General features: G+C 38.1%; 49 protein-coding genes, 2 pseudogenes and 3 riboswitches (1 of these 54 running past the window's edge). Of the genes and pseudogenes, 4 read left to right on the top strand and 47 right to left on the bottom strand.

The genetic code is table 11. The annotated features are described in order from the left end of the window. Positions 1-708, bottom strand: partial view of a GTP-binding protein gene (locus tag LDX58_RS03870; protein ID WP_227935548.1) — the 5' portion only. It extends 492 nt beyond the left edge of the window; 708 of the gene's 1,200 nt are visible here — the first part of the coding sequence; the start codon lies at positions 706-708; its stop codon lies beyond the left edge, outside the window. Between the two features lie 465 nt (positions 709-1,173). Between LDX58_RS03870 and LDX58_RS03865 the strand changes: the two genes are divergently transcribed. After that, positions 1,174-2,355, top strand: a complete 1,182-nt coding sequence (locus LDX58_RS03865; RefSeq protein ID WP_227935547.1) for a GTP-binding protein — start codon at positions 1,174-1,176, stop codon at positions 2,353-2,355. Between the two features lie 608 nt (positions 2,356-2,963). Here LDX58_RS03865 and LDX58_RS03860 read toward each other — a convergent pair. The 34 genes from LDX58_RS03860 to LDX58_RS03695 form a co-directional block, all read right to left on the bottom strand. Continuing rightward, entirely contained in the window at positions 2,964-4,136 is a 1,173-nt protein-coding gene (locus LDX58_RS03860; RefSeq protein ID WP_227935546.1) for an FAD/NAD(P)-binding protein, read from the bottom strand. A gap of 759 nt (positions 4,137-4,895) precedes the next feature. Next, positions 4,896-5,432 (bottom strand): MogA/MoaB family molybdenum cofactor biosynthesis protein, encoded by a 537-nt coding sequence (locus LDX58_RS03855; protein WP_227935545.1) that lies wholly within the window; start codon positions 5,430-5,432, stop codon positions 4,896-4,898. Positions 5,433-5,450: 18 nt separating this feature from the next. Then, the gene (gene sufU, locus LDX58_RS03850; protein WP_227935544.1) at positions 5,451-5,903 is read right to left on the bottom strand and encodes a Fe-S cluster assembly sulfur transfer protein SufU; all 453 of its coding nucleotides are present in this window, start codon (positions 5,901-5,903) and stop codon (positions 5,451-5,453) included. 608 nt (positions 5,904-6,511) lie between these two features. Continuing rightward, positions 6,512-8,344, bottom strand: a complete 1,833-nt coding sequence (locus tag LDX58_RS03845) for an IucA/IucC family protein (RefSeq protein WP_227935543.1) — start codon at positions 8,342-8,344, stop codon at positions 6,512-6,514. A gap of 25 nt (positions 8,345-8,369) precedes the next feature. Continuing rightward, positions 8,370-9,566 carry an MFS transporter gene (locus tag LDX58_RS03840; protein ID WP_227935542.1) on the bottom strand — a complete coding sequence of 399 codons (1,197 nt, stop codon included), beginning with the start codon at positions 9,564-9,566 and terminating at the stop codon, positions 8,370-8,372. Next, positions 9,567-10,931: a lysine N(6)-hydroxylase/L-ornithine N(5)-oxygenase family protein gene (locus tag LDX58_RS03835; protein WP_227935541.1), complete on the bottom strand. Its 1,365-nt coding sequence runs from the start codon at positions 10,929-10,931 to the stop codon at positions 9,567-9,569. Further along, positions 10,900-11,478, bottom strand: a complete 579-nt coding sequence (locus LDX58_RS03830) for a GNAT family N-acetyltransferase (RefSeq protein ID WP_227935540.1) — start codon at positions 11,476-11,478, stop codon at positions 10,900-10,902. Before LDX58_RS03830 ends, LDX58_RS03835 begins: the two co-directional genes overlap by 32 nt. Then, complete coding sequence (locus tag LDX58_RS03825; RefSeq protein WP_227935539.1) at positions 11,465-13,303, bottom strand: IucA/IucC family protein; 1,839 nt, start codon at positions 13,301-13,303, stop codon at positions 11,465-11,467. The genes LDX58_RS03830 and LDX58_RS03825 overlap by 14 nt, the downstream gene beginning before the upstream one ends. Beyond that, positions 13,300-14,868, bottom strand: coding sequence for a pyridoxal phosphate-dependent decarboxylase family protein (locus tag LDX58_RS03820; RefSeq protein ID WP_227935538.1), 1,569 nt, complete (start codon positions 14,866-14,868; stop codon positions 13,300-13,302). The genes LDX58_RS03825 and LDX58_RS03820 overlap by 4 nt, the downstream gene beginning before the upstream one ends. Positions 14,869-14,870: 2 nt before the next feature. Beyond that, entirely contained in the window at positions 14,871-16,247 is a 1,377-nt protein-coding gene (locus tag LDX58_RS03815) for an aspartate aminotransferase family protein (RefSeq protein ID WP_227935537.1), read from the bottom strand. Between the two features lie 581 nt (positions 16,248-16,828). After that, the gene (locus tag LDX58_RS03810) at positions 16,829-18,331 is read right to left on the bottom strand and encodes a cobyric acid synthase (protein ID WP_227935536.1); all 1,503 of its coding nucleotides are present in this window, start codon (positions 18,329-18,331) and stop codon (positions 16,829-16,831) included. Between the two features lie 112 nt (positions 18,332-18,443). Then, complete coding sequence (locus LDX58_RS03805; protein WP_227935535.1) at positions 18,444-18,995, bottom strand: cob(I)yrinic acid a,c-diamide adenosyltransferase; 552 nt, start codon at positions 18,993-18,995, stop codon at positions 18,444-18,446. A gap of 33 nt (positions 18,996-19,028) precedes the next feature. Beyond that, on the bottom strand, positions 19,029-19,820 hold the full coding sequence (locus LDX58_RS03800) for an ABC transporter ATP-binding protein (protein ID WP_227935534.1): 792 nt from the start codon (positions 19,818-19,820) through the stop codon (positions 19,029-19,031). Continuing rightward, positions 19,798-20,532: an ATP-binding cassette domain-containing protein gene (locus tag LDX58_RS03795; protein WP_227935533.1), complete on the bottom strand. Its 735-nt coding sequence runs from the start codon at positions 20,530-20,532 to the stop codon at positions 19,798-19,800. The genes LDX58_RS03800 and LDX58_RS03795 overlap by 23 nt, the downstream gene beginning before the upstream one ends. Before the next feature lie 15 nt (positions 20,533-20,547). After that, a complete protein-coding gene (gene nikC, locus LDX58_RS03790) occupies positions 20,548-21,363 on the bottom strand; it encodes a nickel transporter permease (RefSeq protein WP_372459115.1) in 816 nt (271 codons plus the stop codon). Positions 21,364-21,378: 15 nt separating this feature from the next. Next, a complete protein-coding gene (gene nikB, locus LDX58_RS03785; RefSeq protein ID WP_227935531.1) occupies positions 21,379-22,311 on the bottom strand; it encodes a nickel ABC transporter permease in 933 nt (310 codons plus the stop codon). Positions 22,312-22,328: 17 nt separating this feature from the next. Beyond that, positions 22,329-23,861 carry an ABC transporter substrate-binding protein gene (locus LDX58_RS03780; RefSeq protein ID WP_227935530.1) on the bottom strand — a complete coding sequence of 511 codons (1,533 nt, stop codon included), beginning with the start codon at positions 23,859-23,861 and terminating at the stop codon, positions 22,329-22,331. 24 nt (positions 23,862-23,885) lie between these two features. Next, the gene (bluB, locus tag LDX58_RS03775) at positions 23,886-24,542 is read right to left on the bottom strand and encodes a 5,6-dimethylbenzimidazole synthase (RefSeq protein ID WP_227935529.1); all 657 of its coding nucleotides are present in this window, start codon (positions 24,540-24,542) and stop codon (positions 23,886-23,888) included. 74 nt (positions 24,543-24,616) lie between these two features. After that, on the bottom strand, positions 24,617-25,183 hold the full coding sequence (locus tag LDX58_RS03770) for a nitroreductase family protein (protein ID WP_227935528.1): 567 nt from the start codon (positions 25,181-25,183) through the stop codon (positions 24,617-24,619). Then, a complete protein-coding gene (cobA, locus tag LDX58_RS03765; RefSeq protein WP_227935527.1) occupies positions 25,184-25,954 on the bottom strand; it encodes a uroporphyrinogen-III C-methyltransferase in 771 nt (256 codons plus the stop codon). 17 nt (positions 25,955-25,971) lie between these two features. Then, positions 25,972-27,015 (bottom strand): nicotinate-nucleotide--dimethylbenzimidazole phosphoribosyltransferase, encoded by a 1,044-nt coding sequence (gene cobT / locus LDX58_RS03760; RefSeq protein ID WP_227935526.1) that lies wholly within the window; start codon positions 27,013-27,015, stop codon positions 25,972-25,974. A 27-nt stretch (positions 27,016-27,042) separates the two neighbouring features. Next, positions 27,043-28,419 carry a cobyrinic acid a,c-diamide synthase CobB gene (locus LDX58_RS03755; RefSeq protein ID WP_227935525.1) on the bottom strand — a complete coding sequence of 459 codons (1,377 nt, stop codon included), beginning with the start codon at positions 28,417-28,419 and terminating at the stop codon, positions 27,043-27,045. Between the two features lie 12 nt (positions 28,420-28,431). Further along, the gene (locus tag LDX58_RS03750; RefSeq protein WP_227935524.1) at positions 28,432-29,556 is read right to left on the bottom strand and encodes a cobalt-precorrin 5A hydrolase; all 1,125 of its coding nucleotides are present in this window, start codon (positions 29,554-29,556) and stop codon (positions 28,432-28,434) included. After that, positions 29,553-30,326, bottom strand: a complete 774-nt coding sequence (gene cobM, locus LDX58_RS03745; protein WP_227935523.1) for a precorrin-4 C(11)-methyltransferase — start codon at positions 30,324-30,326, stop codon at positions 29,553-29,555. The genes LDX58_RS03750 and cobM overlap by 4 nt, the downstream gene beginning before the upstream one ends. Beyond that, the gene (gene cobI / locus LDX58_RS03740; protein ID WP_227935522.1) at positions 30,326-31,027 is read right to left on the bottom strand and encodes a precorrin-2 C(20)-methyltransferase; all 702 of its coding nucleotides are present in this window, start codon (positions 31,025-31,027) and stop codon (positions 30,326-30,328) included. Before cobI ends, cobM begins: the two co-directional genes overlap by 1 nt. Continuing rightward, positions 31,027-32,241 carry a precorrin-6y C5,15-methyltransferase (decarboxylating) subunit CbiE gene (gene cbiE / locus LDX58_RS03735; protein WP_227935521.1) on the bottom strand — a complete coding sequence of 405 codons (1,215 nt, stop codon included), beginning with the start codon at positions 32,239-32,241 and terminating at the stop codon, positions 31,027-31,029. Before cbiE ends, cobI begins: the two co-directional genes overlap by 1 nt. Next, positions 32,222-33,343: a cobalt-precorrin-5B (C(1))-methyltransferase gene (locus LDX58_RS03730; protein ID WP_227935520.1), complete on the bottom strand. Its 1,122-nt coding sequence runs from the start codon at positions 33,341-33,343 to the stop codon at positions 32,222-32,224. The genes cbiE and LDX58_RS03730 overlap by 20 nt, the downstream gene beginning before the upstream one ends. A gap of 3 nt (positions 33,344-33,346) precedes the next feature. After that, positions 33,347-33,994: a precorrin-8X methylmutase gene (locus LDX58_RS03725; RefSeq protein ID WP_227935519.1), complete on the bottom strand. Its 648-nt coding sequence runs from the start codon at positions 33,992-33,994 to the stop codon at positions 33,347-33,349. Positions 33,995-33,996: 2 nt separating this feature from the next. Next, complete coding sequence (cobK, locus tag LDX58_RS03720) at positions 33,997-34,788, bottom strand: precorrin-6A reductase (RefSeq protein ID WP_227935518.1); 792 nt, start codon at positions 34,786-34,788, stop codon at positions 33,997-33,999. Further along, positions 34,785-35,642 carry a sirohydrochlorin chelatase gene (locus LDX58_RS03715; RefSeq protein ID WP_227935517.1) on the bottom strand — a complete coding sequence of 286 codons (858 nt, stop codon included), beginning with the start codon at positions 35,640-35,642 and terminating at the stop codon, positions 34,785-34,787. The genes cobK and LDX58_RS03715 overlap by 4 nt, the downstream gene beginning before the upstream one ends. A 22-nt stretch (positions 35,643-35,664) precedes the next feature. Then, entirely contained in the window at positions 35,665-37,311 is a 1,647-nt protein-coding gene (gene cobJ, locus LDX58_RS03710; protein ID WP_227935516.1) for a precorrin-3B C(17)-methyltransferase, read from the bottom strand. Between the two features lie 12 nt (positions 37,312-37,323). Next, positions 37,324-38,019 carry a HoxN/HupN/NixA family nickel/cobalt transporter gene (locus tag LDX58_RS03705; protein ID WP_227935515.1) on the bottom strand — a complete coding sequence of 232 codons (696 nt, stop codon included), beginning with the start codon at positions 38,017-38,019 and terminating at the stop codon, positions 37,324-37,326. A 4-nt stretch (positions 38,020-38,023) separates the two neighbouring features. Continuing rightward, positions 38,024-38,407, bottom strand: coding sequence for a (2Fe-2S) ferredoxin domain-containing protein (locus tag LDX58_RS03700; RefSeq protein ID WP_227935514.1), 384 nt, complete (start codon positions 38,405-38,407; stop codon positions 38,024-38,026). A gap of 120 nt (positions 38,408-38,527) precedes the next feature. After that, a riboswitch (cobalamin riboswitch) is annotated at positions 38,528-38,711 on the bottom strand. 111 nt (positions 38,712-38,822) lie between these two features. Then, positions 38,823-39,013, bottom strand: a riboswitch (cobalamin riboswitch). A gap of 308 nt (positions 39,014-39,321) precedes the next feature. Continuing rightward, positions 39,322-40,080 (bottom strand): ThuA domain-containing protein, encoded by a 759-nt coding sequence (locus LDX58_RS03695; RefSeq protein WP_227935513.1) that lies wholly within the window; start codon positions 40,078-40,080, stop codon positions 39,322-39,324. A gap of 282 nt (positions 40,081-40,362) precedes the next feature. Here LDX58_RS03695 and LDX58_RS03690 point away from each other — a divergent pair, with 282 nt between their 5' ends. Continuing rightward, positions 40,363-41,967, top strand: a complete 1,605-nt coding sequence (locus LDX58_RS03690; RefSeq protein WP_227935512.1) for a GMC oxidoreductase — start codon at positions 40,363-40,365, stop codon at positions 41,965-41,967. 374 nt (positions 41,968-42,341) lie between these two features. On the opposite strand, the gene LDX58_RS03685 is transcribed toward LDX58_RS03690, so the two are convergent. The 4 genes from LDX58_RS03685 to LDX58_RS03670 are packed head-to-tail and all read right to left on the bottom strand — an operon-like array spanning position 42,342 to position 46,483. Further along, positions 42,342-43,451, bottom strand: a complete 1,110-nt coding sequence (locus LDX58_RS03685) for a GerAB/ArcD/ProY family transporter (RefSeq protein WP_227935511.1) — start codon at positions 43,449-43,451, stop codon at positions 42,342-42,344. A gap of 12 nt (positions 43,452-43,463) precedes the next feature. After that, positions 43,464-43,703 (bottom strand): hypothetical protein, encoded by a 240-nt coding sequence (locus LDX58_RS03680; RefSeq protein WP_227935510.1) that lies wholly within the window; start codon positions 43,701-43,703, stop codon positions 43,464-43,466. Positions 43,704-43,734: 31 nt separating this feature from the next. Then, positions 43,735-44,883: a Ger(x)C family spore germination protein gene (locus tag LDX58_RS03675; protein WP_227935509.1), complete on the bottom strand. Its 1,149-nt coding sequence runs from the start codon at positions 44,881-44,883 to the stop codon at positions 43,735-43,737. 19 nt (positions 44,884-44,902) lie between these two features. Continuing rightward, a complete protein-coding gene (locus LDX58_RS03670; RefSeq protein WP_227935508.1) occupies positions 44,903-46,483 on the bottom strand; it encodes a spore germination protein in 1,581 nt (526 codons plus the stop codon). A 264-nt stretch (positions 46,484-46,747) separates the two neighbouring features. On the opposite strand from LDX58_RS03670, the pseudogene LDX58_RS03665 reads away from it, so the two are divergent. After that, positions 46,748-46,885, top strand: a pseudogene (locus LDX58_RS03665) (GMC oxidoreductase); the annotation flags it as partial. Positions 46,886-47,298: 413 nt separating this feature from the next. Here LDX58_RS03665 and LDX58_RS03660 read toward each other — a convergent pair. From LDX58_RS03660 to LDX58_RS03635, 6 genes are read right to left on the bottom strand one after another with little or no spacing between them, the layout of a single operon-like run. Beyond that, entirely contained in the window at positions 47,299-48,075 is a 777-nt protein-coding gene (locus LDX58_RS03660; RefSeq protein WP_227935506.1) for a 3-oxoacyl-ACP reductase, read from the bottom strand. A gap of 9 nt (positions 48,076-48,084) precedes the next feature. Continuing rightward, positions 48,085-49,131: an ABC transporter substrate-binding protein gene (locus LDX58_RS03655; protein ID WP_227935505.1), complete on the bottom strand. Its 1,047-nt coding sequence runs from the start codon at positions 49,129-49,131 to the stop codon at positions 48,085-48,087. Next, entirely contained in the window at positions 49,128-49,895 is a 768-nt protein-coding gene (locus LDX58_RS03650; protein ID WP_227935504.1) for an ABC transporter permease, read from the bottom strand. Before LDX58_RS03650 ends, LDX58_RS03655 begins: the two co-directional genes overlap by 4 nt. After that, positions 49,892-50,659, bottom strand: coding sequence for an ABC transporter ATP-binding protein (locus tag LDX58_RS03645; RefSeq protein WP_227935503.1), 768 nt, complete (start codon positions 50,657-50,659; stop codon positions 49,892-49,894). Before LDX58_RS03645 ends, LDX58_RS03650 begins: the two co-directional genes overlap by 4 nt. A 14-nt stretch (positions 50,660-50,673) precedes the next feature. Further along, on the bottom strand, positions 50,674-52,158 hold the full coding sequence (locus tag LDX58_RS03640; protein WP_227935502.1) for an acyl-CoA reductase: 1,485 nt from the start codon (positions 52,156-52,158) through the stop codon (positions 50,674-50,676). Positions 52,159-52,162: 4 nt separating this feature from the next. Then, entirely contained in the window at positions 52,163-53,275 is a 1,113-nt protein-coding gene (locus LDX58_RS03635; protein ID WP_265416560.1) for a LuxE/PaaK family acyltransferase, read from the bottom strand. A 110-nt stretch (positions 53,276-53,385) separates the two neighbouring features. Beyond that, positions 53,386-53,491: riboswitch (TPP riboswitch) on the bottom strand. A 231-nt stretch (positions 53,492-53,722) separates the two neighbouring features. Between LDX58_RS03635 and LDX58_RS03630 the strand changes: the two are divergent. Next, positions 53,723-53,890: pseudogene (locus LDX58_RS03630) on the top strand (transposase); the annotation flags it as partial. A gap of 44 nt (positions 53,891-53,934) precedes the next feature. On the opposite strand, the gene LDX58_RS03625 reads toward LDX58_RS03630, so the two are convergent. Both LDX58_RS03625 and LDX58_RS03620 read right to left on the bottom strand, forming a co-directional pair. Next, complete coding sequence (locus tag LDX58_RS03625; RefSeq protein ID WP_227935500.1) at positions 53,935-54,477, bottom strand: glutathione peroxidase; 543 nt, start codon at positions 54,475-54,477, stop codon at positions 53,935-53,937. Positions 54,478-55,073: 596 nt separating this feature from the next. Further along, complete coding sequence (locus LDX58_RS03620; protein ID WP_227935499.1) at positions 55,074-57,107, bottom strand: glycoside hydrolase family 3 protein; 2,034 nt, start codon at positions 57,105-57,107, stop codon at positions 55,074-55,076. Between the last annotated feature and the right edge of the window lie 564 nt (positions 57,108-57,671).

Genomic DNA, 57,671 nt, shown 5'->3' with positions numbered 1-57,671 from the left:
ATTGCTCGCTTCTTCAAAGTTGAATAAATGTGTATTCAAAATTTCTTTTGGATCAACCTTTGCATTTATAGATCGAATCAGTTTTGCTTTTGGTTGCAATGTCCTAAGTACTTGTTCTAATTTTTGTAATTCTTCTTCTGATACAAGATCACATTTGTTCAAAATTAGTACATCACAAAATTCAATTTGATCAATAAGTAAGTCGGCAATTTCTCTTTTATCATCCTCACCTAATGATTCTTTTCGATCAAGCAAGCTATCTCCTGAACGAAAGTCGTGCCAAAAACGATTCGCATCCACTACAGTCGCCATCGTGTCCAAGCGACAGAATTTTGTTAAATCTATATTTAATTCCTCATCGATATATGAAAAGGTTTGGGCAACCGGAGTAGGTTCACTAATACCAGTTGATTCAATGACAATATAATCAATATTCCCTGCTAGAGCTAACTTCTCAACTTCGATTAGCAAATCTTCTCTAAGTGTGCAACAAATACATCCGTTAGACATTTCGACTAATTTTTCTTCTGTTCTAGATAATTCCCCACCTTGTTTAACTAATTCCGCATCAATGTTTACCTCACTCATGTCATTTACAATGACTGCTACTTTAAGTCCTTCACGGTTTTTCAAAATATGATTGAGTAATGTTGTTTTACCAGAACCAAGGTAGCCACTTAAAACGGTTACGGGAATGTTATTATTCATAAAATGCCTCCTTTTTTCAAATCGTAATGATTACTATTTTCGTATTTTAACCGTCCTGTTAACCTTTGTCAAAAGGTTTTTACAGTGTTTAATCCACAGTTTAAAGGGTTCTTAGTTAATTACAACTCTGATCTAAAATAATTGCGCCTCTTCTTCCTGACTAATTCGGAGGTTTATCATTTTTGTTGGACATAATTCTTCCCCCTTTTTAATGACTATAGTAATGTTCTGTCCTACGCCCCTTCAAACTAGATTGAATTTTAGTATTATAAGAGCTTGTTCAAAAAGGGTGGTCTTCCCTTTTTGAACAAGCTCTATAAACCTTCTATTTACAAAGAGAATAAAGAGAGGTAGAATTTAAATCGTAACAATTACTATTTGTAAATAGAAGTTGGATGAACTACCTTCATTCACCTTACTATAAGCATGCTTAAATGGTTTTATATTTTTGAGGAGGATTTATTGATGAAAAAAGTACCTGTTACTGTTCTAAGTGGATATTTAGGTTCTGGCAAAACCACTTTATTAAACCACATCTTAACCAATCGTGAAGGATTAAAAGTAGCTGTAATCGTAAACGATATGAGCGAAGTGAATATCGATGCGAAGCTTGTCAAGAATAATGGCTTTTCTAGAACCGAAGAAAAACTAGTTGAGCTTCAAAACGGCTGTATTTGCTGTACCCTGCGTGAAGATTTAATGCAGGAGGTTGAACGAATTGTTGATGCCGGAGATATCGATTATATCGTCATTGAATCTTCTGGGATTAGTGAGCCTGTCCCTGTTGCCCAAACATTTACGTATATTGATGAAGAAGTTGGGATCGATTTAACTCAAAAATGTAAGCTCGATACAATGGTGACGGTTGTTGATGCAAACCGCTTTTGGGAAGACTATGCATCAGGTGAGTCCCTGCTTGATCGTAAAGAAGGTACAGATGAATTGGATACGCGTGAAATCTCAGACCTACTTGTTGATCAAATTGAATTTGCCGATGTGATTGTTTTAAATAAAGTAGAAATGTTAGAAGAGCTTGATAAGAAGGAATTAATTGGTTTCATGAGAAAATTAAATGCAGATGCTGATATCATTCCTACTTCATTCTCAACGGTGGAATTGTCTGCTATTTTAAATACCGGGAAATTCGACTTTGAAAAAGTTAGTCAATCTGCGGGTTGGATTAAAGAATTAAATGAAGAGCACACACCAGAAACAGAAGAATACGGTATCTCTTCGTTCGTTTACCGCAGTAGGAAACCATTCCATCCAGAACGACTTATGGCATGGATGGAAAATTGGCCTGTTGATGTTGTTCGAGCAAAAGGTTTCATTTGGCTCGCCTCACGAAATCAGGTAGCAGGTTTGATTTCGCAATCAGGCTCGACTGTTACGATTCAAGGAGCCGGTGAATGGGTTGCAGCATACTCGGAAGAGGAAAAACAACAAACATTACTTGAGGAACCAGAGCTTTTAGAAAAGTGGGACCCTGAATTCGGTGATCGAATGACGGAGCTAGTCTTAATTGGGATTGACATGGATCATGAAGAAATAAAAGGCTCGCTTAATCAATGCTTGTTAACAGATAGTGAGATGACAGCGGATTGGACAACATTTACGGATCCTCTGCCCGATTATGTTGAAGCATAAATACAGGAATTAGGAAAAAGGCTGTTTGAGACTTCAGAGCTCAACAGCCTTTTTCTTATATGTAACTATCCTAATTTAATGATTCATAAAATAACTTGCTATCAAAGTGACTAACAACATGGGCAGGTGTTGATATTCTTTTTTGTTAAGGCCATCATTTTATAGTTGTTTTGAAACTCTCTTTACTATTTCCCCATCTTTTTCTACTCCTTTTACCATTCCTTCTGTTGATTCAAAGCTACTGCCATTATATGAATGGCTAACCTTGTTTACCGAGCCAATTTCCCGATAGCAAAGAACCAATGAATTGAGGAGCATCTTTACTAGAGATTTCCTTATGCAAGTTACCATCGGGGTAGGTAATTAAAACACATATATCATGACAACGCCCATTGCAAAACGTTGACGTATGTAGGAAAGGATCTAAACCTTTAGAAGTTATCTCATTTCTAATAGCCTGTGTTAACTGTTCTGCACCTGCTTTGTTGCAACACTTCTATTACAAATAAGTAAATGTTGCCGTGTATTAAATAGATTTCCATAAATCCATTAATAATAATTATTATTACGATTTAAGCCTTGCAAATATTAATACTAGGTGAGCTAGTTTAGGACTGATTAACAATCTTTTCTGCTCCTCTACGAGCTCCAGAAATATTTCGTGAAACAGGCCCAATCACTAATTCAGCAAGTGCCCCTATAACATATAAATTTTGCCCCCACTCTAAAGACGTCTCAGAAACGATCGGATAACCACATGTTGCACAATGTAAGCCTTCATTCTCTATTGTTGAAGTTAACCAATTAAACCCTGGTGGAGTAGCGTGAAATCCAGTTGCTAGTAAAATACGATTAGTTGAAATTGATGTAGTTAAAAGATTTAATTTTATCTCATTATTCTCATAGAAAGCTTCAGAAACCTCATCAATAATAATATCTAGTTTCCCTTGTCTTTCTTCGTGTAAAGCCTGTAATTTTAATTCTTTTGGGATTGATCCTCGATATCTGGCATTAGTAATAATCTGTCTTCGCTTAGTAAGACTTGTAACCTTTTTGAATGAATTCATATGTTTAGGTCCAAGCCAGCCTGGATCAGAATCAAATTGATGTATGCGGAATGGATGTCTTGTGAGTAATTTGGTCCTTCCAGGGTGGATTTTACTCAACTTAAGCGCGGTATGTATCGCACTAATTCCTCCACCTACCACTAAAATGTTATCTGTAGATTTTATTACGTCTGTACTTATTTTGTCATCATAAATATGATTAATAGGTGCCCCTTCATTTCGTAGATCATTTGCCCATAAAGGCAAAAAAGGGTGTTCACTTATCCCCATTGCTAAAACAACATTTTTACTATCAAACTGTCTTCCATCTGCTAACTTTATATGCCATTGTTGCTTTTTCCTAACTAACTGGTCTACACGTCCTTGAATCCAACTGTTTACTAATTGTATTTCATGAAAAAGCGAATCACAATGTTTATTAAAAAGAGAAATCGACGGTCGGTCATACGGTCCATAAAAATGAGCATCCGACTTTCCGTTTTCAGATTTCGCAAATTTTTCAAGTGAAAAGGGGTCAATATCTAGGTGATGAATTGATGGCGATCGCAAGAATGGCATTTCAATTGTTTTTGTACATCTTTTCCAAGTATAAAGTGGTTCAGGGTGTGGATCTACAATCGCAAGGTTAGAAATAGTTGTACGTTTAGATTTTAATAAATAATTTGCAAGTGTGCATCCCTGAATACCACCTCCAATTATTGTCCAATCAATCAATTAATTCACCTCCTCATTTACCTTTGAATGGTTTATCTTTTATCCCTCTATAAGTCGAAATAATTACTATTTTTATAATGAATTAAGGTTTTCATTTTCAACTATGTAAGTAGATATGAGTATAATATTTTTATGACATAACAGCCACAACTGAATTATCCTTAACTAAATTCGCTTTTTAAATATTATATCGAAACGCATTGTTCAAATTACTCTTGAAACCATTTTTCATCTAATTCCTTACCGATCACCACCATTTCACTTACTCGCTCTTCATAGACTTCCACAAACATAGTTAATAACCAATACGCAATGATTACGATTATCGTTTATTTTATCCTTTGAATGTTCACTTGTCAAAATTTTATTCTTTTTAACTTATTTTCAAGTTACTAGTTAAGTGCTTGTAAGAAAAATTGGAGCAGCCTTCTTACTTAGAAAAAGACAACTCTTAAAAAGAATACTGAAAAAGTCCCTTTTAGCAAATTCGAGGAATCAGCAATGGCTCCACACATTGCGCGCCTGCTATGAAAAAACCACTCATATCAGGCTTTAAAACAAAGCAACGGTTCCGCTCATTGCCTAAAGAGTCGTCTTCGTTTGATCGTTTCAATTCAATGATTAAAGAATCGATGCTACTATCACCTACTCATTCATTAACATTCCAATGCGTCTACCATTCCTTTTTTCATAATTGAAGTAATTCCTTCAATAACGTTCTCTTACCACTCCCTAAAAAGCCAAAATGAAAATTCAGGCTTATTGTCCATTAGCTGTTTCCTTTTTTAAATCCTTTCTAATTTCTCTTATAACATGTGCTAATTCGGAACTAATCAATTTATTCATAGCCAATTTCACTGCACCACTTGAACCTGGCATAGCAAAAACAGCTGTATGTTTACTGACACCTGCAATAGCACGACTTAGCATAGCTGCAGCACCAATATCTTCTGTGTAACTAAGCATTCTAAACAATTCCCCAAACCCAACAATCTCTTTATCGAGTAATTCCTTAACGGTTTCAATTGTAACGTCCCTGTCTGCTATTCCTGTTCCGCCATTTAACAAGATCGCATCGACTTCAGGTGACAAAATTCCTTTTTGAATAGCCTCATTAATGGCTTGTTTTTCATCTCTAACAATCTCATAATCTTTGATTACATGCCCTTGGTTTTCTAAAAATTTTCGAATTAACTTTCCACTTTTATCTGTTTCTTTCGTCCTAGTATCACTTACCGTTATGATTTTGCAATTGACTTGTTTAGGTGCTTCTTTTTTATGTTCGATTACACTCATTGATGGACGCTCCTTCTATTAGTAATCTTTATTACAGTTATAAGTCTCTGTATCTTTCAAGGCCTTATCAAGAGCTTGCCAACACATCAAAGCACAATTATGCCGAGCCCTTAGTTTGTGTACTCCCTGTAAGGATAAGGCATCCCCTAAATCAATAAGATCATTTGATTGCTCACCTTCTCTTATTAACTTTTCAAACTCACTTCTAATAGTTGCAACGGCAGCCAAATCCTTTTTCTTAATTAACTCTGTCATCATTGATGAGGAAGCCATACTTATACTACAGCCCTCTCCTTCAAAGGCAACATTTTCTATTAGATCTCCTTCGAACTGTATATATAGAGTAATTACATCTCCGCAGGTTGGGTTTTTATAATGAACCTTACGTATTTCATTTCCATCGAGTTGCCCGTAATTTTTTTTATATTTAGCATGATCCATTACAACTTTGCGATATAGGTCATCTAGCATTATCTCCCTCTTTTCTATTTATCAGTTAAGAAATCCGGTCGTTCAAATCAGAATTATTACGATTTAATCAATATTTTAAATGATCTAACCAAGATAATCAAATATAAAAACAAAGAAAGTGACTCAGATCACCTGACTCACCTTTCTGAATCTTTCAACATGCGACCAAATCTCTTCTCTTATAAAAACAAAAAACCTTCCCTCAAAATCAGAGCAGATGTATCTTATGATTTCCCCTTTGGAAATCATTTAACATTTTAAGAGTCTGTTCAAAAAGGGAGGTTTTTTCCTTTTTTGAACAGACTCGAAGCAATAAGCGTAGTCGCTACATCTTTAAAAGTCTTACTATGAGTGGGTTTCTCATAGTAAGACGAGTAGCGAACGGAGCTATTGCAAGTCTTATAGAGTACCTTTTTGAACACGCTCTTTAAGTATTTTTAAAGTTAAATTTTCTTTTATGCAACATTAGTGAGGTTTAGCGAATCTAATATTGAGTATCTCAAACGCTAGGATAACACCACTATCCTAGCGCTAGTTTATTTGGAATGATTGCTACAATTTCATTGAAATTACAGCATGTCACTATGTTTACCTGCTTAACAGTCAGCTTACGATTTTACTTTTTCTTTAATAGATACGAAATGTAATGGATTTTGAACTTTTCCAAATTCAGAGGCATGTGGACGATCTTCATCATCTTCATACCCATAATCAATCATTCGGTTACGGTTTAAACATAGCTTTGTATAAGCTGGTTTTAGTAAATCAAACAGATAAAACCTGTCCTCTAATTGTGGGAAACGGTTTTGATAATCAATAATCGCTTTTCTTAGCAAGAGCCAAAACCATTCTTCTTCATAATGATAATAAGTGTCTAAAATATCAGCTAAGTAACGAAAATGGCAGACAAATAGACCGGTAAAAATAAATTGACATAACCCTTCTGCTTCTTCACTACGAAGAACAGGCTTTAATTCCTCGGGTAAACTTAGTAGTTCAGGCAGCGGCTCTTCACTAACATTTACATCATCGACAAAATCCTTCATAGCTAAACGATGTGGAACATAATCCTTTAACACTACTACTGTGTTTTGCCCGTGCGGTGAAAAGACCGTTCCATATTTATAGAGATAATGTAATAGAGGTGGCATTGTCACGTTAAATAGCTTTTCGATCCATTCATCAACCGTTAAACCGGATCGTTCAATTAATGAAGCTACAAAAGGTTTTCCAGCATTGTCTACATAAAGTAGGGAAGCCAACGTAATCGCATGCTCTCCTTCTTCTAAAAATGAATAAATGCTTTCGCGCCAAATGCTACCTAACATTTCAAGATATTGATAAGGCGCCCCGTCTAGCTTTGAATAATAGGGGTGATCATAGTTCATACTCGCTACTTCTCCCGGCAAGATGATTCGGCACTCATCTCGTAGGAAAGAATCCTGGTCACGGATGCTATGAATATATTCTGTAATGATCGGTGCAACAACGGTTCGTTCCCCAGGTAGTCCACGATATACTAACGTATTTAAAATACTCATTGGTAATTTCACGTGATGTTTGCCTTTAGCACTTGTATTGACAAAGGTACGAATTGACTGCTGCGGAAGGTATTCATCCTCACCCGCTCCAAGAGGTACGATCCTTTTTTGAGCAATATCTCCAGGAAAATATTGAATAATCATGTTGTTCCATTGCCATTCATGTATCGGTAAAAAGAAATACGCTGATGCCTCTATTCCTTCGCTCTTTAAACGCTCTACGAACAGCTCAAATTGTACATTCCCTAACTCTGCTCGTAGCAACGTTTCATAATCTAAATCAGAAACAGCATGAAACGTTGCATAATCCTTATGAACAGCTACCCATAATAGGTTCACTTGTTTCTTTTGTTCTGGTGAATAAGTGAGGTAATCTTGATAATCAAAGCCAATTCGTCCTTTATTATATGTAATCCACGGATGTCCTTCCATCTCTCCCTCTAGCTCTCCATAGTCCATATCGATTAACTCATCTACACGTTTCGTTTTCTTTTTCTGTAAAATATGGGCATCGGCTAGCAATGTGTTGTTGTATTCTTTGATGAGATGCCCAGTTGTCAAAGGGTTCATTCCAACTGCTTGCTGAATATCGAGAATAAATTGAATCGGATTGTTAGTTTTTTCCCACTTTCCATTTCTCTTGCAACGAATTGAATCAGGGTAGATTCGATAGCTATCCATTAGGCGTTTTTTCGCTTCAAATTGATAGCTGATTTCTTCTCCACTCTCTTCCTTAAGAAGAAGTTGATAGACGGTTAATCCACCCACTTTTTCAATAACCTCTGGGTGTATAATCTCCTCATACATAAATTCTGAGATCATTTTTGCTAGTAAATTCAAACCGACTTCATTCCAAATTTCAGCTGTCAATATGTCTTGTACATCGTTACCTTTTTCCATGATTCCACTCTCCTTATCTATTCATTTAACCGACTTCTTTTACATCTATTTTCTGAACCAGTGGCTTTGCCTCTTTAAAAAGAGTTAAACGGGCGACAATCAGGGTCAGTAAACAAATCGCTCCAGCAAAAACGAATGGTGCCGCTAAGTTATATGATATAACTGACGTTGAAGCGAGCAACGGAGCGACTAGTAACCCAGCATTTTGAAACGATGAAGCAACTGTATAAACCTGCATGTGATTGCTACTTTTATTAAACAAGTAAAGTTCCAGTGCTGATTGGGCAATTGCAAGAAAAAAACCGTAAAAAATCCTTCCGATCGCTAGCACAATGAAACTAGTAGTAACACCTTGTAAAATGAGACTAATAGATAAGACAGCTAACGCTAACGCAAAAACAAATGGTACTTTTTCCTGTGAACAAACTTTTCGAATAACGGGATAAGCTATAATTGCCATCGCACTCGGAACCATAAATAAAATACTACTCTCAACGATAGAAAGCTGAAAATCATTAATTGTATACGTTGTAAAATACGGACGAATCATATTATTCGCTGTATGAAAAGCAAAAATGACCAGACCAATCAATAAAACAAAATAGACCTGCTTACTAGTCGTCGAGTGCACCGATTCTCTTTTTAATACGACTTTTTTCCTTGATGAAAGCTTTCGTAATGTGAGGCAGCAAATAAGCCAAAGAATTACCTCCACTCCAGCCAGTCCGTAAAATAAAAGCAAAGGATCATCAAGTCGGATGATCCATGCCCCTGATAACGTCCCTAGAATGATCGCTCCGTGAAAGATCATATGGTACATTCCAACAACAGCAGAACGTTTCCCCTGGCCATTTAATTCAATCAGCAAAGGATAAATAAGAAAGAAACTGCTCTTTCCGATTAATAGTAAAATCGTAAACAATAAAAATTGCTGTTCATTCAGCGCTCCTGCCATTCCCACCATCATCACAGCGGAAACCCATTGTCCGACATACAACAAGTACTTTACTTCAAAGTATTTGGAAAGCAGTCCCCAAATCGGAACTGCTATGACGACCGTTAAACGAGCAATGAAAATATAAAAAGCTGTATATTCCAAATCTTCAATTCCAAACACCTTATTAAAAAACTGGGGATAAAAGGGAGACAGTGCAACATCCGCATAAACAAAATAAAATATCAGGAAAAATAACACTGTCTGAGTTGTCCTAAAAGAAGACATTTAGTTAACCCCAAATTGCTGAAACACATTGCGTTTGCGAACAGGATAGACTTCCCGATTAGCTAGTTTATTGATAATCATTGTATTCCGGTAAGCTCCTAATCCTAAATCTGGAGCCCCCACTCCATGGGTATGCATCTCCCCATTTTGAACAAAGATCTTATTATCTATATCGTCCGATAGCTTAAGCTGGTAGTTTTCCTCAACACGATACCTTCCTTTTTCATCCCATTCAATCAGTGATTTTAAATTCGAAATAAACCTTGGAATAGGATGCTGATAACCAGTTGCTGCTATGACAACCTCACTTTCATGGATGAAATCTTGCTCCTGCTCCCATTGTCTGCATCGTAATTGATACTTCCTGCTTGCACCCATGTCAACCTCTTTTACAGCTGCTACTTCCGTTTTAGCAAGCAAACGAACAGGTGGCTCCTGCCCTCCGACTGAATACTCATAGAGAACATCATAAATATCGGCTATCGTCTTCGCACTTATTCCTTTATATAACAAGTCCTGTTTCGGAAGCTGCACATCCTTTGTTGCCTGAGACAATCCGTAAAAATAATTTGTATAGTCTGGAGAAAAATGCTCCAAGCCAAGCTTTGAGTACTCCATTGGAAAGAAGCCTTTTGATCGTGTAAACCAATCTAATTGATAGTTAAAGAGAGGCTGTTCCTTTAATAGTTCTAAAAAGACCTCGGCCGCACTTTGGCCTGATCCTACAACAGTAATGGAATCAGCCTTGCGTAATCGCTCTCGATTTTGTAAAAATTGGGCAGAATGAAAAATGTTATCTTTCGAATGACCTGACATACTATCTGGGATAAAAGGGGTACTCCCAATCCCAAGGACAAGATGCTGAGAATAATAGTAGGTAACATCCCCTGTTTCGATGTCCTCTGTTTCTATTTTGAAGTAACCATTTAGGCTGTTTTGCTCTCCTTCATACCAGCTCACTTCAACAAAATCAGTCTCCCACTCAATTGTTGTCACTCTCTTACCAAAGCTGCAGTTTCTGACTTGTTCAGATACCCATTTGCAATAATGATTGTACTCTCTTCTTGGAATATGAAATCGTTCAAGAAAGTAAAATTTATACAATCGTTCATGTTCGTGCAAGTAATTCAGAAAACTAAACCGACTTTTCGGGTTAGCCATCGTAACAACATCTGCTAGAAATGGGACTTGAAGTGTCGTTTCCTCAATAAGAAGCCCACCGTGCCACTCAAAATGAGGCTTTTGTTCAAAAAATAGTGACTTTACTTCCGTGCTTTCTTCCATTAATGCTGCTAATCCTAAATTAAAAGGACCAATTCCGACACCAATGACATCAAACATATTGTTGTTGTATGAAGTTGACATCCTTCCACCTCCTTAAAAAGGTTGTGCGCTCACAAAACATGAGCAAGCCCCGTTTATCAGGTAGGTCTACTTCCTTTTGTGCTTCAAAGCCACATTTCTCAAAAATATGAATCATTTTTTTATTGTTAATATCGGGCTCAGCGACAATTTTGTTGGTCTCCTCATGCCGAAACCCAAAGGCAGTCATTGCCCGAAGTAATGGTAAGGATAACCCTTTCCCTAAAAATTTGTCAGGGCCAAACAACAGGTGAATCCCTTGGTCTCCGTTTTCAACCTCATAGTAATTTGCAATGATGTCATCTTTAGCCCAGTAGCATTCCCAGTAACTCATCGGCTCACCGTTAACATGACCTATATATAAAGTCTGATGATGATCAGCTAATAGCTTTTGTAAATGCGCCTTATATTCAGGCAGAGGAAAGTTTTGTTTCCAAAATGGAATGACATGGGCTTGATGATGCCAATGATGCAAACGCTCCAAATCATCTTCTAACTGGACTTGGCGAAATGAAATTTCATAACCAGTCTGCTCATCAAAAAGTTTCACTCGTCACCAACTCCTTCTGTACTAATGGATTATCGATTTCAACATATACCGATTGTGTTTCAAGAGAGCCTGTCAACTCATCCATATCATGAAAACGGGTAAGTAAGTTTGCTTTGCACGGAAGTTTCTCATATGTTAGCAAGCTTTGAATAAATTGTGATGAGTTTTCCGCTGGGATTTCAATCCGAGCAAGGGCTTCCTTAATTTTTTGTAATAGTTTCCTTTCATCAATCAGCCCCCCGACTCCAAACGCATTCACTAAGCCGAGTAAATGATTGTAGTAAAAATAATAACGTAAACGCTCATCTGCAATTACATCCGAACAAACGGTATTACTTTTCTCGCTAATCCCTGGCAATAGCTGATTTAGTCGCTGATGATAAGACTCACTAAAATAGTAGCCTTGATTATCCCGGTAAAAGAAACGATCAGGATACCCTTCTTTTAACTGAATGACACTATTTTGTTGATGTGCCTCAAGTGCAATTCCATAGGTTAAGAAAAGCCAGATAATCGGCTGGAGGGATCGATCAAGATAGCGCCCGAACCAATCTAAGCTCACCTCTTCAGTAGAGCGCCCTTCCTTCTTTGCTAATTGTTTAATCATTTCTGCTAGTCTCGATGTTTGTCCGTTAATCGAATCCTGACATAGTGAAGCAATAGGAGTGGCATTATCAGCATCTTCTAAATAAAATGGATTCTCTCTTAAAATTACTTCAAAGCCAGATTCATTTTCACCTTCAATCGCAACCGTCATAAAGGCTGGATCACATATTACTTGAAAGTCAGGATGATTGTTTCGGAGATCCTCACCAATCTTGCCATCTAGTAGTTTCTTAACTTCTACTCCTCTTTCAAGCTCCATGTTTTTATTAGCACGGACCGAATTTGTAATTTTTACATTTAAGGAAAATTTAAACATATACCTTTCTTCTGGATGATACACCGTCCTAACGGAGGATGTTGGATAAAAAGACCGACCTTGTTTTCCAACACTCTCAATTAATCCTTGCTTCATCAGTATTTGTATTTTCGGCTTCCTCATTAAAAATTCAGCCTGCCACGGGTGTATCGGAAGTAGGGCATACTCGTCAGCTTGACAATACTTAGATTTAAAGTCACTTGTCACTTCAGGATCTTGTAACAATTGTTCCTTTACAAGACTAACAGCTGTATTTTCAAGGGCTGAGCGATGATAAACAATCGACATATGAATGCGGAAATAATGTAATTGAAAATGCCCCTTCAGCTCTGGTGAATAAATGGGGACATCCCACTCAGCGATTCCCTGACGACTTTTTGGTGTTGGATGTAATAAATGCCCAAAAATCAATGCTTGCTCAGCTTCAATGAAACTCATATCAGGCTGATAGAGACGATCGCTCTCTTTCGTGCGTGCTTGAATAAATTGTTCGATGCTTTGGCAGCTTAAAATGACTCGCATCATCAGTTCGTCTTGATTGCCTGTTCCACTTGAAGCAAACCCTGCTTTCACATTCAGCTCTTTAATAATCAGACTTGTAAGTGTTATGTAATCAAGTTCAAGCAACTCGTTATTCTCAGCTGAAAGAGAATAGTAGAGAGGATACGAGAACATATGGCGTCCTGTTATCGACCAATAAGAAAGTGGTATATACAAGTAAATGCCTTGATTTTTCAATTCACATTCAATGAGTTGCTTTACTTCTGGGCGATCGGCTAGTCTATTTGCCAAGTAATCAGCAGCCATGTTTTTATCGATTAGCTTATATTCTGCCGTTTCTCTTAAATAACAATTTAAAAAACTTTGTATCGTTGCTTGCTCGGCAATGTCTTTCGAATTCATTTTATCCATCCTCTCCTATTACGTTCTTCTATTTGAATTAATTGTTTCATTTGGCTTACAATCGCTTTAATATCCTCCACCGTTGTCCGCGGGTTTAGTAATGTTAATTTTAAGTAAACAAATTTGTTTACTCGGGTTCTTGCCAAAACGGTGTGCCCTTGTTCCAATAGTTTGGTACGAATCAGACCATTCACTCTATTTAACCATTCCGAATCCTTCAATTTTTCCTTTCCTTGAGGACAATACCGAAAGACAACCGCATTAATTTCAGGCTGATTCATTAGCTCAAAATCAGGATCTCCCTCAAGGATTGTTGCCGTTTCTTGAGCTAAATCGATCGTATAATCAATCATCTCAGCAAATGTTTTTCTACCAAGAGCATGGAAAGAAACAAAAAGCTTTAATGCATCGAAGCGTCTAGTCGTTTGAATTGACTTTGTTACTAAGTTAGGAATGCCCGTCTCTTCATCGTCCTCGGGGTTTAAATAATCTGCATTTAGTTTAATAAAATCAAAGTTTGATCGGTCCTTTACAAGAAAAGCTCCACAACTAATCGGTTGGTAAAATAACTTGTGAAAATCAATAGTGATTGAGTCTGCAAGATCGATTCCGTGTAACTTATGTTGGTGACGCTCACTTAGCATGAGTGCTCCCCCGTAAGCAGCATCAACGTGGAACCACATATCATTCTGTTTGGCACGAACTGCTAACTCAACTAATGGATCAATACTGCCGAAGTCTGTTGTTCCTGCTGTTGCTACTAAGGCAAATGGGAGTAAACCCTGTTCACTTACTTCCTTTAAGCAACGATCTAAGCTGTCCGTACACATACAATGCTTACTATCTGTTTCGACCGGTATGACCGCCTGCTCTCCTAATCCAAGTAAAAAAGCAGATTGACGAACGGTAAAATGCGCATCCTTTGAACATAAGATTCGTAGTTTACTAGCCTCTACTGGCAATCCGTTTTTCTGAGCATCCCAATGAAGGTGTTTTTTTAAATAGCGATCCCGAGCCAGTAATAATCCCATCAAATTAGATTGTGTCCCACCACTTGTAAAGACCCCATCTGCTCGTTTCCTTCTGAAAAATAGATCGCTTAGCCAACGCACCATTTTTTCTTCAAGGACAGTAGCAGAAGCACTTTGATCCCATGAATCCATTGATTGATTCGTTCCACTTATCAGCACTTCCGCTGCAAGAGCCGAACTTAAAGGCGGACAATGAAGATGGGCAAGGCATGTAGGGTTCGAAACAACAATCGAATGCTTTAAGATCGTTTCACCAATATTTTCAAATAACATTTTAATTGATGATCCATCCTCAGGTAACATTTCCTTAAATGTTTCATCAAGCAATTTGACGAATTCTTCATGCGGCAATCCGCTGTATGGCTTTTCATTCCTAGAATACTGATCAACGAAAGCCTCTTGTGCCCACCTCATTGCCTTATCATAGTAATCGATGCTTTCCGCTTCCCCATGTAAAAAGTAACGATCAAACCTATTTTTATGTTTGACTGGTTGCATTGCTTGTTCTAGAAGACCTACTTGACTGAATGTCATCCTCACACCTCCTGTTCCTGCATTAAGCGCCCTTTAATCGATGCTTCAGCATCCTTAATCGCATCTAAAAAAATTGTACTGACAGTATCTATTTCAGCAGCTGTTATAATCAAAGGTGGCAAGAAACGAACGACACTGCTGTGACGGCCTCCAAGCTCAAGGATCAATCCACGTTTGAAGCACTCTCGCTGAATGTGACTCGCTAATTCTGGATATGCTGGCTGATTGCCGACTTTATTTGCTTGATATTCTTTATTAACAATTTCAACTCCGATCATCAAACCGCGCCCTCTTACGTCACCAATACAATTCGTTTGAGCTTGAATTTCTTGTAATTGTGCCATCAAACGAGAACCCATTTCTTCTGCATGTTCCGTTAACGCATTTTCTTTCACAAATTTAATTGTTGCTGTTCCAGCTGCAAAGGCCATTTGGTTACCACGGAAAGTTCCTGCATGTGCTCCAGGATTCCATTTATCTAAATCTTCATGATAGACAACAACAGCTAAAGGCAGGGATCCGCCAATCGCTTTTGAGAGAACGACTACATCTGGTGTAATTCCCGCATGTTCGAATGCAAAAAGTTTTCCTGTACGACCTAAACCTGTTTGAATTTCATCAACGATCAGTGGGATTCCTTTTTCCTGTGTGATTCTCCTCATCTCCCGCACCCACCTATCTGGAGCCGGAATCGCTCCACCTTCTCCCTGAACAATTTCCATGATCATTCCTGCAGGAGGAACAATTCCGCTTTCCGGATCACATAAAAGCTGTTCAATATACGTCTGGCCGATTTCATATCCTTCGTTACCACCAACCCCAAACGGGCAACGATACTCATAAGGGAATGGAAGAAAATGAACATCAGGCATTAAGCCAGGTATTTGCTTCTTCGGTCCTAAATTCCCCATCAGACTAAGCGAGCCATGGGTCATCCCGTGATAACCACCTTGAAAAGCTAACATGCTTCGGTTGCCCGTTGCCGTTTTTACTAGCTTCAAGGCAGCTTCTACAGCATCTGACCCAGACGGACCACAAAATTGAATCCGAGCTTTTTTAGCAAAATCTTCTGGAAGGCTATGAAACACTTCTTGAACAAACTCTTCTTTGACTGGTGTTGTTAAATCTAATGTATGTAATGGTAGGTTATCATCCAACACTTTTCTAATAGCTTCTGTTACTACCGGATGGTTATGTCCTAGCGCCAAAGTTCCCGCCCCACCTAAGCAGTCGATAAACACGTTTCCTTCTACATCCTTCACATAAATTCCATTTGCTTCAGCAATCGCAATGGGAATACGACGTGGATAAGAACGAGCATTGGATTCACGCTTGGCTTGGGTCTCAAGGTATTGATCATTAGTTGAATAGAATTTCATAAAATCCCTGCTTTCTTAATTGACTTTTATGAATGAATTTCGGGTTATAACATGATAACCACTATCAATTACGAGGAAAATTTTAAGGGTTAATACAAAATTGGTATTATATGCCCTTTGTTTTCCAAACTTAACTTTAATTAATATAGATAATGAAAATCATTATCATTCGTCTCTCTCACATGCATCTTATTAAAAATGATAATCATTGTCAATTACTTTTAGAGGAAATAGTAAAATTGTCATGCTTTTAAAAGGTTAATTGCTCCACACTTGACTCTATTCAAGAGTTTAGTTGCAGCACTAAGAACCCAACATCCAAATAAATAAGTGATAAGAACATGTATTTACCCGTGTTATAATGCCAAATAAGATCCTTCTTCCATTAGTTCCTCTCCTTGATCGAAATCACCTCATCGTTTGTTTTTTACTTTCTTCTAGTGAAAATGATCAAATTTACTTTTAACCCTTGAAAAACGATTAAAAGAGCGTGTTTTGAAAACACGCTCTCATTAGATTTATTCAATTATCATTTTATAAAATTCAAAAATTTCTTAATTACAGTTTTATCAATTGTCGTTTCAATTCTTCTGAAATTCGATCATCATTTCATTTATTCGGTCCAACTCAATATTCTCTCTTACTACCTTTGCTAATAAGTCAAACCCTTCTTCTTTTTTTCTAGCAAAAGATGCTCTATTATGAATTGGTTCCAAACCTTTTGTCTGTCTGATCTCATTTAGTAACACTTCCCGGAATAAATCATTATGGAAGATGCCGTGAAAGTAAGTTCCGACTATTTTCCTGTCATGAGTAATAGTTCCGTCGGTTCTTTCAGCTAACTGAATAAAATGATTGTATTCCTTTTCATAATAAGATTCACCCATGTGTATCTCATAGCCTGTAACTGGAATGTTTTCCTCTCCAAATAACGCTATCCCTTCAGAAAGTACCGTAGTTTTATTGGATGTCATCGACGTTTTCATTGGAATAAGTCCGAATCCTTCTATCTGAATATGGCGTGATTCAATTCCGTACCTATCCTCAATTACGTTACCTAACATTTGATAACCACCACAAATACCTACTATCGTCGTATCCTTCTGTGCCAAATTCAATATCCGATTAGTTAGGCCCTTATTATTTAAAAACATCATATCTTCTATTGTATTTTTGCTACCTGGTAAAATAACTAGATCTGGCTCTCCTAACTCTTCCGCTGTTTTGACAAAACGAACATGACAATCCGGTTCTTCAAAAAAAGGATCCACATCTGTAAAGTTTGAAATCATTGGATAACGAATAACAGCAATATCGATTTCTTTAGAAGCATCTTCTTTAGACGCATATTTGCTCAAAACAACCGAATCTTCTGCTTCTATCATTAAATCGTTAATATAAGGGACTACTCCTAAAATCGGAAGCCCAGTATACTCCTCAAACCAACTAAGACCTGGCTGTAATAGTGACACATCTCCTCTGAACTTGTTAATGATTACCCCAATGACTCTTTGCCGATCTTCAGGACTAAGGAGTTGCAATGTTCCTACTAAACTGGCAAAAACTCCTCCTTTTTCAATATCTCCTACTAAAATCACTGGTGAATTAGCCATTTGTGCAACACGCATATTCACAAGTTCTCTGTCATTTAAATTAATCTCAGCAGGACTTCCAGCTCCTTCAATGACAATACGCTCAAATTGATTAGATAATCTGCTATACGATTCTTGAATTAACTGCAAGCCTTGTTGAAAAAATTCTTGCCTATATGCTCCTGCCTGCATATTTTTATAAGGTTTCCCATGAACAACAATTTGTGACTCCGACTCTCCACTCGGTTTAATCAAGATAGGGTTCATATCCGTTGTTGCTTTAATTCCCGCTGCTTCAGCTTGTACACCTTGTGCTCGGCCGATTTCTTTCCCGTCAACTGTAATATAAGAATTTAATGCCATATTCTGTGATTTATAAGGGGCTGTTTTAAAACCATCTTGAACAAAAATTCGGCATAAAGCCGTTACAAGGGCACTCTTTCCAGCATCTGAATGAGTCCCCTGGATCATTAAAGGAACAGCTTTATTCAATAAGTTTCACTCCAAACTGTTTTCTTTTTTATCAAAGTATAAATAAAAGCTAGCATACTTCCTGAGAAAATTGATAGCTTTTTTTAATAAGTAGCTGCAATTTGCTATACTTTTAAAATTCTATTCCTTTAACAGCTTGTATCCCTTCATTGTAATAATGCTTTTCCGGTTCAATGATAGACACAAGATCAGCTAACTCTTTAATTTCAGGCTTTGCATTTCTTCCTGTAATGACAAGATGGACGTGAGAAGGTTTATTTTGAAGCAAATCAATGACTTCCTCCAATGGTAAGACATCGTCAATTGGAAATTTATCAATTGCTAAGGCATTATTTAGTTCATCTAAAATAATTAAATCATACTCTCCACTCATAACAGCTTCTTTAGCAATAGGCCAAGCCTTTCTTAACGCTTCTCTATGCTCCTCAGGTGTTTTTGTCCAAGTAAATCCAATCCCTAGTTGAACCATCTCAACTCCTAACTTTCGTAAGGCAATTTGCTCACCGTATGTTCGCTCTGGCGATTTTATAAACTGATAGATTTTCACCTTAAGTCCTCTCCCTACTCCTCGAAGAGCTAATCCTAAAGAGGCTGTTGTTTTCCCTTTTCCATCTCCTGTATAAACGAGTGTTAACCCTTGCCTTTTTTGTTTCTCTTTATTCATGTCGACCTCCTATTTAAATTTATTAGCATTTATTCACCTTATAACATTCACATTGAGCGTTTCCACTAATGACCGTGTATAAGGATGTTTTAGTTGGTTTACATCCCATTGATCAAACATTTCCACAATTTCTCCTTCATACATAACAGCTACGCGGTTACACAATTCTCTACTTGATTGAAGATCGTGAGTGATGAATAAATACGATAGTTGCTCTTTTACTTGAATTGTTTTTAACATCTTTATAATAGACACTTGAGAGTCATAGTCTAAGCTTGCAATCGATTCATCAAAAATAATCACATCCGGTTGAACAGCTAATGCTTTCGCGATGCAAACTCGTTGTTTCTGTCCTCCACTTAATTGATGCGGAAATCTTGTTAGATAAGTGAAATCCAGCTCTACTAACTCTACTACTCTAGCTAACATCTCATCCCATTTTTCTTTTTCGCTAGGGAAAAAATTTTTTATTGGTTCCAATAAACAATCTTTCACTTTCATTTTAGGGTGTAAGGCAGTAGAGGAGTCTTGTAATACTAATTGAATCCGCTTATAAAGCACTAAATCTTTAAGTTGTCTCCCACTTACTGCTTGTTCTTCTAGAAAAATTTCACCAGATGTTAACGGCTCTAATTTCATAATTAATCTAGCTAACGTACTTTTCCCACTGCCGCTTTCTCCAATAAGACCGACACATTCCCCTTTTTCCAATGACAAATTTACTTGTTTAATCGCTTTAAAAGTTGAACAAGGTTTTAATAACCGCCTTTTTTTGCTTCTTAATCGGTATTCCTTAGACACATTACAAAGTTGAAGTAGACTCACTGACAATTCCCCCTACGCTCATTTGCACAACGCGATCGGCGATTTTATTCACACTTTGTTTATCATGGGAAATCAGTAAAACTGTCAGGTCATAATCCTGTTGTAACTTTTTAAGTAAAACCAAAACTTTGTCTCGATTAATGACATCAAGAGCTGTTGTTGGTTCATCAGCAATTAACAGTTTAGGACGTAAACTAACCATCATTGCTAGCAAAACCCGCTGTCGCATTCCCCCGCTTAATTCAAATGGATAAGAGGACAGGATATAATCTGGGTCGGTAAATCCAACTTGCTGTAAAAGCGTATGTAAATATGGTTCCATCTCTTTCTTCTTCCACTTTTTTTGATATTTGAGCGTTTCAATCATTTGTTTTTTTACGGTACGGATTGGGTTTAGCCCGTTTAATGAATGCTGAATCAATAAGGCGATCTCATCACGGCGGAGTTTTTCCCAGTGCCTATTGGTATAGTTACTAATATTTTCGTTTTTAAATATAATGGCACCATTTGTCACTTTAAACCCTGTTTCTAGTAATCCTACGATTGCTTGTGCAGTTACACTTTTCCCACAGCCACTTGGTCCAACAAGTGCAACTGTTTCACCCCGGTACAATTGAAGCGATACATTATGAATAACAGGAACTTGCTTTCTATTTTCATAATAAGAAATTTCTAGCTGTTCAATGCTTAATAAAGTTTCTCTAATCGTCAACTAAAACACCTCTTATCAGATAGATGTATCAATTGTTCTCCCCCGTTCACTAATAAGTTGACATGTTAAAACGAAAAACATGATGGCAAGACCAGGAAAAATCATCATATGGGGTGCAATTTGAAAATACGCTGTAGCATCATGTAACATGACTCCCCATTCAGGCGTTGGCGGTTGAGCTCCAAGACCTAAAAAAGAGAGCCCAGCAATTAAAAGGACAATTCTGCCCATATCCAAGGCGCCAAAAACGATAATAGGTGGAAAGATGAAAGGTGAAATATAATGTTTCAGGATGTTAATATGTGAATTTCCTGAGATTCGAGCTGTACGTATATAATCTTCGTTACCTATTTTTAAGACAAGGCTCCGAATAAAACGAACATAGTTAGCCCAGCGAACGAGTACGATCGCAACAATCATATGAAAAAAACCTGGACCTAAAATACCAACAATTGCGATCATAAGTACAATGTCGGGCAAGGCAAGAGTCCCATCAACAATACGCATCAAAAAATGATCTGAACGTCCACGGATATAGCCCGTTATAAGACCAATTGGGAGACTAATGAGTAAAGTAAAAAGCATGATTAGAAAAGCTGTTGCAATGGTCGTTCGAATGCCATACATAATTCTTGATAAAATACAGCGACCTAAATGATCTGTTCCAAATAAATAGTTCCAATTAGGGGAACTTAGTCTATTTACTAGATTAATCGCTAAAGGATCATGAGGAGATAACCATGGTGCCAATAGACCAACGAGAATTAATAGAATGAGTAGAGTAACCCCAATCACCTTTGTAATACCTAGCCTTCTTTTAATGATTTTCAACATTGATCAACTCCATCAGTCCGTCATTCTTAATCGCGGATCTAACCATCCATAAATGAGATCAACGAGAAAATGTATCAATATAAATAAAAAAGAAGCAAATATTACATACCCTTGAATAACGGGATAATCTCGCTGCATAATCGCTTGAATAATATACCTTCCGAGTCCAGGCCATGAAAAAATGGTTTCTACAATAATACTCCCACCTAACATAAAGGCAAAACTTGTCCCAAGCATGGTTATAATAGGAAGCAACGCATGCTGCAATAGTTGAAAAAGCAAAATACGACTCGTAGAAAATCCTCTTGCCTTTGCTGCCTTGACAAAATTTTGATTGATTAATTGAAGCATATTCGTTCGTAGAATACGCGCATATACAGTACCCATTCCCATACCAAGTGTAAGGGCTGGCAATACAAGGTGCTGCCAATTGCCTCGACCTGTCGTAGGAAGGAATCCATACTGAACAGAAAAAAAATAAATCAAGAGAAATCCAAGCCAAAAGGTCGGAACTGCTGAACCGAGGAGAGCTAGAAACTTGCCAAATCGGTTCAGCCAGCCATTAGGCCAAACGGCTGTAGAAATCCCTATCAACAACGTTATAGAGGTCATAACAACCAAACCTGCTGTAGCCAACTCTATCGTTGCAGGTAATCTTTTTACTAGTTCCTCTAAAACAGGTTCTTCGGAAATATACGAATTTCCCCATTGCCACGTCACAACACTCTTTAACCACTGTCCGTATTGACTCAGTAATGAATCGGTTAATCCAAGTTCCTCACGCAGGGACTCAAGGGCCTCCTGTGAAGCAGGCACACCATGTGTCGTTAACATGATATAAGCTGGATCACCTGGTGAAATTCTTAAAAGAATGAATGTGAGGGTAGAGAGACAGAAAACGATAAATATTAATTGAAAAGCACGTTCTAAGCAAAAGCGAATCATCGTATGTTCCTCTCACACTACTTGATACTAATTTGAGGATGGATATAATAATACTCAATCGGATGGGCTAAAAATCCTTGAACAGCCTGATTCATTCCAAAAATCGTCTCAGGATGAACGATAAATGATTGAGGAACATCATTTTGAATGATTGTTTGTGCCTCTATAGCGAGTTCATTCCGTCTATTAGTCTCCGTCGTTTCATTTAATTGATCAATTACACTTTCTAATGGTTTTGATACATAGTTGCTAACATTTGTTGAGCTGTTTTCTCGGTAAAAAACATTCAAGAAATATTGAGGGTCCCCTGTATGAGCAGTTAGCATACTGTACATCGAAACATCCCAATCGTCTTGTGCTAAAGCTTCGTCAATACTTTCTACTTGACGAATGTTAACCTTGATTCCTTGTTGTGCTAGTTTACCTTGAATAACCTCGGCCATAACCGAAAGTTCTGGTCTTTGCGGAAACGTTAACATCTTTATTTCGAATAGCTTGCCTTCCTTTGCCCAAATCCCATGCTCATTTTTCTGCCAACCGCCTTCAGTCATGATTCGGTCAACAGATGGTAATGGATCCGTTTCCTCGATCTTACCGAATGGAAGAACATCTGTAAAAGCACTATTGGCCACCGTACCATACCCTTTCATAATTGAGGCAACAATGTCTTCACGAGGAATAGACTGGTCGATCATTTTTCTGAAATTTACATCCTCAAAAAAAGGAGAATTGATATTATAAAGAAGGAGATGAGTCCTCATCGAAGGAGCCGTAACTACCTTCAACTGATCATTTTGCTCGATTAAAGAGATCCCATCAACCGGGATATCAATCGCAATGTCTGCGTCTTCTGATTGCAGTGACATTAACCGCGTATTACCGTCTGATATAAATTTCAACGTAACTTTAGATAATAAGGCTTTTTCTCCCCAATAATCGTTAAAGCGCTCCACTGTTAGCGATTCATCTTTGATAAATTCTTTAAATGAAAATGCTCCCGTAAGAGCTGGGAAGCTAGTGTCTTCATCAATTGTCTTTACGTCAACGATCATTAAAGAAGGATCGGCTAAGTGAGAAATCAAAGCTGAATTAAGCTGTTCTGTTTTGATTTTTAATTGATGTTCATCTACTACTTCAATTGATTCAATCAATAATAAGTCATTTGCACGTGAATTCATTTCAATAGATCTTAACAATGAATCTTTTACACTTGTAGCGTTCATCTCCTTTCCATTATGAAACAATACGTTTTCTTGTAGTTCAAAGATCCATGTCGTTTCATCTTCTTGTTTCCAATTACTTGCAAGCCAAGGTGTTGGTTTTAATGTTTCATCAAGTTTAATTAACGTTTCTCCTGCACCTGAACGCATGACGTTCCAGCTATTTCCTCCCGTATTATGCGGATCAAGTCCCGAAATACTCCAAGGGAACGCAACAGTCAAAGTTTCTTTACCATCTTCGTTATGTGAGGCATCTGATACTCCACATGCAGTTAATAGTAGAAGGAAAACGACTAACATCACTGCAAATTGTTGTTTTCTTTTTTGCATATATAAACCTCCAACTATTGTTTCTTACTTCTCTTGTTGTTGCCCCCATTTATTTTCAAACAAGAGATTATCTAAGTTTCTTCGTTTCTCCCAATTCGATGTTTCTAAAATCGGCTTATCCGGATAGTCTTCTGTGTAGCCAATTGTTAGTAAAGCTATTGGGTCAATATGTGGAGGAATTTCTAATATGTCACAAACATCTTGCTTTTTATAAAAGCTGACCCAACCAAGCGCTAGTCCTTCCGCGCAAGCTGCCAACCACATGTTCTGTATAGCACAAGCAGTTGAAAGACGATCGGTTTCTGGAATCGAGTTTCGGCCTAAAACATGAGAACCGCCTCTCGTCGGGTCACAAGTCACGCAGATCGTTAACGGAGCTTCTTTTATTCCTTCAATTTTCAGTTGTAAAAAGTGAGATTCCTTCTCCACATCATCCTCGTAATGGATGGCAAGTGCTCGTCTTTCCTTATCGGCTGCCCAAGCTAAACGCTCTTTAAGCTCAGTTGAATCAACCATAATAAAATTCCAAGGTTGCATAAATCCAACTGATGGTGCGTGATGGGCCGCTTGAAGAATGTTTCGAATTGATTCATCTGGAATCGGGTCTTTTAAAAAGGTTCGGATATCTCTTCTTTTATATAGGATCTTGTAAAATGCATCCTTTTCTTCTTGTGTGAACATCTTAATTCCTCCAAAAAAATCATAAAGTGTGTTAGTAAGAAAATAAGGTAAACATCGTTCTAGTCGGAGAACATTTAGAGCCAGATGGTTTTCTCTTCAAAAGAAGTGCGTTTCTTCGTTTTATTTTCTCCTAATTCCTTTGGATCCGGATAACCTAAAAAGATCGTGCCAACCATCTTTTTTCCTTCAGGTGAACCAATAAATTCATAAGACCGTTGATCATGAACAAGGCCTACTCCTCTAGTTCTCCAAACAAAGCCAAGTTCCAATTCCTCAGCAGCTAGCCACATCGAATGAATGGCACAGCAAACGGCATATTCATTATCCCTTGTATCAGCTTCATTTGAAGCGATATCAGATGTCACCATAATGATTGCCGGAGTGCTTTTCACCACTTCAATTGAACTTTCTATTAATTTCGGCTTCGTTGGAAAACGCTCTTCTAAGTAGTCAAGAGCAACCTGTTCGTATCTTTGTTTCGCTTCTCCTTGGATAACAAAAAAGCTCCAAGGCTCCCGCAACCGGTCATTTGGAGCCAGGATAGCTGCACTCAGTAACTGCTCAATTTTCTCTCGTTCTACTTCACGCTTGTCATAGTTTCGAATCGCCCTTCTAGAATGAAGAAACTCTATTACGCTCATCTACAATTTCTCCTTTTCTTTTTCTTTAAACCAGTTTAACTTTTGCCTTAACTCTACAACGTTACCAACGACAATCATTGCCGGATGTTTGATCCCTGCTTCTGAGACAATTGCCACTATCGTTTCTAGTGTACCCGTCACTGTTTTCTGATGTGCTGTAGTTCCTTCCTGAATAACAGCTACTAGAGTGTTAGAGTCTTTTCCATGAAGGATTAGCTGATTACAAATATAAGATAAATTACGTGTCCCCATGTAAAAGGCTAACGTATCGCTACCACTAGCTATTGCTTCCCAGTTAATCTCATCTGTCCCATTATCAGCACGTCCAGTCCCAGTGATCATCGTAAAGGAAGTGGCGTAGTCCCGGTGTGTGACTGGAATTCCTGCATAGGCAGGAGCAGCAATTCCAGACGTAATACCAGGGACAATTTCAAACGGAATTTCAGCGTTTGAAAGTACATGCGCTTCCTCCCCACCTCTACCGAACACAAAAGGGTCACCACCTTTTAACCTTGTTACGATTTTTCCTTGAAGAGCTTTTGTAACTAGTAAGTGATTGATCTCTTCTTGAATAAGGGTATGATTACCAGGAGCTTTCCCGCAATAGATTAGTTCAGCCTCTTCCTTCGCATGACGTAAAAGCTCTTTATTAACTAAACGATCATAGGCGATCACATCAGCTTGTTGAATACATTCGAGACCATAGACTGTAATTAGTTTGGGATCCCCTGGGCCAGCACCTACAAGAAAAACTTTCCCTTTACTTTTCATACTATCACCTAAACTCTCTACGTTTTATCGGAAATACCAGCTGAAGTAAAAGTAGCCATTTCGCTTAGCATTAACGTTGCTGATTGAATAATGGGAAAGGTAATCGCAGCACCCGTTCCTTCACCTAAACGCATTCCTAAATCGATAATTGGATTTTTCCCCAAAAGACTAATGGCCGTTGCATGTCCTGGTTCTATCGATTGATGTGTCAAAATCATATAATCGGCAACCCTATTAGAGATAAGTTTTGCAATTAATGCAGCCGTCGTACAAATAAATCCATCGACTAGAATCGGAACTCGATTTTCCGCAGCAGCCAGCATAGCTCCAGCCATTCCAGCAATTTCTAAGCCCCCTACTTTTGCTAAGATATCAATGGGATCTGTAGAAGAAGGCTTTCTATTTATAATAGCTTGTTCAATGATTCTCTCCTTATGAAGCAATTGTTCAGAAGAAATACCTGTTCCATAGCCAATTAAACAATTAACCTTCTTATTGCTAAGTACAGCTAATATCGCACTACTTGTGGTTGTATTCCCAATCCCCATTTCACCTAGAATCAATGATTGAGCTCCTTGATTGATGATATTCATCCCTTGCAAATACCCAATATGAATCGCTTGTTCAGCTTCATCACGGCTCATCGCATTTTCGTGAAGAAAATTAGCTGTACCGAATCGAACTTTCTTATTAACGAGTTCCTGATGCTCCATCTCTGCTGCAACACCTATGTCGATAATTTTGATCATAGCTCCTATTTGCCTGCTGAATACATTAATAGCCGCCCCACCATTTAAAAAGTTTCGGACCATTTGCTCGGTAACAGCTTGTGGATAAGCCGATACTCCTTCAGCTGTAATTCCGTGATCAGCCGCAAAGACGAGAATGCCTGCAGGAGTGACAATGGGAAAAGCACTATTTTTTATTTCAGCCAATTCAATCGCCAAATCTTCTAACCTACCTAAACTGCCACGTGGTTTGGTTAATGTATTCATATAATTAGTAACTCTATGTCTCATTTCTTGATTAATGGTTGGGATTGAGATCTTTTGTTGTTTCATATTTTACTTCCCCTTCATCCTCATAAATTACAAACAGACTTTACTTTGCAAACATTTTTCAATCCAATTTTCAACAATTGCTGTACATGAGGCAAAATGGAAATGAGTATATCCAGCTACGAGATTATGAATTAAGTAACCTTCTTGTTTCGTCCCACGCATTCCTTTTGTTTCGTAAGCATGCCGTACTTCTTCATCACAGTGAAAGGTCGAATAATGAAATTCATGGCCTCTTGCTTTTTCATTTTCACTGATTATGAAATTACCAACTTGACCGCTAATTTCTCGATAACCTAAAGCAGCAAGTTTCAATTGCATTTTTACGTTTCCTGGGATTATCCCTACCATTGGAAACACTGAATCATTTGTCGTTTCAATTGATTCAGTCAAATACATAAAGCCACCGCATTCTGCAAGCGTCGGTAAGCCACTTTCAATTGCAGCTTTCACTGATTCTTTTACGACTTCGTTTTGAGATAGTTCGTTAGCAAATTCTTCTGGAAAACCACCACCGAGATATAAACCATCTATATTTTCGGGTAGCGGTTCATTGGCTAATGGCGAAAAATAAACAAGCTCAGCTCCGTAAGACTGTAAAAGTTCTAGATTTTCAGGGTAGTAGAAATTAAAAGCAGCATCCTTTGCAACGGCAATTCTAACTATTGACTCTTTCTTCTTATCAAAAATAGAACTCGCTTTATTTACAAGCAGCGGCTTAGAAATTGATAACTCAAGAAGCTGATCGATATCAACTGTCTCAAGGACAAGATCCCCTAATTTATCAAAAAAGCAATCAAGTTCTCCCCTTTCAATAGAAGGAATTAACCCTAAATGTCTTTCAGGTATTTCAATATCAAGCTCTCGTTTTAAATAACCAATAACTGGTACGTTGCATTCCTGTTCAATCGCCGTCTTGACGATATTAAAATGGCCTTCACTACCGACCCTATTAGCAATAACACCGATAATATTTGGTCCTTCGGCTAACACTTGAAACCCTTTTACAATGGCCGCTGCGCTTCTTGCCATACTTGCACAATTCACAACAAGGATAACGGGACTTTCCGTAATCATGCTTATATCTGCGGTACTGCCTTCATTATTTTTCGGATTCTTCCCATCAAAGAAACCCATTACACCTTCTATAATCGATATATCTGCCCCTTCGCTGCCATGCTTGAAAATATCCAATACGGTTTCTTTTTCGAGCATCCAGCTATCTAAATTCCTAGAAACACGGTTGGTTACGGCGGTATGATACGTCGGGTCAATATAATCGGGACCGCATTTAAAACCTTGCACCGATAATCCTCTTTTTTGCAAGGCAGACATTAGACCAATGGTCAGTGTCGTCTTTCCAACTCCACTTCCTGTACCTGCAATGACGATTCTTCGTTCTGTCATTTACATCGCCTCCTAATAAGGAATTACAGCAACGGAGATCGTTACGTTTCCTGATTTTTTCTTAACAAGGGAAAGTGTTTCTGCCCCACTATATAATTTAGCAGCAGGTTCACTAACCCCATATGCTCCCGTGAATTTATAGACGGTTTCTGAGGGGGCATCAATCGATATATGATTTAACTCTTCTGCCGAATAACAAATGAAATCCCAATTGTATTTTTGAGTAACAGCTAGGAGTCCTTCCTCGTCCTTTTTCAGATCAATCGAGCAAATCGCCTTCACACTCTTTATTGAAAATTGCAATTCCTCAAGTGTGCTATGAATCACCTGCTCAATCTCTTCCATTGAAGTTCCTCTGTTACATCCCATCCCGAGTACAATCACCTTTGGTCGATAAAGCACCCCATTTTCTAGAATGGCTTTTTCAGATTCTTTCAGATTACGGTGGGTTACAACAAGTGCTGCATTAGGTTTGGCTTGCAAAGCATCCTCAATCGATGGGTACACTTTAATCGTAGCCGGGAGAGGGCGGTCGTAATGCCACCAGTCTTTTTCACCAGATTCTTGTATGACTGCAACCTGTTCTTCATTGACAACAGACGCACTTACAGGTGTTAATTTCTCAGCAGATTCCCAAGTCCAACCAAACCGACTCCCAAACAAATCAACCGGTATCGTTTTTTGAACATCTGATGCTGTTGTAATGACAGGTGTAGCACCAAGTAATTCAGCAACTTCCCTTGTTAGTTCATTGGCACCGCCTAGATGACCAGATAATACGCTTATAACATGCTCGCCCTTATCATCAATAACGACAACGGCCGGATCTGTTTTTTTATCTTTTAAAATTGGTGCAATCATACGGACAACTGCTCCTAATGAAACGATCATAATAATCCCTTTGTAAGTTTGGAAAAGAGATGGTAAAAGGAGACGTACATTACCTTCAAACAATGAAATATTTCGTCTCTGTTCATCTTCTCTTTCAAATTTACTCATATAATACAAGTCAGTTTGAGGGAACTTCTTATGTAAATTGCGAGCTAACTCAACGCCGTGTTTCGTAATGGCTACAATCGCATATGTTCCTTTTGTTTCGAGCTTGACTTGTTTTCCTTCTTCTAAAACGAGTGTCATGGTTTCACTCCTTTTCGAAATCCGTGCGTGAATTCTTTATCATAAAGTTTTGATTTAAAGTCTTTATCGTGAATATCTTTATCTAATGCCCAACCTGCTAGAATCATAGCTTGTTTTCTGATTCCGTTGACACGCATATCTTCATCCAAGTTCTCAAGTGTAGAACGGACAATTTTTTGATCTGGCCAAGTCGCTTTATATACGACCCCAACTGGTGTATCTTTACTCCAACCCGCAGCTAAAAACTCTTTGACAATCTTCTTCGTTAAAGTCGCACTTAAAAACAAAGCGACTGTACAATTATGTTTCGCTAAATCTCTTAGCTTTTCTGCTTCTGGAACAGGTGTACGGCCTTCAGCACGTGTTAAGATCACCGTTTGTGTCAAATCTGGAATCGTTAATTCCGCACCAAGCGCGGCAGCTGAAGCAAAGACGGAACTAACACCTGGAATAATTTCAACATGGACATCCTGTTTATTTAAGAGAGAAATTTGTTCCATGATCGCCCCGTATACAGCTGGATCTCCTGTATGTACACGAACCACCTTTTTGCCCAATTGAACACGTTCAACCATGACATGTACCATTTCTTCAAGATGCATACCAGCCGTCTTAATAATTTCTGCTTCAGGCTTGGCTCGTTCAATTAGCTCGGAGCTAACAAGTGAATCAGCATATAAGACAACATCAGCCTCTTCTAATAACTTCAAGCCTTTTACGGTAATTAAATCTGGATCGCCCGGACCTGCTCCAATGATTGTAATCTTCATTATTTTCTCACCACCATTAACGTTAAGTATTCTAGCTCAGCTCTTTCTAACTCGTGAATATCCCAAATTACTTCCTCATCGGACGTGACCTTCGTGACAACAGATGCTTTGTCTAATAAATCAAGTTCGCCTAAAACCTCAAGCATGAGATCGATAACTTTCGCTACTTTAATAAAGACAACACAGTCATTTTCAATAATGACTTTTTTCATTGCTTCATAGTCATCCCTCGCTGGGACAATCGCCACATGGTCATCTCCTTCAGCTAGAGCAATTCCAAGTCTAGAAGCAGCACCATTAATGGATGAGATACCAGGAACGGTTTGAATTTTCACTTCAGGATGACGCTCTTTCACGAGGTTCATCATATGGATAAATGTACTGTATAAAAGAGGATCCCCTTCTGTTACAAATGCAACATCTTTGCCGATTTTAAGATGCTCCCAAACTTGATCTACCGTATTTGACCACTCACGTTCTAAAATTACAGGATCTTTTGTCATTGGAAAAACGAGACCTAACATCTCTTTTTCTCCTGGGGTTATGTATACATCAATGATGCGATGAGCATAGCTTTTGCTGCCCTTCCTTTTTTTCGGGTACGCAATTACATCTGCTTCCTTCAATTTCCGAAAAGCTTTAATTGTGAGGAGTTCTGGATCTCCTGGACCTACTCCTAATCCATACAGTGTGCCAGTCATTATGAATCCCCTTCCTTATGTTGTGCGGTAATGATATAAATTGGATTTAACGCATCAAATCGTGTTAGATTTAAAATTGGTTTGCTTCTTGATATTTGCGCAAGTGTAATCGCCGGTTCAAACCCTTTTTGTTTAAAGCTTTCTACTGCTTGCATTAAGTTTTCGATCGTAACAGCATTTAAAACAATTCTTCCACCCTTTTTTAACCTTGAGCAACAGGTCGATAAAATATCTTCCATCCCCCCTGCTGTTCCACCAATAAAGATCGCATCCGGATCTGGGAATGTATCTAACTTTTCCGGTGCCTTCCCTTGAATAGCGGTAAAATCCGTCCGAAATTTCACTTGATTTAAAAGACAATTTTCGAGGTCATGTTCGTTCTTCTCGATCGCAAACACGCTTCCTTCTTTGGCAATGAGACAGGCCTCAATCGCAACTGAACCCGTACATGTTCCAATATCCCAAACCGTACTGTTCTCTCTTAGGTTTAAAGCCATTAAACTAAGCGTCCGAATTTCTTTTTTCGTCAGCAGCCCTTTTTCTGGCTTTCTTTGATGAAATTCTTGATCGTCAATCCCCATTCCCCAAGTTTTCACTTCTTTTACCTTTTGAAGAATGACAACATTAAGTGGAGAAAAGTCCATCGTTTCCATCTCTTCAAGCTCATAGTAGCCACAACGTTCATTTTTGCCACCTAGATTTTCAGCAACAAAAATTCGGTACTCATCCATCCCAAACGAGTGTAAGTAGCGGGCGATTTGAATAGGATTATTTTCAGCATCTGTTAACAGGGCTACTTTTTCTCGCCCGTTTATTCGTTGAGCCAGCCCCTTCATACTTCTGCCATGAATACTAGTCACATAAGCGTCCTGCCAGCGTTCATTCATACGGGCAAAAGCGAGTTGGATCGAGCTCAAGTAAGGGTAAATTTCAACATCTAACTTTTTGGCTAAATAGCTGCCAATTCCGTAAAACAAAGGATCTCCAGAGGCCAGGACTACTGCTTTCTTTGATTCCTGACTTAATTCATTCACAAGTTCGTTTAGTCCACCCTTAATGACTCTTTTTTCTCCAGAATAATCAGCAAAAAAAGCTAGCTGCCTTTCTCCCCCTACTAGGATCTCACTCTCATAAATCCAATTTTCATAGATAGGTAAAAGGCTCTGTTTTCCATCATCACCTATTCCAATGATCTTAATTTTCTGCTCTATCATCTTTCCCTGCCTTTCCAAGAAACGCACCCTTCATCGAGTACAAACTTGTTTCAATTGAAATTCCGCCGCCAACTTCTTTTAATCCAGATGTACAACAATAGTTACAAAGAATTGTGAAAAATTTATCGTAACCATGCGCAAGCATTAAATCTCCCACTTGCGAAGCTGTATTGGCGCTACTCACTTCATCAATTACATTCTGGTCGGTTACGCCGGCATCACGTGCGACATTTGCTAAAAAGTTGAAATCAACCGGTGCGCTTTTGGAATGAACCATCATTACCCCCTGAGCTACTTTTGAAAATTTCCCCATCATCCCAACAAGGGAGACGGTTTCTACACCTTGTTTTTTACACTGTTTTAAGGTGAAACCGACAAAATCCCCCATTTCAATAAACGCTTCTTCAGGGAGCTCCGGATATTGCTGTATGCCATACTTTTCACTGCGCCCACCTGTGGAAATGACAACATGTCGACAGCCACTCGCACGTGCAACACTAATTGCTTGAACAATGCTTGCCATATAAGCAGAACTAGAAAAAGGAATCACAGTCCCTCTTGTTCCTAGGATTGAAATACCTCCAATGATTCCGAGGCGTTTGTTTAACGTTTTTTCAGCCATCTTTTCTCCCTCTGGAACAGAGATAATAATGGTGATTCCTCTTTCGGTCCCATGTGAGAGAAGAACTTCTTCAGCTGTCTCACAAATCATTTTATGGGGGACTGGATTAATGGCTGCTTCTCCAACAGGTACAGGAAGACCTTCCTTTGTTACACGGCCAACACCAACCCCACCATCTAATTTTATTCCAGATTCTGTTGACCAGCTTACTTTCGCTTTAATTAGTGCACCATGCGTAGCATCCGGGTCATCACCTGCATCTTTAATCGTTCCGGCTTCAGCAAAATCAGAGCCAATCTCACAGCTTTCCATTTCAAAAGTAGCAAACTTTCCAACAGGTAAGTAAATCGTTGCATCTAGCTGCTTTTCTCCTGTAATAAGAGCAACTAGAGCTGCTTTTGTGGTAGCCGTAGCACATGCGCCCGTTGTATAGCCCGAGCGCATCTCTTTTTTATCCTTCTTTTTTGCTTTCGCTTCCATCTTTTACGCCTTTTCAGCTAAAAGTGATATTGCATTTAATGCCGCAACCGTAACCGTACTACCGCCTTTTCTTCCAACATTTGTTATAAACGGTATATCTAGCTTTGCTAGTTCTTCCTTTGATTCAGGAGCAGATACAAACCCTACCGGAAGGCCAATCACTAGGCTTGGCTTTGCATAGCCAGCCTTGATTAAACGAATTAACTCAAGTAATGCTGTTGGTGCATTTCCAATCGCAAATATGCCACCTTCAAATTGTTGAATGGCTTTTCGTACTGAGATAATCGCTCGTGTTGTGTTTAACCGTTTCGCTTCTTCCGTCACATCAGGGTCTGAAATATAAACATGTACATTGCCCCCATGCTTTTCAATTCTTCCTTTGCTGACCCCACTTAAAATCATTTGTACGTCAACATACACTTGTTCACCATTCCGAATCGCTTCGATCCCTGCTTGGATCGCTTTATCATGAATAAGCATGCTATGACCAAGTTCAAAATCAGCCGATGCATGAACGACTCGTTGCACAATTTTATACTGTTCATCCGTAAACGAATGATCACCAAATTCTTCATCAATCATCTGAAAGCTCATTCCTTCAATCTCTTGAGGCTGTACTGTTAAAGGTTTAAAATCTGTTAAAAAATCCATTTTTATTGTCCTCCATTCGTTATTGTTTCTTTCGTTAATAATTCATTGATGTGTGCTAATACATCTGAGAAAGTAGAATACCGATTCTCATACTCGATTTTCGGTCTCTTAATCATGATCGTCTCTATACCAAGCTCACTAGCTGCTTCAACCTTTTCATCGACCGATCCAACCTTTCCACTTTCCTTTGTAATCATGGTTGTCACACCATACTGACGATAAAGAGCATGGTTAAACTCTTTTGTAAAAGGTCCTTGTATCGCTACGATGTCTTTTTGCGGGAAGCCTAAGCGTTCACATTTTTCCATATTATCTTTTCGGGGAAGCATGCGAGCAATCACTCGAATATCAGGTTGATCTAGAAGTTTTTCAGTAAAAGTTTGGAGAGTTTTGCTTCCAGTTGTTAGCATGATAACTCCTTTTTTTTCAAAAGCTTTTTCTGCCGCCTCCAGATAAGACTCAACCATCGTTACACCTTTATTTTCATGTGACTGTGATTCACGCTCATAGCGTATATAAGGAACACCAGCTTCTTTTGCTGCTGCTGTTACATTCATGCTTGCTTCTTCTGCAAATGGATGACTCGCATCTACAACAGCCTGAAAGCCCTGCTCTTTAATCGCTCGAACAAAATCTTCAGTCGTCATACGTCCGATATAGACATCAAGCCCTGCTTTACGCAATTCAAGTGCCGCATTATCTGTAACAACAGTTGTTAAAAGCTTGTATCCTGCTTTCGACAGCATAATAGCTAATTCCCTAGCATCACTTGTTCCAGCTAAAAAAAGAATCATAGTTTCTGAACCTCATGGTGGTGGTGATCATGATGGTGGTGATGGTCAATATGTTCCATTGCAGCAATGCGGTATTGACATGTATCACAATTCATTTTCACATCACCTTGTAACGCTTCCTCAATGCGGTCTTTAATAATCGTTTGTAAGCGTGTATGAAAACCGAAGTAGCCTGCCAGTTTAAACTCAACACCTGGATTTTCTAGTTCAAAATCACCAATCATCGCTTCTAAGCGTTTCATTAAAATACCAGTGAATAAAAAGTAAGGCAAAATAACAATTTTCTTAGCGCCAAGTTTAATGCAGCGTTCTACTCCTTCTTTAATGAGTGGATCTGTCACTCCCATAAAAGCAGGTTCAACTAGTTTGTAATTCACTTTTTCCCAGAGTAGTCGATTGATCTTATAAAGATCACTATTAGCGTCAGGGTCACTGCCGCCACGACCTAATAAAAGAACAGCTGAATCCTCTTCTGGTTCCGATACATTTTCACCAACTTCTTCTAAACGACTCTTACAAATTTCAATCGCTTCCTCATGAATGCCAAAAGGTCTACCATAAGTGAATTGAACTTGAGGATATTTTTTCATTGCTTCATCCATCGCTGCAGGGATATGGATTTTTGAGTGACCTGCTGCTAGCAGCATAAGTGGAATGACGTAAATACTTGCAGCTCCCTTTTCAACACAGGCTTGAATCCCTTGTTCAATCGTTGGTTTTTCAAATTCTAAAAAACAAGTTTCAATTAAAAGAGTGCGATCTAAATGAGTCGATAATTCTTGAATCATTTGTCTAACTTGTTCATTTCCTTCAGGATCTCTACTTCCATGGCCAACGAGTAAAATGGCTTTCATATGTTTCTCCCCTATCACTTATTTAGTCTCCACATGGAGCTGGTTCGATCTCAATCTTCGGTGTCATATCTTGGTATGTATATCCTTGTATTACTCCTACACGTTTAAAATACTTAAAGAATCGTTCGTTCGGATGCCCTTTTTCTTTATACTCATTGATGATTGTTTCAACGACTTCAACAATTTTATCTGGCTCAACCCCCTCCGCTACAGGCTGACCCGCATGGGCTGTTCGGCCAACTGTTTTTGCCCCTAAAAATAAATCGAATTTTCCTTTCCGGAAAATGATGCCAATGTCATCATTAACGGCACCATAACAGGCCATGCCACAGCCATTAAATCCAACCTTCAACTCTTTTGGAAGTTCAAGTCCACTTAGTTTTTGATGCAACTCTTCTGCATGTGGAATCGAATCTTTTTTCTCACCATCACAAAAGTCACACGCTTTTAATTGAAAAACATCTCCAAGTGGCTCGAGGATAAAACCTGCCACTTTCAATTTCTCTGTAACGATCTCCGGATTAGCTGTTGGAATTCGTAAGTGTATTTGATGATGAGGGGTATACTCCATCTTTCCATCGTCACCAACTACATCAGCTAGAGTGATCATTTGCTTTGGCGTGAATTGCTTATTAACAATTCCAGGGCTGACCGCTAATTCAAACACAGAAATGACTGGATTATGAACGGTTTTCGCTTCTTGTATATAAATCGGTGTAGTGCTTCCTTGTACTCTATTTAAAGCCTCTAATGCTAGTTCTAGTGAGGTAGCTTTAGGTGTAGCCACTTTTGTTGCAGTCGCAGCGGTCTCTATTTGTGCAGTTTCAATATTATTTATTCCTTGATGCAACGCCCAAGGTTCATTCTCATGCCTTAATCGTTCATGAGGTCTTAGTCGCTGTTTCTCAGTATTTAACGTGTACTTTCGTTGATATCCTCTTGGTGTAATCATTTTGTTATCGTAAAGAAAAGTAGAAGAGTTTCCAATTACAACTGTTGTCAGCATCCCAATGTCATAATTCAACATGTTCTCAAGGTCGGTAATGACAATGTGCTGGCGATCACGGTAAGCACTTTTCACAAGACCCACAGGTGTTTGCGGTGAACGATATTCGAGCAAAATTCTTTGTGCTTCTTGAATTTGTCTCGTTCTTCGGCCGCTTTTGGGATTATATAAGCTAATGACAAAGTCAGCTTGTGCCGCTGCATCAATTCGCTTTTCAATCAATTCCCATGGTGTAAGGTGATCACTTAAACTAATCGTGCAGGAATCATGCATAATGGGTGCTCCGAGTATGGAAGCGCACGAGTTACTAGCAGATACACCTGGTATAACCTCTACACTCACCCCAGTTGCTTCTGTCCACCCTTGTTCAATCAACACCTCGTAAACAAGTCCAGCCATACCATACACTCCAGCATCACCACTAGAGATTACGGCAACGGTTTTTCCTTCTTCAGCAAGGCGAACAGCTGCCTGGGCGCGACTGACTTCTTCAGACATCCCTGTACTAATAATTTCTTGATCCGTTAATAAATCTTGAATTAAATCAACATATGTTTTATATCCAATGATGCATTCACTTTCTTGTATCGCTGTTTGTGCCCTGTTTGTCATGTGGTCAAAACTTCCAGGTCCAAAGCCGATAACGAGTAATTTTCCTAGCACCTTACATCCCTCCTAAATAAATTCCAAAATCATAAAAACGCCCAAACTAACACTATAAACCCCTGTAATTGAACCTAGTAGAACATAGACGACCTTTTTCACTCGCGCTTTAAAAAAACCCCATGACAGGATAAAAGTTAACGAAATAGTGGAAATTAATAAACCAAAAACAAAAAGAATCAGGTGAAGGGCGGCAGCTGTTACATTATCAAGCCCGACTGCATTTGAAATAATCGCAATTTGTGTCGGACTTTCCACACCTATTCCATGAATTAAACCGATAATAAGTGCACCGATAATACCAAGGGTAAGAGGTGTAGCAGAAATTTCATTCCCATCTTTACCTCTAAATACTTTTTCTAAAAAACCGTAAACAATGGCTATCCGACTTTTATACTCGTACTCTCCTTTATTATTAAAGAGTGAGTATAAAATGATTGCGCCTAATAAAATAAGTGTGAAGCTAACGAGCATCTCAAGAAAACCGTAAGCCCCCTCTGGCAATCTGACTCCTACATATAGAGCTAAAAGTCCAATGATTAATACAATTAAGCCATGACCAACAGCATACATAATACCTAATGAATATTGTTTTGTTTTTTGTGTCTCAGTTCCAATCATATCTGCAAGAGCAGCAACATGATCAGCATCCATTCCATGTCTAATTCCAATTAAAATTGCCAGTAAACCAAAAGTAAGTAACTCCATGTTCTCAAACCTCTTTTAATTCGACTTTTGAAACACCTTTAAACCGCTTTTCTGTGTTCGCAGCAAGCAATTCTTCGTTTTTAAAGCTATAAATAAGAGAATGATCTAGCTCAATTGTTGGGTCTAGGTGACTTTTAATGATTGACCTTCCTACTTCGGTTGAAGTCGCTGAATACCAATTCCCTTCTGGATAAACGACAACAACACACGCGTCTTTACAACGTCCGTTACATCTAGTCCTTGATGTATGTATTTGCTGATCTAGTTCTAGTGTTTTAATTTCATCTCGAATCGCTAATGTGATTTCCTCTCCTTCCTTTCGCATACAGCTTGAACCATTACAAATCAATACATGTTTTTGTGTTCCGGTTAAATTCCAAGTAGTCATACAATCACTCCTAGTTTTTATAAAATAAAAATGCACCTCTATTCATAGATAGAGGTGCATTAAATGGCTTAGCAATAGTAAGCATCATTTATTACACTTCTCTACCCATGACCCGTAGGTATTGAAGACTAAAACAAGGCAGGTCTCCTGACTTAGGTTCATCATTTCATTGTGTCTTCCCGAAAATTCAGTGACGTCATACAATGAAATTCCCCATTACAGTGGCGGGACCGTGACGGATTTGCACCGTACTTCCCTTTTAAGCATAACGAGTTAGTTATGCACCTTTGTTTTCTGATATTAGATAAAAAAACCTTAACTTCATCTGAAGTTAAGGATTATGGCATGTCCAAACTAGAGCTCTATTTTACTAGATCACTAGAAATGTTCACCCCAAACCCTCCCTCCGAAGATTGGATTCACAGTATTAAAAGCAGGTTTCCTGGCTTGTGTCTAACATTTACTCATGTCCCTTCCTAGAATATGCTTCTAGTGGCTTGACATTTTCATCAACACTTACAGTAGCGGGGGCTGCATCAGACTCTAACTGATTTCCCTATTATCCCAAAGTTAACAACCTCAGGCACTTTTAATATACTGTCTATTAAACTATGCTTTACTATATATAGCAAGAATTAATTTTAATTTGAATTCTTGTTCCTGCTTTTTTAAATAGTTTTTGAAAGAGGGCAGCGTTATCGTGAGGTGTAGAATATGAATGATTTCGATTCTCGTATATTATTATCTATTCATTCAAATCATCAAACGTTCAGTATAGTTGGTAAATCATCTTTATCGCGTTGCCAATTATATTCTTAGTCAATTAAAGGTAGGTTCAACATTAAAAATGCGTGCAGCTCAAATTGGAAAATAGGGTGACAAAGAAATCAGCTAACCCTTTGTTATATGACATTTCAGTTTATATCTTCAAGAGGCCTCGCATGTCCAAAAGTTGGTGTTGCTCCATGTGGAGATGTAGCCCATTTCACAGCATTCGCAATCACTCTTAAAATCTCTTTATTGTAATAAGTAGGGTACGTCTCATGTCCGGGCTGAAAGTAAAAGATCTTTCCTTGCCTGCGATGATAAGCGCAGCCGCTGCGAAACACTTCTCCACCTTTGAACCAGCTAATAAATATAAGCTGATCAGGAGCAGGAACATCAAAAAATTCTCCATACATTTCTTCTTCTTCAAGTTCAATGTACTGTCCAATACCTTCTACAATAGGATGAGCGGGATCAACAACCCATAACCTTTCCCTTTCATCGGCTTCTCTCCATTTCAGGTCGCAGCTAGTGCCCATTAGCTTTTTGAAAATTTTTGAAAAGTGTCCTGAGTGTAACACGATCAAACCCATTCCACTCAGTACCCTTTGATAGATTCTTTCGACAATCTCATCAGTCACTTCTTCGTGAGCTAGATGTCCCCACCAGATTAGTACATCTGTTTGATGAAGGACCTCATTTGTCAAACCATGCTCTGCTTGTTGAAATGTTGCCGTTCTGATATTGAAATTATATGGCTGTAATCCTTTAGCGATAGCAGTATGGATCCCTTTAGGGTATATTTTTGCAACATCCGGCTCGGTTTGTTCGTGGATATATTCATTCCATACCGTCACATTGGTCTCTTTCATTTCGAACGTTTTTGATCCAATTGTTATTCTAAACATAGCGTCCTCCCCATATATAAGCAGTAGACCCTTTCTCACCCTTAATCCATAGCCCATTATATGATCTCTCCGTCAAAAAAATTATGGATGTTTATAAAATTTAGAAAAAACACTCATTTTCACTGAAAAAACTTCGCTATGAATAAAAATAGGAATCAAATCCATGCTGAGTCACCATATACTTACATAAAAAGACCAACTAATGAGGTGATAACACTGAAGATTTTCATCGCTAAAAAAGGAACAACGTTGCGAAAGGTAGCCCATAATCACAAGGTTGATTTGAAGAAACTTATAGACCATAATCCACACCTGTCTCACCCCGATGAAGATATTTCTGGTCAGAAAGTAAAAGTCCCCTCTTTGCCTAAACTTGTAACTGTAAATAGAAACCGCCAAATAACGAATGAGACCATTGTTCCAACTTATGAAGATTGTCCTCCTAGTCCGGATATAGAATTTTTAGACCATTGGTTTCCTCTTACTTCATTAGAAGATATGGAAAAAATACACTATGATGTGATCATCATTGGAAGTGGTGCAGGAGGTGGAGCAGCTCTCTGGAGGCTGTGTGAACAGTGGCAGAACGAAGGGAAACGAATTGCTGTATTAGAACGGGGGGACTTACTGTTACCGACTCATGTGGCTAATTTACCGACTGCCAAAACAGCGGGGAAATTTCTACAAAATCCTGCATTCCATATTCCAAGAGCAGAGGAGTGGCCTGAATTTCCAGGGGCCAAGCAATTTTTCGGTCTTGGAGGTCGTACACTCCAATGGGGAGGGGCGGTCCCACGCTTTCACCCCGCTGACTTTAGAGAATGGCCGCTTAAACTAGATGATCTTGTCCAATATTATCAAATAGCTGAACAAGTAATGAAGGTGACGACAGCGTTCATTAGAGACTCTGATCTGCACTACACTCTCTTAGAAAGACTACGTAAAAACGGGTACCATGATGCAACAACGATTCCTCGAACACTTGATTTACACGAAAGTGAATATGGTCAAATACGGTCCAATGTTTTATTTAGTTCGATTGAATTTATCGCTTGGGCATTTAATTGGAATCCGTTTGATTTAGCTGTTAGAGCCAATGTGGTGAAGATCTTACATGAAAATGGAAAAGCAAGAGGCGTGCAAGTGATGAGCCCAGACCTGAAATCTTATACAATTCATGGGAAAAACGTTGTGGTCTCCGGAAGTACGTTTGAAACCCCTCGTCTTCTCCTTCATTCCGGAATCCCAGGTAAGGCGATTGGAAGGTATTTAATTAATCATTCTTTTGTTTCGACCAGAGGTTTTGTCGCACGCGAGGATTTTGAAGAAGTCCTAGGGATTGCGAATATTCTGCTCCCAAGCTCTAAGGAACGGCCATACCAAATACAAGTACATGGTCCGTTTCCTTATGAATTTTATGCCTATGAAACGAAACCATTAATGACAGAGCTAGAAATTAGTCTTTTCGGGTTCGGGATTGTTGAACCCAACCGTGATAACCGTGTCGTCCTAGATCAAACTAACGTGGATACGTATGGAGTTCCAAAATTAAATGTTCATTTTTCTTACGGCGCGCAAGACTTGGCTGTTATTGAACAAATGGTGGATGAAATGCATAAAGCGATTGAAAGTATGAACTTAGATAATATAACTAGTCCATGTCTGTTTCCACCTGGGCTCGACTTTCATGAAGCTGGTACATGCCGGATGGGGATTGATCCATCTACATCAGTCACAAATGAATTTGGTCAAGTACACGGCATGTCTGGCCTTTTTGTCGCTGATAACAGCATCCTTCCGTTCATGGGAGGAGCGAATCCAACCTTAACAACGATAGCCATAGCCATGCGCACTGCTGATTATATTGTAGAAAAAGAGACTAGATAACAACCTACCTCTTGAAAAGTAATCCAATCAATTTAGATAGAATGGACTATAAAGATCATAGAGTTAAAACAAAACTTATCACAATTACCATTTATGACAAGTTTTGTTTTAATTATATCTTTATAGAAAACGCAATATAAAAATGAACAGGATTTGGTCTAAACTATTTAAATAAAGGGTTTTTTCAGAAGGGTTAGACCCTTGTGTTCTCTAACGTTATACCTGCATCTAGTATCAGTTAAAGCTTCAGAGTATATCCTTATTAAGTTGTGGACATTGGCCATGTCTCTCATTGAAAAGTGCCGGCAAAAACTAAGATTTTCAAATGATAAACGTTTAAAATTGCTTATTTCACTCTTAACGAACTCCTATACCTACAATTGAGTTTGTTTTCTGAATTTCGTTTTCAAAAAGGTGAAAATAATAATAAGTAGAATAGGTAATACTCCTACGACCGTTATAAGTAAAGGCCATACGTTTGAAACACTTTCGACAAACTCGAGTTCATGGTTATAAATTGTTACGGAAAGAAGAAAAGATAGAAGTGAAATAGGAAACAGTAAGATCCTATCATCTTTTAGGTTCAGTATCTGGGAAATGATGAAATTAACAACAAACAAAACAACCGTCGCTTTCATATACGAACCGATAATCCAACTCATCGCAATTACTGCTTCAATTCTAGTCAAGACATCTTGTATATCAATTAAAGTTGCTATATAAAACAATGAATACTTAATATCAACACCAGCTGGACCTAAAATCATTATTGACACTAAAATGGCCATCAGTAAAAGAAAACCGTTGAATAAAATGGCAATAAACATCCCTTTCTCTAAAGTACCCTCTTCTTTTCTACGAGCAAATGGAAGAAGTACAGCGAAAAGGATCACCTCTGCATAAGGAAATCCCCAAGCTAAATATCCCCCATGAAAAACTGGTTTCAAACCATCAGGAAATAATGGCAAAAGATATTCTGGGTGAAGCTGTGGAATGATTAACAATAAAAAAATAAAAAATACGCTTACTACAAAAAGAATAAGCATTGTAAACATTCTTCCCATAACTTCGATTCCTTCATAAACTGTAAGGGACGCAACAAGCATTATTAATAAATGAAAAATATACATTGGTGTCGTTCTCATTATCGTATTTTGTAAAAAAAGACCAACATCAAATACAATATTAGTAAGCATCAAAAAAAGCATTATAACAAAAGGGATTGCAAAGAGGAACATAACTCCTTTTCCAAACGTTTTTCGCACGTAATCAATAAATGTTAGCCCTTTATATTGACGATTCAAAAAAAGAATACCTGTTAAAAGGAGAATACTGATTCCAAAAGCGATCAATAAAGACAGCCATGCTGCATTACCAGCACTATTAAGTAATGGCGATGGGATGTTAACAATAGCTGATCCTACTAAAAAACTTAAAAAAATAAAAGACATTTGTATATCGCTGACAGTCTCTTGACCCTTCATCGTTACCCTCCTTTACTCAATAGTCAAATATTCAGTAATCTGTTTAGCTGGTTCTAAAAACACAGCATGAATAAGATCTTTCAGATTTGGCCAATTCAAATCCAAAATAAAATCTAAACTTAAAAAAAGGGATACTGCAATCATGAATGTATAGATATAACTGACCCTCTTTTCGCTTTTTTTTAATCTCGAAAGATCATATGAGAGTAGAATCGTGTACAAGATCAACATAGTAATGATTCTTTCAATCACCTTAAATCCCCCTCACAGATGCTAATTCTCATTATTTTAAGAAAGGCTTATAATGAATTACTTCCGATCCTACAATCTCAACAGAAATATCAAAGACAAACTGACTTTCAGCAAACAGTTCATCCCACTGATCTTTTACTTCTTTCCATTGCTTTGGATTATCATGGTACACTCGATTCCCTAAATTAATGGCATCCACTTTGCTCTCTTGTAAAATTTCTAGAGTATTCATTAAATTTTTTTCTATTTGCTCTTCAATATATCCAGCGAAACCTTCAACATCCTCAGTAGTCTCAAGTTCTAAGTTACACAACATTTCCCGTATGGTAACCTCAAATTGAAGTGACACATCAACCGTAACTTTATTACCCTCGATTTTAGGGGATAGTTTAGAGCCGAATAAGAAAACCTCAATATTATCGAATATGTTTTCCTTGTTCCCATTTTTACATGGTAACTTCCAATTTGCCCTGTTATACTCTTCACGCAAAACAAGAAGACTCTGTGTCTCGGTTCCAGAAAGATCCTTGATCATTTTGTCATCTTTAATAATCGCAACTCCTATAATAGGAGCTGTTTCAATTTTTTCGTTCCCGCTTTTTGTTATATACGGTATAATAGCAGTCCCTAGCTCACTTTTCATTTGCACACTTAAATCGTGCATAGTTGTTTCTTGGGTATGCCCTGTCACCTCCTGAGAGAATCTTTGAATTTCACGAAGTTGCCTACCTGAGGAGTCTTCAAATATTGGTTTAATATCTAAATAATTACTGCCTTTTCCTTGCCCAATTAATATATGCGTTGTTACACGAGGTTCTTGTTCCCGATAGAAAAAATCAAGTATTTCACTGAGATTTCGCGTTCTTGCAGTCTCTTCTCCAATCACAATCACCTGCATATGGCTCCAATTTGCTCTCCGACCGACATGATTAACGAGATTGCGCGCTCCCTCAGAAAACGTTTGGCTAAATATATGAAAATTAGCCGGCTCTTCGCTCGCCCCACCGCCCCCTTCCATAGGACTTGGGCGATAAAACTGAACCGTTAATTCCAGTTGATCTTCTTGCTGATCAATAGCCGTGCCTAAAACAAAGCCTCGTTCCATTAATTCACTTTGATCCCAGCAGCCTGTTAAAAACAATAGCACCACTGTCACAATCAAAATAGCAAATGTTTTCAATCAAACCTCCTCCTTGTTATTATATATTTGATTTTTTAGGAAGGCGGTGCATATGGTGATTACGTGGAGACTTTAAAAGCTTTTTTAATGGAGCACGAATGAATGCGTCCTGTAACCTTAGCGGCCTTAGTGGCGCAAAAGGTGCTAAGTAAGGTACCCCTAAAGACCGTAACGAAGTTAAGTGCAGAAGAATTAACAATAGCCCAATCATGACACCAAACCCTCCTAAAGTTGCTGCTAGAATCATTAAGGGATACTGTAAAATTCGATAGGCAATGCCAAGGTTATACTGGGGAATGGTAAAAGATGAAATTCCCGTTAAGGCAACAACGACAACCATAATAGGTGATGCAATCCCCGCCTGAATGGCCGCTTCGCCAATGATAAGTGCTCCGACAATACTTACAGCTTGTCCAATTGGTTTTGGCATACGAACCCCAGCTTCGCGCATGAGTTCAAAAAAGAAAACCATAATAAAGGCTTCAAGTAAAGCTGGAAAAGGAATTCCTTCTCTCGTATTAATAACAGCTAATAACAATACGGTAGGAATCATTTCAGGGTGAAACGTAGACAAAGCAATATAAATACTTGGTAATGTAAGTGCAATGATAACAGCCACAAATCTCATCAGACGAATCATGGTAGAAATAACCGATCTTTGATAATAATCTTCAACAGACTGGAATAACTCTAAATATAAAGCAGGACATATTAAGATAGAGCTTGTCCCATGGACTAAAACAATAATTTTCCCATCTAATAAAGAAGCTACTGCAACATCCGGACGCTCTGTATAACGAAATTGAGGGAATGGTGAGTACGTTGAATCCTCAATAAGTTCTTCTATATAAGATGTTTCTAAAATTTCCTTATCTTTCAGTTTCGAAATTCTGGTTTCAAATTCTTTTAGCACCTCTGGGTCTACTGATCCTTCAAGGTACCCATAAGCAATTTCTGTATTCGTTTCATTACCGACTCGATATGTAATGATTTTAAATTTCCGTGATAGTAATCTTGAACGAAGCAATCCAATGTTTTTTTTGAGGTTTTCAACAGTCCCTTCATGAGGCCCTTGTACAACTCCCTCACTTATTGGTTCTGTTACCGGTCTACTTTCAACAGAAATGGCGTTGAAGCCCAGAGCCTTATTCCATTTATCGAAAAAAATAACAACAGAGCCCTCTAATATTTTTTGCGAGACCTGATCAAAATTTTCAAGAGTTTCAACCGTTTGGTCAGATACCCCTTTTTGAAAAATGAAATTCTTTAGTTGCTCGACTGTTATCTCTTTTGCTTGTCCAACTTCATGGGTGACTAAATCTTGTAACAATGTCTTTAAATAATTTAGTTTTTCATCTTGAATGATCGTATTACAATAAACCGTAAAGGCGGAACTCGATAAATCTGGTCCAAATCGATAGTCATGGACCTCAATATCATCACAATTCAAAAAGATTTCTTCAATCTGATTTTTATTTTCTGAAATATCATTAAAAATCGTTTCTGACACTTTTGCTGCAAGTTTGGGAAGAGTTTCAGTAGAAAGTTCCGTTGTTCTTCTTTTTATTTTTCTAAAGTTAGTCTTTTTATGTTTTGTCATTGAAGTTGCTCCTTCGACAAAGGGTGCTATGATCAATTGTACGTTTCACATATAGCATTATCCTGAATTAGAAAAAACATGCAATTTATAGTTGATATTTAATAGAGCAATACATATTTTTCCTTTATTTAGCATGAAAACAAATTCCCGCATTACAATTATTGATATAAAAACAAAAAAAACTCTTTACACTAAGGCAAATGAACAGATCATCCATACCCTATGGTAAGAGTTCTTCTAATTTCCACACTAGCGTTGCATTTAACAAACCGGTATGGTCAAGTTCATGGTGTATCCGGCCTTTACGTAGCAGACAATAGTATTTTACCTTCTATTGGGACTCTTACAACTGTTGCTCTCTCGATTAGAGTAGCAGATTATATTCTTAGTCAATTTGATTAAGGTAGGTTCAACATTAGCTTGGAAATAGGGTGACAAAGGAAGTAGCTACTCCTTTGTCATCCCGATTGAAATTTTAATTTATATCATCAGTCACTATGCATTTCCAACCTTCCCACTGAATCCATCGGTTCCACCTGCTTTACAATCGTTGCGCATACATTGGCAGGCGCTCCGCCTGCCAATTTTTAAACATTTTGGCCTCCGACTAATTCAATACCTACATCGGTAAAAAAAAATCAATTAACAACTCTCCTATATAGCTGACTGAGGAGTTTGTATTCATATATTTTTCACATCTTCGTTGCTATTGTTGTTAGCGTGACGGAAAAGGAGGAAACTTGTAGCGGGTGTCTTAACCTCACTTAACTGTTTCCTCCTCAATCTCTTTAGCTATAAAAAAATCGCCTTTTTAGTTATTTCATTACAAACCCACCATCAACAACCATACATTGACCAGTCACAAAAGCCGACCAGCTACTTGCAAAAAATAAGACACTACCTACGACATCCTCTGGTTTAGCGATTCGACGAAGGGGAGTTTGGCTTTTGATCAGTTCCTTTACTTCTTCCTTTGTTGTTCGACTAGCATCTGTTGGGTACACAAGGCCTGGTGCCACACAATTAACTGTTATTCCAAACATACCTAAATCGACAGCTAAGTTTTGTGAGAAGGAAAGAACGGCTCCTTTTGCTGTATTATAATCATGATACGGAACAACGGGTCGGTAAACGAGGTTACTGACCATATTCACAATCCGACCTGAACTTGCTTTTTTCATAATCGGAATCACATACTTGCAAACATTATATGTTCCTTTCAAGGCGCCATCAATTTGACGTTGATAATCTTCCCATTCAAGTTCCCACGCAAATTTGCGCTTGTCCGGATCAAAAGTATAAGCATGCAGAGCATTATTTACAACGATATCAATTGTATCAAATTCCGAGACTACATCAGCGATCATTGCTTTCATATCCGACTCGATCGTCACATCACCTTGTACCGCATACGCCTCAATGTCATATTGATCCATTAGATCCTCAGCAAGTTGCTCGGCTCGCTCCTTACTTTTCACATAATTAATCACAACTGTTGCACCTTGTTCAGCAAAGCTTTTTGCAATGGCAGCCCCTATTCCTCGACTCGATCCCGTAATTAGTACGACCTTTTGCTGTAATTGTGTATCCATCGCTATCACCTACTTTAATTGTTCTACCAATTCATTCGTCGTTATTTGATCGATATTGACTCTTTCGTTAAGTAAACCTAAATGATAGTAAGTTTCCTCTACTTCTTTTAAAATCTCTTTGTTTAACCACCCTAAGCCTTTTTCTTTCATTTCTTCGTTTATTGAAGTTTGATTTCGGATATTAATAATACCCATATTTCTTTCTTTATCTTGCCCATCAATGGCAGCTGAAACAGCAACTTCTGCTGCTTCTTCAGGATGTTCGATCGTATAGGCAACACTATCACGATAAACTTGTAAGAAACGAACAAGCACATCCTTTTTTTCTTGATATGTTTTTTCAGTAACAACAAAAACATCAGCAGGTGTATTTAAGACATCTTTTACTTCAATAATATTTACATCGCCTAATCCTTTGTGCCCTGCATCAAAAAGACCTGTATCCGTTGCGGCCGTGGCTACAACCTGCTTATTCATTAATGGACCAAAGTTCAATACTCCTGTCTCAATAATATTTACATCTTCTTTGGTTATTCCAGCTTCGTAAAGGAGAACAAGAAGATTCTGATACGTTCCACTACTTAAACTATAAACACCAATATCTTTCCCACGTAGATCTTCTACACTTTCAATGTTGCTCTCCTTAAGAGAAATGAGATTAAATACATTTTCAGGGTAAATATTATAAATGATTCTCAGTTCTTCACCTTGCTCAACTGCAAGAAGAACGGCTTCGACATTAGCAAAAGCAATATCAGCATTTCCAGCAATAATATTTCGAACAGCATCTCCACCACCTGCACCAGGGATGTATTCAAAGTCAATGTCTGCTTCTTCAAACCAACCTTTTTCCCCTGCTAAATAAAGATTGCTTTGTTCCGTGATCGGCTGACTCCAAGACGCCATTTTTATTTGATCAACCTGTTGTTCTGTAACTTCTTCATTTCCTTTTCCTTCTTCTTCTACTTCTTTGTCTTCTCCACCACATGCAGCTAAGCCTAATGTTAATACAGTTATGAGCAACGTTGAACTTATTTTCTTTACAAATTGTTTCATTTACTTTCTCCCCTAGTGTACATATATTTTTTAAAAAAGATCGCCTCAATCCAATAAATGAATTGATACAATAATATCCCTTTAATAGTAAGCAAAATAAAAACAGAAAACATTAATGTTGTATCGAGCATTCCTTGCGAAGCGATGATAAGTGCACCCAACCCTCTATTCGCACCGATAAACTCACTAATAACTGCTCCTACAACACTTAAAATAACAGCAACGCGTAAGCCAGAAAAAATATACGGCATCGCAGTTGGAAGGCGTAGTTTGATTAACGTTTGATAAGAGCTTGCTCGTAAAGAGCGAAATAAAGCTAGTTTTTCACGACTAACATAGGATAGGCCAGCAACGGTACTTTCAAATAACGGAAAAAAACAGACGAGTGCTACAATCACAATTTTTGGTGTATACCCAAAACCAAACCAGAGGACTAAAAGCGGCGCTAAGGCCAATTTCGGCATGGCTTGAGATGCAATAATATAAGGATGTAAAATTTCTTGGGTAGTTTTAGACTGCGAAACGATAAACCCAAGTCCAATACCAACTATGGTCCCTACAAAGAAGCCCGCAATTACTTCCAAAGATGTTGCTAAAATATGCGGATAAAAGTAACCACTCTGAAAATGTTGGTATAGATTAACCCCAATATCAGAAGGTGCTGGTAATATCAATTTCGAAACCTCTTTTATCCTTACAATTGATTCCCAAACAACTATCACGAAGACAAACAATAGCAATGAATAAATCCTCGTCTTTTTCATCGTGAAGAATCCCCTATTCGTTCAATTGCCTCATAAATCTCTTTCACAATTTTTGTAAAAGAAGGCTCAAATTTAAGCTCCTTTGGTCTCGGTCTAGACATAGGAACATGAGAAACATTTACTACTTGTGCAGGTTGTTCGCCTAACAATATAACCCGATCAGACAAGTAAACTGCTTCTGTAATATCATGGGTTATAAAAAGAATTGTTGAGGAAAAGCGTACCGAAAGCTCCATCAGTTCGAGTTGAAGCTGTTCCTTTGTCATAGCATCTAAAGCAGAAAAGGGCTCGTCCATTAATAATATTCTTGGTTCTGTTATCAAAGCTCTAGCTAAAGTAACTCTTGACATCATCCCTCCTGATAGTTCGTGAGGGTATTTGCCTTCGTGACCAGACAATCCAACTAAGGAGATCACTTCTTTGGCCTTTTCTATATCTGGCAAATTCAATTTTCTTTTTAATTCAATTGGCACTAGAACATTTTCTAATACATTACGCCACTCTAGTAGAATCGGTTTTTGGAACACATACGTTATTTGATCAATAGGCTTGTCAATTACTTGTCCAGCAATTTTGATTTCTCCTTTTGTAGGAGACAGCAGTCCAGCGATCATTTGTAATAACGTCGTTTTCCCACTTCCGCTTTTACCGACAATACTTACAAACTCACCAGCCTGAACCTGTAAATCAAGATTTGTAATAACAGGTTGTTTATCCCCTTTAAACTGCAGGGAAACATCCTGACATTCAATTATAGTTGTCATGCTTGTCTCGCCTCTTATTCTTTGTAAGGATCGAAAAATTCCTTCTGTTCCTCTAGTGAAGATTCTACATCACAAAAGCGTACTAAATCAGCTAAATGAAACCGGCCATCATGATGCCAACCAGGCTCAGGATGCGGCATTGATCCTAGTGCACTAATTCGATTCACACCCCATTCTCCTAACATCACGATAATGGAAGAAAACTTCTGAGGAGAGCAGCCTACTCCAACCGTTTGAATATAACTTTCTAAACCTTTTATGTACGGTTTAATCTCGGTCATTTCGTCTACTGGGATAACTGTTACAAAGCGATTAAGCGGAGAGAAAGGAAAGAATTCCGTATCTCCTCCCTTATTTGATTCCCGGTACACAACCGTCCAAGCTGTATCTCCTTCACTTTTAAGCAAATCTAATTGATCATTGTTAAAACTTTCAAACTCAATTGCTGAACGTTGTTTGACGATGGCATGATGCTCTTCTTCTGTTAAAGAAGCTCGTGGATGTGTATGCTGAAAATTCCCCATCTCATTTGCGAGCATTTGTGCAAAATCAAGTGGAGAATATTTACCAGCTCGTTCAACAAAAAACACATGTGGAGATAGACAGCCTTGCTGATCAAACCAAGAACTATCATATGCGGCCAATTGAGCCGTTTTCCAGCCTTTTGTCGTTTCCAAACACTCTTTGGTAATCAAACCAAAACTTACTTTGTGCCCATGAGAATGAAAACGAACATGAGCCGGTACTTTTTGTTTGACGGCTTCAATCGTTTCTTTCCCACCATAGGCGATCACATCATTAGATTTAGAAAAACTTACTGTCTCTAATGACTCACTACCACCCTTCCACCATAAAATAGCTAACGCATCTCCTAGCTCTGAATCGATTTCCTTTAATGTTTTTGCAAACAATACTGGAAATAATGGTTCCGATGATGACACTTTCCCTAACGTAGCCGATTTAAGTAATAAGCCTGCCGTAAGACTCCACAGTGGTAAAGCTGGAACATTACCCGAAAAAATATGAGTAACAAGTCCAGGTCCATATGCCCTATACAATCCCCCTGATTTCCTCGGACGAAATTCATCTAAAATAAGCGGATTAGGAAAATCTTCATCGACCATGCGCTGAAGCTTTTCTTTCCGAAATTGCCTTAAATATCGACTGATGAATAACCGGACCATCTCATGATCATACCCCGTAATAATCGGTAGCATCTCTTCGGCAAGTTGACGTAATTCATAACGAGGATCTAACCACTTCTCGACTGCTTCATTTAAAAGATCAATCATATCATTTGTACGAAGCCTTCTTAAATAGTCTTGCTGTTGAACTTTAAGCGTATCAATAACATTTTCAATAATAAGCGGACTAAGCTCTGGTACTTTTAACTCTGCCCTCTGCCCATGATTTTCAAATACTAAGGTGTGAAATCGTACATCGCTAAAAAGTTCTGCGCATTTTTCTGGCACATGAAAACATGAGAAACTCTTTATCATCTTATCAATTCTCCCTTGGACTTGTCTGGGCGGAAGCCATAAATTGCTCAACAGCTAGAGAACACCCTTTAGCCTCTGCTCCTTCAGCCCTTCCTAACAAATAAAAGCCATCTTCTTCTTTAATTCCGATATCTTCTGTGAGAATTCCCATTACCGAATTAAGATTGGCTAGATCATAATGAACGATAATCCCCTTTTCTCCTAGAGTCTTCTCTTCCATCCGTTCGATATCAAGAATGATCGTTTTTACCCAGTGAGGCGCTTGTTTTTTCGTTGAATTCCCTTTTCCATCCTCAGATAGATTACGATCATAAAACTGCGAACTAAGTTCCGTCATCCCATACATATTGACAGACATTTCTATAGGTATCGTAAATAAATCGCTCATCTCTTTTTTAAACTCAATTGGATCGATTTCACGTGATCGTCCCTTTGCTCCACCCGTATCCATAATTCTACTTTTAGCCGGTAATCTAAATTGAAGATTTTTACTTTTACACTCGTCTAGTAAATGAATAAAAGAGAATGTAGCTCCAATTAAAAGAACCGGCTCGTCCTTTTTCTCTGCTAGTTGAAGCTCTTCAATAAGATTTTCTACTTGAAAACCGTCTTTAGAGAATACATACATACTGTCATCTGTACCGAACGTTTTTTCGGCAATATGTAAATAATGAGCTAAAGAAGAATTTGGCATCTGATTTTCCTCAGGGAAAAGAACAAACATTTTTATTTTTTCAAGATCAGGTAAGATATAAGGCTTAAAATGAGTCTTCATCGAAAGGTCATATACTTCCAAATCACGATGATAATTTTTCCCTCTTTTTTCAGAATTGGTTGTCCCACTTGTCATAAAGAGAGCTTCAGTCTCTGCAATTGAGTGACTTGATAAAGTAGATAATTTAAATGCATCAATCGGAACAGGAGGGATCTCTAGAAAATGTTTAATCTTTCTTGGTGAAACACGGCGCTTTCTACAAAACTTACGAAAAGGCTGATTATGTTCATATTGAAACTGAAATACCTGTAATGCCATATAATTAAATTCCTCTTCAGTTGAAGTAGGCTGATTAATAAAATCAATTAATTGTTGCTTTAATACTATATAATCTTCTATCAAACGTAACACTCCACTTCTGCAATATATTCTTCAATTAGACAAATAAAAAGACCACCTTCATAAAGGAAAGTGGTCATCACTTAAAAACTATGTATCCGAAATTATAGCTCATAATATGATGTCCACTTCCCTACGCTACGATTACATAGTTCAGGTTCAAAGGGTCTAAAAGCATTGCTTTATTCTCAGCCAAATACGGCCCCCCTAGTGGTAAAAAAAACTCAATGTTGTATATATTAATCATATCACTATTGATATGTTCTTTCCACATTTCCTAAATTAAATTAGTGAGGGTAAAGGAGCTGATCCTGTTGTAGTTATTACTTCTATTTTGTTGCTATTAGTGAATATACAAGCATCCAAACATTAAATATGATTATTCGTACTCTATTTACTTTACTAACTCTAATACTAAAAGAGTAACAGGAAAAAACATTCCTGTGATTTATTGTCCGTGAATATGAATTAACCGCGTCTGTTTTAGACAGATGGATTACTCAATTTCAACAATCTCGTTCGTTCAAAGAGAAAGATAATCGAAGCCCTAAAGAACATGAATTGATTGAGTTAAGAAAAAGAAATAAACAGCTAGAAATGGTAGTCGACATTTTAAAGCAAGCCGCGCAATTTATTTTGCTAGAGGTTATAATTGTATACTTTTACTTTGATAATAATATTTCAATGTCCTTTGCAATATCTTCAGGGTTAGTTGTTGGTGCATAACGTTTTACAACATTTCCATCTCGATCAATTAAAAATTTCGTAAAATTCCATTTAACCGCTGACCCTTCCAATAATTCTGGGGAGTTTGAACGCAAATGCTGGTATAGCCGGCTGTTTTTATCTAGATTTGCATCTTCTGGTGCTTGCTTAACTAAGTATTGATATAAAGGGTGTGCATTTTCACCATTCACCTCTATTTTTTTAAATAGAGGAAATGTCACGTTATAATTCAATGCGCAAAATCCACTAATTTCATCATCTGTTCCTGGCTCTTGGCCACCGAATTGATTGCAGGGAAAGCCTAATACAGAAAATCCATTGTCTTTGTACTTACCATTTAAGTTTTCGAGCTCTTCATATTGTGGTGTTAATCCACATTTACTTGCTGTGTTTACTATTAATAAAACGTTACCCTTGTATTGCTCTAGGCTAATTTCTTTTCCATTTGATAAATTTGCTTTAAATTTATGTATTGACATACTAATCTCTCCTTTTTATTAAATTAAAGCTCCTGATTGTTTTAAGCATTGATTATTATCCTTATTGAAGATAAGAACCAGTTAGCAGCATATTAATTATGATCAAACCCTACTAAAGGGACTTTTGCTTTCTCTGTTACACCGTCTTCATATTCCGTTAAGTGGTAAGACTTCGTTTTTATTGATGCAAAATTTCAAAGCTAAGACACACAATCAAAATAGGCTTAAGAGTTTTATTTGATTTCCGCCCAGAAATAACTGGCCCACCTCATAATAACGAACTGGTCCTATTACGAAAAAAAGAAAAAATATGATTAAAAATAGACATTCTTTCTCAAGAAAAAAAGTAGCATAAAAGCTACTATAATCAATTAACCAAACCGTACTCCCTAATCAGCTTTAAAAAAAATTATCTTTTTCACTCCAATTGAATAACGCCAAATTAATTTGGCTTTGATGAAATCCACAAAGAAAAGTATACATGCCTAAGATGATAGCAATCCACCAACTAATTTAGAAAACCTAATGAATTGATGGATTGAATGTTACGTAGAATGGGTTGCATGCTTTTCTCTTTAACATCATTTCGTATTTGATTAATAAGAGAGTCCAAAGCCAAAGCCATACTCATTCCCGTTTTTATCCCGATAAACATAAGAAGAGCCTTTTGCATGCCCTGGAATATCTCCTGGACTATTTTCCAGTACTTCCTGATTAGCCGGAATCGTAAACGGTAGTTTTCCGGATGGATTAAATCTACCTCGTAGAACATCTATTAGCGAGTCATATTTCACTCCAAAGGTGCTCAATACTGCAGCTGCATTTGGTTCAATTTCTCCAATCAACCAAGGGTTCGTCATTTGAACGACAAGAATTGTAGGCAATTTTTCTTCAATTGCTTTAATTCTCGTTACATCAACCCCAGTTTCTAGTCCTAATTCTACCGAAAGCGGGGTATCCGGACGATCTGCTACTACGTTCGGAATGGCAAACACCAATGCATGTGTAGCTTCTTCAATATTGTCCGTTACGTTAATGGAAGGATCATTGTTTGTAAAAGATTCTATCAATCTCTTCGTTTCCGCTTCTGCTCCTTCTTTCATAAACACTTCTACATAAAGCTTCATATTTTTAACTTTATCATCAGTTAATGGCAAGAGCTGTTCACTATTTTGCATAAGAACAACGGATTTGCGATGTGCCTCATTTGCTTTTTCTTGAGAAGTTGGGTCTTTCGCAATAAGTTGAGCCTGTTCTGGATCAGTATATGGGTTTTCAAACAACCCTAATTCCATCATTTCGGTAAGTAAATAAGTTACAGATTGATCGAGTTTTTCTTCACTAACGAAGCCTTCTTTGACCGTTTTGATCAAAGTCGATGGATCTGCTTCATCAGAGAACATATTCACGCCTACTTCCAATGCTTTAGCATATCTTTCTTCAGCGGATAACTCTTCTACGCCCCAGGGCATCATATTTATAATCCCAGTATCCGAGTTGATATAGCCCTTAAAACCAAGCTCTTTTCGTAATATATCGACTAGAATTGCTTTGTTATAGGCAAAACCAACCTCTTCAAATAGTTCTCCATCTTTTAGCTGGGGAACACTATGTTCATTACTTGGATAGGAATAATAAGGCATCATTGAAGTCGTTCCCGCTTCTATTGCCGCTTTAAATGGTGGGATGTGATATTTATACAAACTACCTGGAGTTGGGTACGGATTGAAACTCCCCCAAGGATAATGTGGATCATGTCCTTTATGCCTTGCTCCTCCACCAGGGAAATGCTTCGTAGTTAAAGATACGCTATTGGCTCCTAAATTTTCTCCTTGAAAGCCTTTAATAACAGCAGTGATCAGTTCGGATGATAGCTCTGGATCTTCTCCAAATGTACCGTTAAAGCGCATCCATAGTGGATCTGTTGCAATATCTGCCATGTATCCATAAATTTTGTGAATACCAGCTGCTCTCCATTCGCGTGATGCAATTTCAGCGAAACCTTTCACTAATTCAGAATCAGCTGTTGCAGCAAGTCCTAGTTCACCTGGCCAAAGCGAGAATTCACCTGAGGCTTCCATTAATCCATGATATAAAGATCCAATATGATTTCTCGGATTCGAAACCATTACTGCTGGAATTCCTAATCTAGATCCTTCTGCTACTTCTTGAATTTTATTGGTCCAGGTTGCCAAGTCAGATGCTTTTGGATTATCACGAACAATGAAGTAACGGAGGTTTAATTCCAAGATTCCTTTTGTTGCTCCTGCATTAAAAAGCACGGGTTTAGGTAGTTCGTAATTGTCATCTCCAGGTTTTGAAAAGGGATGCGTTTTTAGAACAACTCCTGTTTCATTTAGTAAGCCGCTCTCATCCGTTTCCGTTGTTTCTACGTTACTAGGGATTTTTTTAGATCCAGGCATATATTGAGAAGAAATGGTCATCAATCCGGCTTTTTCCTCAACCGTCATTCGAGATACTAAATCTTTCACACGTTCTTCAATCGGAAGCTCCCAATTTTCGTATGGATCTAACACGCCATTGCCATTTAAATCTCTAAACTGTTTCCCATCCACCGTTAAAATGTCTTTAACTCGCGAGTCAATGTTTGGTACATAACTTTTATTCATTGAGACTCTCCTTTAGAAACCGTTTTACTTTTGTGATAGAGGTTAGTTCTTAATATACAACACAATCTAAATTAATATGTATTTTATGAACTGCGAAATAAATAGTTTGTTTAAAAAACAAACTATTTATACAATAAATGAAATCATCTTAATAATCAAACTTATAGAGCTTGTTCAAAAAGGGCGGTCTTCCCTTTTTGAACAAGCTCTAAGCAATGAGCGAAGCCACTGCAATGTTTTAAGTCGATCCGAGTGGTTTTCTCGGATAGACGCGCAGTGAGTGAAGCCATTGCAACTCCGCATTAGGAGAGAGGATAATCGAGTAGGAGGGGGTGATTAACCCCCGACCTCTCACACCACCGTACGTACGGGTCCGTATACGGCGGTTCAATAAGTTAAGTGTGTTTAGAATATATTGAGGAATATAGTCGGGTTAGGTTAAGCAACCCAACTCGTTCAAGAAGTTTATTTGGAATAGTTGTGTGTAGAATGAAGCTGTTAGATATGTGCCAGTATCCTTTTCTTGTGTTTGCCCACTCCCAAGCCTTTTGCTTGGGGATTTTT

This window comes from Alkalihalobacillus deserti (genome assembly GCF_020734105.1).
GTDB lineage: Bacteria > Bacillota > Bacilli > Bacillales > Bacillaceae_D > Halalkalibacter > Halalkalibacter deserti.
Note: the sequence above shows the minus strand (reverse complement) of the source record. Positions and strands in the feature narration are given on the sequence as shown.

Coding starts and splice junctions, on each gene's coding strand:
- LDX58_RS03865 (WP_227935547.1), top strand. CDS start 1,174: ATGAAAAAAGTACCTGTTACTGTTCTAAGTGGATATTTAGGTTCTGGC.
- LDX58_RS03855 (WP_227935545.1), bottom strand. CDS start 5,432: ATGAGTGTAATCGAACATAAAAAAGAAGCACCTAAACAAGTCAATTGC.
- sufU (WP_227935544.1), bottom strand. CDS start 5,903: ATGCTAGATGACCTATATCGCAAAGTTGTAATGGATCATGCTAAATAT.
- LDX58_RS03845 (WP_227935543.1), bottom strand. CDS start 8,344: ATGGAAAAAGGTAACGATGTACAAGACATATTGACAGCTGAAATTTGG.
- LDX58_RS03840 (WP_227935542.1), bottom strand. CDS start 9,566: ATGTCTTCTTTTAGGACAACTCAGACAGTGTTATTTTTCCTGATATTT.
- LDX58_RS03835 (WP_227935541.1), bottom strand. CDS start 10,931: ATGTCAACTTCATACAACAACAATATGTTTGATGTCATTGGTGTCGGA.
- LDX58_RS03825 (WP_227935539.1), bottom strand. CDS start 13,303: ATGAATTCGAAAGACATTGCCGAGCAAGCAACGATACAAAGTTTTTTA.
- LDX58_RS03820 (WP_227935538.1), bottom strand. CDS start 14,868: ATGACATTCAGTCAAGTAGGTCTTCTAGAACAAGCAATGCAACCAGTC.
- LDX58_RS03815 (WP_227935537.1), bottom strand. CDS start 16,247: ATGAAATTCTATTCAACTAATGATCAATACCTTGAGACCCAAGCCAAG.
- LDX58_RS03805 (WP_227935535.1), bottom strand. CDS start 18,995: ATGAATAAAGAGAAACAAAAAAGGCAAGGGTTAACACTCGTTTATACA.
- nikB (WP_227935531.1), bottom strand. CDS start 22,311: ATGATTCGCTTTTGCTTAGAACGTGCTTTTCAATTAATATTTATCGTT.
- LDX58_RS03780 (WP_227935530.1), bottom strand. CDS start 23,861: ATGCAAAAAAGAAAACAACAATTTGCAGTGATGTTAGTCGTTTTCCTT.
- bluB (WP_227935529.1), bottom strand. CDS start 24,542: ATGTTCACACAAGAAGAAAAGGATGCATTTTACAAGATCCTATATAAA.
- LDX58_RS03770 (WP_227935528.1), bottom strand. CDS start 25,183: ATGAGCGTAATAGAGTTTCTTCATTCTAGAAGGGCGATTCGAAACTAT.
- cobA (WP_227935527.1), bottom strand. CDS start 25,954: ATGAAAAGTAAAGGGAAAGTTTTTCTTGTAGGTGCTGGCCCAGGGGAT.
- cobT (WP_227935526.1), bottom strand. CDS start 27,015: ATGAAACAACAAAAGATCTCAATCCCAACCATTAATCAAGAAATGAGA.
- LDX58_RS03755 (WP_227935525.1), bottom strand. CDS start 28,419: ATGACAGAACGAAGAATCGTCATTGCAGGTACAGGAAGTGGAGTTGGA.
- LDX58_RS03750 (WP_227935524.1), bottom strand. CDS start 29,556: ATGACACTCGTTTTAGAAGAAGGAAAACAAGTCAAGCTCGAAACAAAA.
- cobM (WP_227935523.1), bottom strand. CDS start 30,326: ATGAAGATTACAATCATTGGAGCAGGTCCGGGCGATCCAGATTTAATT.
- cobI (WP_227935522.1), bottom strand. CDS start 31,027: ATGACTGGCACACTGTATGGATTAGGAGTAGGTCCAGGAGATCCAGAA.
- cbiE (WP_227935521.1), bottom strand. CDS start 32,241: ATGATAGAGCAGAAAATTAAGATCATTGGAATAGGTGATGATGGAAAA.
- LDX58_RS03730 (WP_227935520.1), bottom strand. CDS start 33,343: ATGGAAGCGAAAGCAAAAAAGAAGGATAAAAAAGAGATGCGCTCGGGC.
- LDX58_RS03725 (WP_227935519.1), bottom strand. CDS start 33,994: ATGGATTTTTTAACAGATTTTAAACCTTTAACAGTACAGCCTCAAGAG.
- cobK (WP_227935518.1), bottom strand. CDS start 34,788: ATGATTCTTTTTTTAGCTGGAACAAGTGATGCTAGGGAATTAGCTATT.
- LDX58_RS03715 (WP_227935517.1), bottom strand. CDS start 35,642: ATGAAAGCCATTTTACTCGTTGGCCATGGAAGTAGAGATCCTGAAGGA.
- LDX58_RS03705 (WP_227935515.1), bottom strand. CDS start 38,019: ATGGAGTTACTTACTTTTGGTTTACTGGCAATTTTAATTGGAATTAGA.
- LDX58_RS03700 (WP_227935514.1), bottom strand. CDS start 38,407: ATGACTACTTGGAATTTAACCGGAACACAAAAACATGTATTGATTTGT.
- LDX58_RS03695 (WP_227935513.1), bottom strand. CDS start 40,080: ATGTTTAGAATAACAATTGGATCAAAAACGTTCGAAATGAAAGAGACC.
- LDX58_RS03685 (WP_227935511.1), bottom strand. CDS start 43,451: ATGAAGGGTCAAGAGACTGTCAGCGATATACAAATGTCTTTTATTTTT.
- LDX58_RS03670 (WP_227935508.1), bottom strand. CDS start 46,483: ATGACAAAACATAAAAAGACTAACTTTAGAAAAATAAAAAGAAGAACA.
- LDX58_RS03660 (WP_227935506.1), bottom strand. CDS start 48,075: ATGGATACACAATTACAGCAAAAGGTCGTACTAATTACGGGATCGAGT.
- LDX58_RS03655 (WP_227935505.1), bottom strand. CDS start 49,131: ATGAAACAATTTGTAAAGAAAATAAGTTCAACGTTGCTCATAACTGTA.
- LDX58_RS03650 (WP_227935504.1), bottom strand. CDS start 49,895: ATGAAAAAGACGAGGATTTATTCATTGCTATTGTTTGTCTTCGTGATA.
- LDX58_RS03645 (WP_227935503.1), bottom strand. CDS start 50,659: ATGACAACTATAATTGAATGTCAGGATGTTTCCCTGCAGTTTAAAGGG.
- LDX58_RS03640 (WP_227935502.1), bottom strand. CDS start 52,158: ATGATAAAGAGTTTCTCATGTTTTCATGTGCCAGAAAAATGCGCAGAA.
- LDX58_RS03625 (WP_227935500.1), bottom strand. CDS start 54,477: ATGTCAATACATAAATTTAAAGCAAATTTATCAAATGGAAAAGAAATT.
- LDX58_RS03620 (WP_227935499.1), bottom strand. CDS start 57,107: ATGAATAAAAGTTATGTACCAAACATTGACTCGCGAGTTAAAGACATT.